The following is a 57,671-nucleotide window of genomic DNA, read 5'->3' on the forward strand; positions in this document are numbered from 1 at the left end:
CGGGGGGCGGTGGTTCCGGCAGGAGCTCGGCCAGTTCCGGCTCCGGGGTCGGCTCGGGCGGCGGCGGCTCCGCCGCCTGCATCGGTTCCGGGGGTGGCGGCTCGGCCATGGCCAGGGGCGGCGGGGGCTCGGCAGGCTGCGGCGGCGGAGGCTCGGCCGCCTGCACGGGCGGCGGCTCCGCGGGTTGCAGGGGCGGCGGGGGTTCGGCCGCCGTCACCGGCGGGGGCGGCGCGGCGCTGGCCACCACCGCCGGCGGCGCGGGGGCGGCGGCAACGGGCTCGGCCGCGGCGGGGCTTTCCGCCGCATTCGCCTCGCTGGCCGTGGCGGCGGCCTCGGCCGGGGCGGCGAGGATCTCGATGGGCGGGGCTTCGGGGATCTCGGGTTCGGCCTTGGCCAGCAGCAGCGGCGCGGCCACGGCGGCGTGCAGCACCACGGATGCGCCCCAGCCCAGGGCGCGCAGCTTGCGGGACATGGTGGCTGCCCCTCAGCGGGCCCGGACGGTGCCGCTGCCCGGCTCGGCCTCGGCGATCAGCGACACGCGGGTGATGCCGGAACTGGTCAGGCGCCCCATCACCCGCAGCATGCTGCCATAGGGGGCGTCGCGGTCGCCGCGCACGTAGACGGGGGTCTCGGGGTCACCGCCCTGGGCGTCGCGCAGGCGGGGGCCCAGCTCGGCCTCCGGCACCTCGTCCTGCCTGATAAAGGTGCGGCCGTCGCGCGCCACGGTCAGCACGACGGGCGGCTTGGGGCTGGCGGCGCGCGGGGCGGCGGTGCGCGGCAGGTTCACCGGCACGCCCACCACCATCATCGGGGCCGCCACCATGAACACGATCAGCAGCACCAGCATCACGTCCACCAGCGGCGTGACGTTCATCTCCGACAGCGGGGCGGCATCCTCGTCGTCCTCGTGGCCGAGGCTGGGGCCGGAAAACGCCATGGCCGGCTACTCCGCCGCCGCGACGCGCCCGACGCGGCCCGAGACCGGCGGCAGCGCCCGGCGCGCCAGGCCCGCGGCCAGCTCGGCCGCCGCGGCGTTGCCTTCCTGCCGGAGGCGCGCGATGCCCACGGTGAAGCGGTTATAGGCCAGCACGGCGGGGATCGCGGCCACCAGCCCGATGGCGGTGGCGAAGAGCGCCTCGGCGATGCCGGGCGCCACCACGGCCAGCGAGGTGTCGTTGCTGGCGGCGATGCCCTGGAAGCTGTTCATGATGCCCCAGACCGTGCCGAACAGCCCCACGAAAGGGGCCACCGAGCCGGTGGTGGCCAGGATCGGCAGGCCGGGCTCCAGCCGGCGGGCGGCGGCGGCGATGGGGGCGCGCATGGCGCGCTCGATGCGGTCGCGGAACTCGGCGCGGCTCTCGTCCTCGTCGCGGCCCTCGCGCCATTCGCGCAGCGCCACCCCCAGCGTGCCGGCCGCGAGCCCTTCGCCGGCATCGGAGGGCAGGCCCTGGCCGCCACCTTCCCGCACGGCGCGGGCGAAATGGCGGATCTGGCCGCGCAGCCGGGCGAGGGAGACGGTTTTCTCCACCATGATGGCCCAGCAGGCCAGGGAGGCGAGCACGAGCAGCAGCATCACGGCCTTCACCACCGGATCGGCCTGCAGGAACAGGCCGAGCATGGACAGGTCGTGGGCGGGGGGGGCGACGGCGATGTCGGGCATGGTCAGGCTATACTCACTCTTATTCTCACTTGTCGAAGGGAACGCCTTCGACCCGAGAGGTTGTGACCAGCCGCGGCAGGCAGGCACTGCGCCCTTCCGGAGTGGGGCCGCAGGCCATGAGGTCGTTCAGCAGCACCGAGCCGATGCCGTCGCAGGGCAGGCCGGGCAGGTCGAAGATCCGCGCCATGGTCTTGGCCCCCGGCAGCGGGCCGAGGTCGAGGGCCAGCCGGCGGCCGATCACCCCGTCCTTGCCGAACAGCAGCAGGTCCAGCCGCAGCGGGTCCAGGGCGGCCTCGCCGGGATTGCGCAGCAGCAGCCAGGCGCGGCAGCCCGGCGGGGACAGGTCCGGCCGCGGCTCCAGCCGGTTCAGCTCCAAGCCGATCGGCGGGGCCGCCGGGGAGGCCATCGGAGCGGTGGGAGCCTGCTGCGCCGCGGCGGGGGCTGCCAGCGGCAGGGCAACGAGCAGGCCCAGGATGCCGGCGAGGAGGGGGGGCATCGGGATGGTCCTCACGTCGCGTCCGCCCAGCGGCGCAGCAGGTTGTGGTACACGGAGGTCAGCTGCACGGGGGCGAGGTGTCCCGCCGGCAGGTCGCTCCGCAGCGTGTTGATCGCCACGTCCATGTCGAAGAGCAGCGAGCGCTGCCCGTCGTCGCGGACCATGCTCTGGATCCAGAAGAAGGAACTCACGCGGCTGCCGCGGGTGATCGGCATGACGCGGTGCAGGCTGGTGGCGGGATACACCACCGCGTGGCCGGCGGGCAGCTTCACCCGCTGCTCGCCATAGGTGTCCTCCACCACCAGCTCGCCGCCGTCGTAATCGGCGGGATCGGTGAGGAAGAGGGTGCAGGACACGTCCGTGCGGATGCGCTGCCCCGTGAACTTGTTGTGCCGGATGGCATTGTCGACATGGGCCCCGAAGGTCATGCCCACGTCGTAGCGGTTGAACAGCGGCGGAAAGACGTGCAGCGGCAGCACGGCCGAGGTGAAGAGCCCGTTGTCGCCCAGCGCCTTGAGCACCATCCCCGCCAGCTCGCGGTGCTCCGGGCTGCCTTCCGCGACCTGGAGGTTGTCCTTGACCTCCGCCGACTGGTGGCCGGCGGTGACGCGGCCATCCACCCAAGGGGACCGGTCCAGCAGGTCGCGCATCTGCGCGACCTGCTCCGCGGTCAGGACATCGGGAATGGCCAGCAGCATCAGAACCTTGCCGAGGTGGAGAGCACGAAGGTCCGCCCGGGGGACTCGACCACGTGGCCCGTATACACCGTCTCGAAGGCACGGGTGTTGCCGAGGTTGATGGCATTGGCCTGGAAGCGCAGCCCCTGCAGCGGGCCGTCGGTGGGCTCCCAGGCCAGCGCCGCGTCGTAGCGGGTGAAGCTGGGGGCGCGCACGGTGTTGGTGGTGTTGCCGAAGCGGCGCGAGATGTGCTGCACGCCGCCGCCGATCTGCACCCCCGTCACCCCCGCGATCGGCGGCAGGTCGTAGGTGGTCCACAGCGTCGCGGTGTGCGGCGCCACATTGGCGAACTCCTTGCCGATCTCGGCGCGGTTGCCGGAGGAGCGGATCTCGCTGTCCAGGTAGGTGTAGCCGGCCAGCACGTTCCAGCCCGGCAGGATGCGGCCGGTGATGCTGACCTCGATGCCCTGCACCCGCACGTCGCCGTCCAGCACCTGCAGCGTCTGGTTGGTCAGGTCGGAGGTGCGGGCATTGGTTTTCACCGTGCGGAACAGCGCGGTGTTCAGCCGCACCCCGTCCAGCAGCTCCCACTGCGCGCCGATCTCGTAGGAGCGGGCGGTTTCGGGGGCCAGCTGCGCGTTGTTGGCCGCCAGCGTCAGGCTTTCGGCAGAGGGATTGAAGCTGGTGCCGTAGGAGAAGTAGGTCCGCAGGCTCTCGGTCGGCTTGAAGATCAGGCTGCCGCGCCAGGTGAACTTCTCGTCCGTGCGGCTGAACTGCGTTTGCCCGGTGGGGCGGGGGATGGTGCGGTTGCGGTAGTCGGCGTCGAAGCTGTCCCAGCGGGCGCCCAGCAGCACCTCGAAGTACTGGCCCAGCCGCGCCTGGTCGATGGCGTAGAAGGAGTAGGTGTTGGCCACCGTCTTCACGTCGGAATTCGGCGTGGTGGTGTAGCGGCCGGAGGCCCAGTCATCCGGGTTCAGCAGCGGCGAGTTGGGCCGCCCGGTCTGGGTGAAGCGCGTCAGCTCGGAGCTTTCCCGCGCGATCTCGAAGCCGGCCAGGATGGCATGCTGGACGAAGCCGGTGCGGACATTGGCCGTGACCTCCGTCTGGTTGACCAGCAGGCTGTCATAGCCTTCGCGCACCTGCGGCTCGCGCCGCACCTGCACCCGCTCCAGCGGCGTGGTGCCGGTGACGGCGGGAGTGGTGGCCAGGATACGCGGGGCGGTGGCCGAGAGGTCGCGGTAGTAGCCGCCGTAGCGGGAGGTGTTGGTCAGCCGGATGCCGTTGTCGAACTGGTGCGTCAGCCGCGCGGTGACCACGTCGGTCAGGGTGCGCTCCCGGTCCAGGTCGCGCAGGCCGTAATAGGTGCTGCGCGGCACCCGCGCCGGGCGGCCGTCGATGTAGGGCACGCCGAAGTCGGGGATGTTGTTCTCTTCCTGGTGCACCCAGGCCAGGGTGAACTGCGTCGGCCCTTCCATGCCCAGGGTGATCGAGGGGGCCACGCCCCAGCGCTGCTGCCGCACCGGCCCGCGGTCGGCGGCGTCGATGCTGGACCCCATGGCGACGAGGCGGGCGGCGACGTCGCCGGCGCGGATGTTGACATCGCCCACCGAGCGCACGCCGCCCGGGTTGTAGCCCGAGATGGACAGCGTGCCGGTGGTCTGGGCCAGCGGCAGGCGCGAGGTCTGGTTGATGGCGCCGCCGGTGGAGCCGCGGCCGAACTGCACCGCCGAGGGGCCCTTCAGCACCTCGACATTCTCCAGGAAGAAGGTGTCGCGGGTGTACTGGCCGAGGTCGCGGATGCCGTCGATAAAGAAGTCGCCGCGGGCGGAGAAGCCGCGCAGCGTCAGGTTGTCGCCGGAAAAGCCGCCCTCGCCGGCCGCGAGGCTGATGCCGGTGACGTTGCGCAGCGCCTCGCGCACGGTGGTGGCGTTGCGCTGCTGGATCACCTCCTGCGGCACCACGTTGATGGTTTGCGGGGTTTCGGCGATCGGCACCGGCGAGCGCGGGGCGTTCTGCCGCAGGTCGGGCCGGTAGGGCGCGGGCGCCTGGCCCTGCACGCTGACCTCCGGCAGGGCCACCGTTTCGTCGGTGGGGGCCTGGGCAGCGGCCGGCAGGGCCAGGGCGGACAGGAAGCCAGCACCGGCCAGGCCGATCGTCGGCAGGAGATTGGCGTGGCGTGGCGGCGCGAGCGACATTGTATCCGGTTCCCCTCGGAAGACGACCTCCCGTAACAGCAAGTGAGATTGATTCGCAATAGCCGCGTGGCGGAAAAATCACGGGTGCGTCATCTTGGCCAGGGGGTGCGCCGGAACCCTGCTCAGCCCCTTCGCCACGGCGCGGCCCGGGGAGCGGGGTGCCCGGGACCCGATCCTCCCATGACGTGGTCCGGCCACGCTTTTCCCCGAACCCGCCACGGCGGGCGTCCCGTCGCGAGGGCGATGCGGCGGGAGGCCGTTCGCCCGGTGATCGCGCGGCCGCAACGCGGCCGAAGCGGGAACGGCCGATCCGGCCGGCCGGAACCCCCGCCGTACCATTGCGGTTCCGCATGCTTTCCCCAAGGATGCCCGTCCCTTCACGAGGACCCGCCCCGCATGGACGGCTTCACCGGCACCACCATCGTTCTCGTGCTGCTGCTCGGCCTGGCGCTGCTGACGGCGTTCAAGGGCATCCGCACCGTGCCGCAGGGGGAAGTCTGGACGGTGGAGCGCTTCGGCGCCTTTACCCGGCTGCTGCAGCCCGGGCTGAACTTCGTGGTGCCCTTTATCGACGCCATCGGCCACCGGCTGAACGTGCAGGAGGTCGTGCTCGACATCCCCGAGCAGTCGGTGATCACCAAGGACAACGCCACCGTCACGGTGGACGGCATCGTGTATTACCGGGTGATGGACCCCGCCAAGGCGGCCTACCAGGTGCAGAACCTGCAATCCGCCCTGACGGCGCTGAGCATGACCAACATCCGCGCCGTGATCGGCGAGATGGACCTGGACCAGACCTTGTCCTCGCGCGACCGCATCAACTCGGCGCTGCTGAACATCCTCGACGGTGCCACCGAACCCTGGGGGGTCAAGGTCAGCCGCGTGGAGATCCGCAAGATCGAGCCGCCGGAAAACCTGATCCGCGCCATGAACCTGCAGATGACCGCCGAGCGCGAGCGCCGCGCCCTGGTGGCCCGCGCCGAGGGCGAGCGCGAAGCGGCGGTGAAGCGCGCCCAGGGCGCCAAATCCGCCCAGGTGCTGGAAGCCGAAGGCCGGCTGGAAGCGGCGTCCCGCGATGCCGAGGCGCGCGAGCGGCTGGCGCAGGCGGAGGCCGCGGCGACCCGCATGGTGTCGGAAGCCGCGGCCGGGGCCGGGGCCGACGCGCTGCGCTACTTCATCGCCGAGCGCTACGTGGACGCCTTCAAGGCGCTGGCGGCCAACCCGTCCTCGCGCCTCGTGGTGGTGCCGATGGAAGCCTCTGCCCTGGCCGGCGGCGTGGCCGGCGCGCTGGAACTGCTGCGCGACGGCGGGCGCGACTTCGGGCGTGATCCGGGACGCGAGGCCGGGCGTGGCGCCGCCGGGGTGCTGCCGGTGCCGCGGCCCGGCGGCCCGGCGCCGGGCGGCTCGGTTCCCCCCAGCGGGAGCGGTCCATGGACGGCTGGCTGATCTGGGTCGCGGCGGGGCTGCTGGCGCTCGGCGGCGAGCTGCTGCTGCCCGGGGCCTACCTGCTCTGGGTCGGCGTGGCGGCGATCGGGACGGGGCTGCTGCTGCTCGCGGCGGCGCCCGGCTTCGGCGTCACGGTGGTGGTGTTCGTGGTGCTGCTGGCCGCCGGGATCGCCTGGTCGCTGCGCCGCCCGGCCCGGGCTCCGGCCGGGCTCAACACGCCCGAAGCCGGTCTGGTCGGCCGCGAGGGCGTGCTGCTGCCTGCCAGGAACGGCGTCGGGCTGCGGGTGCGCCTGGGGGATTCCGACTGGCCGGCCCGCCTGTCCGGCCCCGAGCCGGCGCCGGGAACGCGGGTGCGGGTGGAGGCGGTGGACGGGCTCACCCTCTGCGTCCGGCCGGAATAGCCGGGGCGCGGGGGGAGCAGGTGTTGCCGGCGCTTTCCCCGCCTATCTAGGGGTCGAACGCCGAGAACGCCCCATGCCGTCACACTGCCTCGCCCTGCTGCCGGAAGCCTCGCCCGACCTCCAGCCGGCCGACGACCTGTGGTCCCGTTTGCGCCGGGAGGGGGTGGAGGCGCTGGACCGCGATGCGCTGCTGACCCAGCCCCTCGCCGTTGCCCTGATGCGGCACAACTCCTTCGCCACGGCGCTGGGCCATCGCATCGCCCGCAAGCTGGCCGATCCGGAGCTGGACGCCACCGCCCTGGCCGGGGTGGTCTGCGAAGCCTTCCTGCAGGACCCGGCCATCGTGGCCGCGGCCGCCGCGGACCTGCTGGCGGTGCAGGACCGAGACCCCGCCTGTCCCGACCTGCTGACCCCTTTCCTGTACTTCAAGGGCTACCTGGCCCTGCAATCCCACCGCGTCGCCCATTGGCTGTGGCGGCGCGAGCGCATCCACCTGGCCCGCCACCTGCAGAGCCGGGTGGCCGAGGTCTTCGCCGTGGACATCCACCCCGCTGCCCGGCTCGGCCGCGGTATCATGCTGGACCACGGCACGGGGGTGGTGGTGGGGGAAACGGCGGTGATCGGCGACGACGTGTCGCTGTTGCAGGGCGTAACCCTGGGCGGCACGGGCAAGGAGCGCGGCGACCGCCATCCCAAGATTTGCCGCGGCGTGCTGATCGGCGCCGGGGCTTCGGTGCTGGGCAATATCGAGGTGGGCGAGGGCGCCAAGGTCGGGGCCGGTTCCATCGTGCTGGACCCCGTGGCGCCCTATACCACCGTGGCCGGGGTGCCCGCCCGCCCGGTGGGCCGCCACACTTCGCTGCCCGGGATCACCATGGACCAGTCCCTGCCGCGGCCGGACTACTCCATCTGACGCGCCGCCGGGCGGCCATCCCGGCCAGCTGTCCGGGACGGGGCTCGCGGGGGGAATCCGCGCCGAGGGGGCTCCGCCTCCTCGGCATCCTGAGTGCAGGCCAAACCTCCTTGCGCAAGAACTCGCAAGCCTTCGGAGAATCGGCCCGGCAGCCTCTGCTCAGTCGTTGTAGGTGATCGCGGGCAGGGCGTTGATCTGCTCGCGCGTCATCTGGATGGTGATGCGGCGTTCGCCGGGCGTCAGGCGCAGCTGGTTCAGCGGCACCGCTACGTATTTGGAGGTCAGCCCGAGGCGGGTTTCCACCTCGATCACCGCCAGCACGACGCGGCCCTGTGCCGGGTCGATCACGAGGTCCTCGATCTCACCGATCTCCACATTGTCGGTGGTGTAGATGTCGCGATCCATCAGCTGCTTGGCGCGGATCTGGTTGGCCTCGACCCGCAGGCCCGGCGCGGCAGTCGCCGCTGTTCCCGGCGTGGTGGTGGCCGCACCCGGTGCGGTGGTGGCGGGCGCCTGGGCCGAGGCGGTGAGCGGGGCGGCCAGCATGGTGGCCAAACCCGCGGCGAGCAGAAGATTACGCATTTTTAACCCCATCGGCATGAGGGCTGGGTAACGCCCGCCGTCCCTGGGGAGTTGCCCGGTGCCACCCCGATCAGGGCGGAAGCGCCCGGGAACGGGCCTGTCCCCGCTCCCGGACCCGTCGTTCCGGCCCGGGCTCTTCAGCCCGGCAGCACCATGGCCGTGAAGGGCGGCACGTAGGCCTGCAGCGTCACCAGCAGCCCGACCAGCACCGCCAGCGCGATGGAATGGAAGAAGACGTAGCGCAGGATGTCGCCCTCATGCCCGAACCAGTTCGTGGCGGTGGAGGCCACCACGATGCTCTGCGCATCGATCATCTTGCCCATCACGCCGCCGGAGGAGTTGGCCGCCGCCATCAGGATCGGCGACAGGCCGAGCTGCTGCGCGCTGATCTTCTGCAGGCCGCCGAACAGCACGTTGGACGCCGTGTCCGACCCCGTCAGCGCCACGCCCAGCCAGCCCAGCAGCGTGCCGAACAGGGGGTAGAAGACCCCGGAATTGGCGAAGGCCAGCCCCATGGTGGCGTCCAGCCCGGAATACCGGGTCAGCGTGCCCAGGCCGAGCATGGCGGCGATGGTCAGCAGCGAATAGCGCACCTTGTGGATCGTGCGCCCGTATTCCCGGATCAGGCCCAGCGGCGAGAAGCCCATCAGCAAGCCGCCGATGATCGCCGAGAACAGGATGCCCGTGCCGGTCATGGACAGGATGCCGAAGGGAAACACCGCACCCTCCGGCGTGGGGGCGGCCACCACGGGCGGGATCTTGACGATCAGCCGGTGCAGCCCCTCGATCGGGAAGCTCGCGCTCCAGATCCCGTTCAGGGATGCCTTCACGCCCTGCAGGCCCCACAGGAACACGAACACCGTCAGCACCAGCCAGGGCAGCCAGGCACGCCACACCGCACCGTTGTTGTCGGCGGCCACCGCCGCCCCGCCGGCCGTCGCAGTGCGCGGCACGGGCCGGGGCGCCGGCTCGGCCAGTTCACCGGTGCGCATCGCGGCGGCGGGCACCGGGCCAGGGCGGCCAGCGCTCACGCGTTCCTCCGCGCGGCCGCGCAGGGACGGGTCGGTCCAGATGCGCCGCGGCTGCCAGATCCGCAGGAAGCCGACGAGGCAGGCCATGGACACCAGCGCCGCGACCACGTCCACCAGGTAGGGGCCGTTGTAGTTGGACACCAGGAACTGCGGCACGGCGAAACTCACGCCGGTGACCAGGATCGCCGGCCAGATTTCCAGCATTCCGCGCCAGCCCGCAAAGGCCCAGATCAGCCAGAACGGCACCAGCACGGAAAAGAAGGGCAGCTGCCGCCCGATCATCGCGGACAAGGCGAAGATATCCAGCCCCGTCACGTCGGCCAGGGCGATCACCGGCGTGCCCAGCGCCCCGAAGGCCACCGGGGCGGTGTTGGCGATCAGGCTCAGCCCCGATGCGGCCAGGGGCGAGAAGCCCAGCCCGATCAGGATCGCCGCCGTCACCGCGACGGGGGTGCCGAAGCCGGCTGCACCCTCGAAGAAGGCGCCGAAGGAGAAGGCGATCAGCAGCAGCTGCAGCCGCCGGTCGGTGGTGATGCCGCCGATCGAGCGCTGCAGCACGTCGAAGGAGCCGTTCGCCACCGTCAGGCGGTACAGGAAGATGATGTTCAGCACGATCCAGCCGATCGGGAACAGTCCCGTCAGGATCCCCAGGCCGGTGGCGCGGGCGGCGAAACCCGCGGGCATGCCGAACACGGCCACGGCCACCAGGAAGGCCACGACCAGCGCGGCAATCGCGGCCCAGTGCGCCTGGATACGCAGAAAGGCCAGGGCGACCAGCATGGTGGCCACGGGCAACGCCGCCACCAGGGCCGAGAGCAGGATCGACCCGAAGGGGTCGTAGAGCTGGTTCCAGGGTGTCACGGCGTCGCTCCCTCCGGCGCCTCGAATCGGGCGCTCGCGGCATGATGCATGATCGGCGGCGACCGCTGGTGTTCTTCCGCAACGTTTCGATACTTGAACCCCCGCCTCGCCGGGGCGACATCGCCCGCATGAGCGACCCGCTGCGCCGCCCGACCGTGATCGACATGACCCCGGAGGGCGAGTTCCGCACGCCGGCACCGCCGGGCCGGGGTGAGCGCCTGCTGCGCCGCATCGGCGGGGCCGCCTTCCTGGTGGCGCTGGTGGCCGGCGGGCTATGCGTCGCGGCGCTGGCCTTCGTGGTGCTGGGCCTGCTGCTGCCGGTGGCGGTGGTGGCGGGTGCCGTGGCCTTCGCGGTGCTGTGGTGGAAGCTGCGCCAGGCGCGCCGGCAGGGCCGCCCGGCTTTCGTGGTGATGCGCCGCTGAGGGCACCGCGCCCGTTCGAACCAGACCCGGCGCGGCTCTACGAGGTCCGCCGCAACGGCATACCCTTCACCCAGCCTCCCCCCGATCCCGAGCGCGAAGCGGCCCGGCAACGCCTGGTGCGCCGCTGGTGGGTCGCGGCGGTGCTGCTCAACGCCGCCGTGGCGGCGGTCGTGACCCTGGGCGTGGCGCTGCTGCCGCGGGCCGCCACCGTCTGGCTGGGCTTCCTGCCGATCCTGTCCGCGCCGCTGCTGATCGTGGCGCCCTGGCTGTCCCGCCACCGGCCTGGCCGTGGCCGGGTGCATCGCGTGCGGCCCGGAGAGTTCCCGCCCGCGCGGTGATCCGTGCCCTTCCGGGCGTGTCCCGAGTTCAGCCGCCGAGCCGTCCCAGCAGGGCGACGAGGTCGGCCTGGCGTCGGCAGCCGGTCTTGCGGCGTATGCTGGCCAGGTGGGTGCGGGCGGTCTCCACCGAGAGGCGGCGGCCGGCGGCATAGGCGGCCAGGGTTTCGCCCCGGGCCAGGGCGGCGGCCAGCGCCGCCTCGGCGGGGGTGAGGTCGAGCAGGTGGCGCAGCAGAGCGGTAGAGGGTGTTGCGCGCTGCTGCGGGTCGGAAACCAGCAGCATGGCGCCGGAGAAGCCGGCAAAGGCGCCGTGCTCGCCGCGGCGCAGGGGCAGGACCTGCACGATCCAGGGGGCGGCGCCGGAAGGGCGCGGGATGGCGAGGCTGCCGCTCTCGTGCAGGAAGCGCAGCTGGCCGCGGGCGGCGGCGAGCGCTGCGGCGATGGCGTGTCGCAGGGCACGGCGGGCGGGGGCGGCGGGGCAATACAGCCCGTTGTGGTCCAGCACGAAGCCGTCCGTCTGGGCGGCCATGTCCCGCAGGGCGGTGTTGCTGAACAGCAGCCGGCCTTCCTCGGACAGCACCGCCACCCCCTGCCGCAAGGCGTCCAGCCCCGCCGTCGCCGCGACCGGCGCCTCGATTCCCTCGCCCAGGCGCGATTGCAGCATCATGGTGCGGCGGAGATGGGGAAACAGTTCCTCCAGCAGGCTTTCCTCGGCCGCGCCGAAAGGTTCGCGGTTCTCCTGCCGGTGCAGGCCCAGCCCGCCGACGGCGTTGCCGGCCCCGGTGGTGTAGGCGGACAGGCAGTGGAAGACGCGGCCCCGGGGGCGGCAGAACTCGTTCCAAATGGCGCTGCGGGCATAGGTTTCGGCCGGCACGACGCGGGCCATGTTCAACACGCCCGGGCCATGCGCCTGGGCCGCCTTCATCCAGGGATCGTGGCGTACCCAGTGCGTTCCATAGGCGTGGAAGTCGTCGGGGTCGATGTTCATGCAGGCCATGGACTGCGAGGCCAGCGGCACGTGCCCGGCGAACTCCGCCACCTGGGTCGCGTGGGTATCCGCCCCCAGCGCCCGGGCGATGCTGTCCAGCACGCGCGGCAAGCCGTCGCCGTCCAGCACGGCCGCGTAGAGGTCCAGGGCGAGGCGTTGGGGAAGCAGGAGCTCGTTGTCGGTTCGCACTGAGTGAAGCGCCATCGTTTCCTGGTCACCCCGGGGCTGGTGCCGCACTCGCGCCCGTCTGGAACAGGATGCGATCACCCGGATGGGTGATGCTCGCAGCGAAGTGAGCCGGTGGGAACCCCGAATGTCCTGCCGGCGCAACAGTACGTCTTGGCAATGGAAAAGTTACTTTCCATGCAACGGCGGGACGAGCCGCCGAGGGCGGGAAAGCGGTGCTCCCCCGTTCTCCGCGGCCGCACCCTCACTGGCCCGGCTTGAACACCCGCAACGGCCCGAAGGCCTGGCCGACCGGCATCACCTGCAGCGTGTTGACGTTGACCCGGGCCGGGCGCGTCGCCACCCAGTGCACGGTGTCCGCGACGTCCTCGGGGGTCAGCGGCTCGGCGCCGGCATAGACGGCCGCGGCCCGGGCATCGTCGCCGAAGCGCACGTTGGAGAATTCCGTGCCGCCCACCAGCCCGGGCTCGATGTCGGTCACCCGCACGGGGGTGCCGTGCAGATCGGCCCGCAGGTTCAGGCTGAACTGGCGCACGAAGGCCTTGCTGGCGCCGTAGACGTTGGCGCCGGGATAGGGCCACTCGCCGGCGGTGGAGCCGATGTTCACGACATGGCCGCGCCCGCGCGCCACCATGCCCGGCAGCACCGCGCGGGTGACGTAGACCAGCCCCTTTACGTTGGTGTCGATCATGGCGTCCCAGTCGTCCAGCTCGGCCTCCTGGGCCGGGGCGAGGCCGCGGGCGAGGCCGGCATTGTTCACCAGCAGGTCCACCGCCTGCCATTCCGCCGGCAGGGCGCCGATCGCCGCGGCCACCGCCGCGCGGTCGCGCACGTCCAGCACCAGGGGCAGCAGCCGCTCGGCGCCCAGTTCGTCGCGCAGGGCGTCCAGCCGCTCGGCACGGCGGCCGGCGGCGATCACGCGGGCGCCGTCAGCGGCGAAGCGGCGGGCGATGGCGGCGCCGAAGCCGGCGGTGGTGCCGGTGACGAGGAGGAGCATGCGGGGCATCCCTTGTGCGTGGGGTGGCGGTGCGGGCGCCGGGGCGGCGCGGCGGTGTCCTACGCCGGTTCGGGGCCGGTGTGAGGCCCTGGCGGGCGCGGGCCGGGCGCCTGGGCCGTCCCGTGCGGCCGGGGTCGGGCCTTGCCGTCCGGCGCGGCGCCCGCGCCCGTCGCACGCCGCGCTTGACCCCGCCCCGCTTCCTCCGCGACCCTGTTTCCACGAATGCACCGGAGTCGCTTGACCCCTGCCCCTGCGGGCCGCACAGGACCGCCGCGACCCGGCATCCCTCCCGCCGGGCGGAAGGGTTTTGGGCAGAGATGACTGAGCCGGCCGGCACCCCCCCGCGCAAGAAGCTGCTGATCCGCACCTGGGGCTGCCAGATGAACGTCTACGACAGCGCCCGCATGGCGGACGTGCTGGCGCCCCTGGGCTACGCGCCCACGGAGGATGCGGCCGAGGCCGACATGGTGGTGCTCAACACCTGCCACATCCGCGAGAAGGCGTCGGAGAAGGTGTTCTCCGACCTCGGCCGGCTGCGCGACACCAAGCAGCGGCGGGCGGCGGCGGGCAAGGACACGGTGATCGCGGTGGCCGGCTGCGTCGCCCAGGCGGAAGGCGCCGAGATCACCGCCCGCGCCCCCTGGGTGGACATGGTGCTGGGGCCGCAGACCTATCACCGGCTGCCGGAGATGGTGGCGCGCCTGTCGCGCGCCGCGGGCCAGGTGATCGAGACCGACTTCCCGGCCGAGGCCAAGTTCGACCACCTGCCGGAAGCCAGTGCGCCGCAGGGGCCGATCGCCTTCCTGACGGTGCAGGAAGGCTGCGACAAGTTCTGCTCCTTCTGCGTGGTGCCCTATACCCGCGGCGCCGAGTTTTCCCGCCCCGCGGCGGCGGTGATCGCCGAGGCGCGCCGGCTGGCCGGGCAGGGGGCGCGGGAGATCGCGCTGCTCGGGCAGAACGTGAACGCCTACCATGGCGAAGGGCCGGATGGGCGGGTCTGGGGCCTGAGGCGCCTGTTGCGCGCGCTGGCGGAGATCCCCGGCGTGGCGCGGCTGCGCTACAGCACCAGCCACCCCCGCGACATGGATGACGACCTGATCGCCGCCCATGGCGAGATCCCGGCCCTGCTGCCCTTCATGCACCTGCCCGTGCAGACCGGCTCGGACCGCATGCTGCGGGCGATGAACCGTGGCCACGACGCCGCGCTGTTCCGCCGCATCGTGGATCGCCTGCGCGCGGTGCGGCCGGACATGGCGTTGTCCTCGGACTTCATCATCGGCCATCCCGGCGAGAGCCTGCGGGACTTCGAGGACACGATGGCTCTGGTGCGCGACACCGGCTTCGCCCTGGCCTACTCCTTCAAGTATTCCGCCCGGCCCGGCACCCCCGCCGCCGGCCTGCCCGGCCAGGTGCCCGAGGCCGAGAAGGACGCCCGGCTGCAAGCCCTGCAGGCGCTGCTGCGGGAACAGCAGCAGGCCTTCAACGCCGATTGCGTCGGCCGTGACTGCGACGTGCTGATCACCGGGCCCGGCCGCTACCCCGGCCAGCTCGCGGGGCGGTCGCCCTGGCTGCAGCCGGTGCATCTTTTCGGCAACGAATTCCTCCCTGGCGATATCGTGAGGGTGCGTTTGAGTGCCGCGCTCACCAATTCCCTTTCCGCAACCCTTGCGCACCAGGAGCCCGCGCCCGCTTGAGCAGCCCCCCGATCGCCATCCGCCCCCTGGCCGGATCGTCCCCCACCGGGAATGATCCCCGTGCCGCGGCCATCCCCCCGGCCCGACCCCTGCTGCCCGAAAGCGATCCGGGCACGCGGTCCGTTGCCCTGACCTTCGACGACAACCTGCTGTTGCCGCTGCTGCTGGGCGAGCACGACCGCCACGTCGCGCGCATCGAGCAGAAGCTGGGCATCCGCATCGCCGCCCGCGGCAACCGCGTGACGGTGACCGGCGGCGGCCAGGCCACCGAGGCAGCCGAGGGCGTGCTGCGGAGCCTGTGGCAGAAGCTGCGGCGGGGCGAGGCCGTGGGCATGGCCGAGGTGGAGGCGGCGCTGCGCTTCGCCGGGCGTGACGGCACGGAGGAGAACCCGCGCCTGCCGCTGGCCGACCTGCCGGCGATCCGCACCCGCAAGGGCGCCATCGCGCCGCGCTCGCCGGCCCAGGCGGCCTATATGGACCTGCTGGCCCGGCACGAGATGGTGCTGGGCGTGGGGCCGGCGGGCACGGGCAAGACCTACCTCGCCGTGGCGCAGGGGGTGGCGCTGCTGCTGGCGGGGCGGGTGGACCGCATCGTGCTGAGCCGCCCGGCGGTGGAAGCGGGCGAGCGGCTGGGCTTCCTGCCCGGCGACATGAAGGAGAAGGTGGACCCTTATCTCCGCCCGCTCTACGACGCGCTGCACGACATGCTGCCGGCCGACCAGGTGGTGCGGCGCATCGCCTCGGGCGAGATCGAGATCGCGCCGCTGGCCTTCATGCGCGGCCGGACGCTGGCGCATTCCTTCGCCATCCTGGACGAGGCGCAGAACACCACCCCCGCCCAGATGCGCATGTTCCTGACCCGGATGGGCGACGGCACGCGCATGGTGGTCAACGGCGACCCCACCCAGGTGGACCTGCCGCCGGGCCAGACCTCCGGGCTGGTGCAGGCGCTGAACGTGCTGGAAGGGGTGGAGGGCATCGGCGTCGCCCGCTTCACCGAGGGCGACGTGGTGCGGCACCCGCTGGTGGGCCGCATCGTCTCCGCCTATGCCCGCTTCGACGACAGCCGCCAGCGCGGCGACGTTTACCAGGGAGCCGGTGCCAGGGCGGCGCGGCGCGGAAAGGATCGGGATGGACCCGTCGAGTAGTACCCTCCCCGGAAGCCAGGTCGCTTCCGGGGAGAGCGAGCCGGAGATCGCGGTGATCGTGGCGTCGCCGCGCTGGCGCGCCGCGGTGCCCCGGGCGGAGCGGCTGGCCGAGGCCGCCGCTTCCGCCGCCCTGGCCGAGGCCGGCGTGTCCGGCGCGGTCACGGTGCTGCTGGCCGATGACCGCGCGATCAAGCGGCTGAACGGCACCCATCGCAACAAGAACAAGCCCACCAACGTGCTGAGCTTCCCGGCCGGCGTGCCCGGCCTGCTGGGCGACGTCGCCCTGGCGCTGGGCACGGTGGAGCGGGAGGCGCGGGCGGCGCGGCGTTCCGTGCGCGCCCACCTCGCCCATCTCGTGGCGCATGGGGCGCTGCACCTGGCCGGGCACGACCACCTCCGCGCCGGCGAGGCGCGGCGGATGGAGCGGGCGGAAGCGCGGGTGATGCGGCGCCTCGCCCTGCCCAACCCGTGGAAGGGCGTGCAGTGAGCGGCGAAGGCAACGGCGGCGGGCAGCAGGGGCTGCTGTGGTGGCTGGGCACGCTGACCCGCAAGCGCGAGGCCGAGAGCGTGCGCGAGCGGGTCGAGGCGCTGGTGGAAGCGCAGGAAGAACCGCAGGAAGCCGGTGGCCTGCCCGAGCTGGACGCGGCCGAGCGCGCCCTGCTGGGCAACGTGCTGAAGCTGCGCGGCAAAACGGCGCTGGACGTGATGGTGCCCCGCGCCGACATCGTCGCCATGCCGGAAAGCCTGACGCTGGAGGAGGCCATCCGGCTGATCCAGCGCGAAGGCCATTCCCGCCTGCCGGTGTACCGGGAGAACCTCGACGACGTCGTGGGCATGATCCACATCAAGGACGTTTTCGCCGCGGTGGGGCAGGAGGCGGAAGCGGCCACGTCCTTCCGCCTGGCCTCCATCCTGCGCAAGCCGCTGCTGGTGGCGCCGCAGATCCCCGTGCTGGACCTGCTGCTGCAGATGCGGCTGAACCGCATCCACCTGGCGCTGGTGGTGGACGAATACGGCGGCATCGACGGGCTGGTCACCATCGAGGACCTGGTGGAGACCATCGTGGGCGACATCGCCGACGAGCACGACGAGGAAAGCGCCCCCCAGGCGGTGGAACGGCCCGACGGGTCCCTGGACGTGGATGCCCGCATGCCGGTGGAGCATTTCGAGGCCCGCTTCGGCCCGGTGCTGACCGCCGAGGAACGCCATCAGGACATCGACACGGTGGGCGGGCTGGTGTTCACCCTGGCCGGCCGGGTGCCGGCCAAGGGCGAGCTGCTGTCGCATGAATCCGGCCTGGAGTTCCGGGTGCTGGAGGTGGATGCGCGCAACATCCGCCGGTTGCGGGTGCGCCGCCCGGTGGCGGAGGATGCCCGGGCCGCGGCGGAATAGCGACCGGCCCCACACCGTCGCGCCTTTGTTCCGACGGGGACAAGCAGCGAGCCGGGGGGAAGTATCCCCCCGGACCCCCTTCTATTTTCGGGAGTCTGCGGGCGCGCCCGTGGCCGCCTGTGCTCTTCTACTCCCGAAAAAGGAGGGGGTCCGGGGGAGTTCACTCCCCCGGCCTTTTCCACCCCACACGGGCCAGAACATTCGCTAGGCCGTGTCATTCCCCCAGCGCCCACCGTCGCTGCCTTGCGGGAAAGGCGCTGCGCCCTGGCCTTGCTTGACGGCGGGTCGGGGTCCCGGCAGGGCAGGGCGCATGCAGAATCTCGACCCCTTCGAGGCCGGCTACCACGCGCTGCTCGGCCTGGTGCTGGAAGAATGGCGGGACGGCTTCGCCCGCCTGTGCTGCGAGGCCGGGCCGCAGCACCTCAACCGCTCCGGCATCGTGCATGGCGGCGTGGTGCTGTCGCTGATCGACCAAGCGGCGGGCTATGCCGGGCTGTGGTGCAGCGTGCCGGGCCACCTGCGCAAGGCCGTCACGGTGGACCTGGATTGCCGCTTCACCGGCCAGATCCGGCCGGGCCGGGTGGTGGCGGAAGGCCGCGTGGCGACGCGCGGGCAGAAGCTCTACTTCGTTCGCACGGAAGTGTTCGACGCCACCGGGCAGATGGTGGCGTTCGGCGCCAGCACGCATCGCTGGCGCGCCGGCAGCGAGCGGGTGGAGGGCGTGCCGGCCTGAACCCCCGGGGGGATGGTTTGCGCCCCCTCGCGCAATGCCGGTCCGGCAGCCAGGATGACATCGGGTGGTGGATTCGGCGGTTTGGGGGAGAAAGGCGGCCATGGCGGAACAGGAATGGGCGGCCTTGCAGGAACTGGCCCGCGCACCCGGGGCCGGGGAAATCCGGCCGCTCTTCGCCGCCGATCCCGAACGCGCCGCGCGCTTCACCTGGCAGGCGGACGGGTTGCGGCTGGATCTGGCCAAGACCTCGCTGAGCTCCGCGGTGCTGGAGGCGCTGCTGGCCCTGGCCCGCGCCCGCGACGTGGCCGGGCAGCGCGCGGCCATGGCCTCGGGCGCGCGGATCAACGGCACCGAGAACCGCGCCGTGCTGCACATGGCGCTGCGCGCCCCGCCCGGCAGCTTCCGCACCGGGGAGGAGGATGCCTCGGCGGAGGTGGCGGAGGTGCTGGCCGCTATGCAGGCCTTCACCGGCCGGGTGCACGCGGCGGGCCGCTTCACGGACGTGCTCAATATCGGCATCGGCGGCTCCGACCTCGGGCCGCAGATGGCGGTGCGGGCGCTGCACCGGCACGACAGCCCGATGCGGGCGCATTGGCTCAGCGCCGCCGACGGCCATGCCTGGGACGCGCTGCGGCGCCAGCTGGACCCGGCGCGCACGCTGGTGCTGGTGGCCTCCAAGACCTTCACCACCGCCGAGACCATGAGCAACGCCCACCTCGTGCGCGACTGGCTGCGCGCGGCGCTGGGTGCGGCGGGCGACGCGCAGCTGGTGGCGCTGTCCACCAACCTCCAGGCCACGAGCGCCTTCGGCGTGCCGGCGGACCAGGTCTTCGGCTTCCGCGACTGGGTGGGCGGGCGCTTTTCCCTGTGGTCGGCGGTGGGGCTGTCGATCGCGCTGAGCTGCGGCTGGGACGCCTTCGCGCAGCTGCTCGCCGGGGCCCGCGCCATGGACGAGCACTTCCTGGCGGCGCCCGATGCGGAGAACCTGCCGCTGCTGCTGGCGCTGGTGGACCTGTGGCACCTCGACGGGCTGGGCCTGAGCAACCGGGCCGTGCTGCCCTATGACGAGCGCCTCGCGCGGTTTCCCGCCCACCTCCAGCAGGTGGAGATGGAGAGCCTGGGCAAGAGCGTGACGACGGCCGGCGCCCCGGTGGGGCGCGCCACCGGCGGGGTGGTGTTCGGCGAGCCCGGCAACAACGCGCAGCACTCCTTCATGCAGCTGCTGCACCAGGGCACCACCCCCGTGCCGGCCGACATCGTGCTGGTGGCCCGCCCCGGCCACGCTTTCCCCGACAGCCACCGGCTGCTGCTGGCCAACGGGCTGGCCCAGGCGGAGGCCCTGCTGCGCGGCCGCGACGCGGCGGAGGTGCGGGCGGAGATGCAGGCCGCGGGCAAGCCGGAAGCCGAGATCGAGCGGCTGCTGCCGCACCGGCTGTTTCCCGGCAACCGTCCCAGCACGGCCATCCTGCTGCCGGAGCTTTCGCCCTTCACGCTGGGGCAGCTGGTGGCGCTCTACGAGCACAAGGTGTTCTGCCTCGGCGCCCTCTGGGGGGTGAACGCCTTCGACCAGTGGGGCGTGGAACTCGGCAAGCAGCTGGCGGGCGCGCTGCTGCCGGAACTCTCGGGCCAGCCGGAGCCGGCGAAGCACGACGGGTCCACCGCGGCGCTGCTGGCCGAGATCCGGCGCCTCTGGCCGGGTCCGTAGGACCGCTCCGGGGCCGATGACGCCGGCCCCGCGGCGAACCATCTGATCGGCCATGAGCATCCGCCTTCTTCCCGCCGTCACCGCCGACCGCATCGCGGCCGGCGAGGTGGTGGAGCGCCCGGCGGCGGCCGTGAAGGAGCTGGTGGAGAACGCGCTGGATGCCGGCGCCACCCGCATCGCGGTGGAACTGGAGGGCGGCGGCATCGACCGGCTGCTGGTGGAAGACAACGGCGCCGGCATGGACGCCACCGACCTCGCGCTCTGCGTCGACCGTCACGCCACCTCCAAGCTGCCGGACGAGGACACGCTGTTCCGCATCGCCACCCTGGGCTTCCGGGGCGAGGCGCTGCCCTCCATCGGCGCGGTGTCGCGCCTCCGCATCACCTCCCGCCCGCCCGGCGGCGCGGCGCATGCCATCGAGGTGGAGGCCGGCCGCAAGGGAGAGGTTTCCCCCGCCGCCGGCGCCCCGGGCACGCGGGTGGAGGTGCGCGACCTGTTCCACGCCACCCCTGCGCGGCGGAAGTTCCTGCGCCAGCCGCGCACGGAAGCGGAGCAGGCGGTGGAAGCGGTGCGCCGCCTCGCCGCCGCCTGGCCGGAGGTGGGGTTCCGCGTTTCCGTGGAGGACCGGGTGGCGCTGGACCTGCCGCCGGCCGACCGCGCCGGGCGGATCGCCGCCCTGCTGGGCGAGGAATTCGCCGGCGCCGCCCTGCCGGTGCGCGGCGAATGGCCGGAGCTGCGGCTGGAAGGGCTGGCCGGGCCGGCCACCCTGTCCCGCGCCTCGATGACCGAGCAGCACCTCGTGGTGAATCGCCGCCCCGTGCGCGACCCGGTGCTGCGGGCGGCGCTGCGGGCGGCCTATCGAGACGTGATGGTGTCGGGGCGCCATCCCGTGGCGGCGCTGTTCCTGGAGGTGGACCCGGCCTCGGTGGACGTGAACGTGCACCCCATGAAGGCCGAGCTGCGCTTCCGGGAGCCCAACGCGGTGCGCGGCGCGGTGATCGTGGCGCTGCGCCGGGCGCTGGGCATCGGTGCGGCCGAGCTGCCGGGCCGGGGCGGATCGACGGGGCTGGGCAGCGGCGGCCTGGCCGAAACGGTGCGGGGCTGGAACCTGCCCGCCCCGGTGCCTTCCCCTTGGGTGCCGCCGCGGCCGGCAGCGCCGGGATGGGCGCCGGCCGGGACGGCCTTGGCCGAACCGGTTCTGGCCGCGCATGGGCCGGGCTTCGCGGAAGCGCTGCCGACCCTGCCGCCCCCGGTGCAGGCAGGGCTGCCCCTGGCGCCTGGACGCCTCGCCGCACCGCGTGAGGAAGAGGCCCCGGCGGCGGAAGGGCCGCTCGGGCGGCCGCTGGCGCAGCTGCTGGACACCTACGTGCTGGCGGAAGCGCCGGACGGGGCGCTGGTGCTGGTGGACCAGCACGCCGCCCACGAGCGGCTGACGCAGGAAAAGCTGCACGCCCAGCTGGTGGCGGGCGGGGTGCGCTCGCAGCCGCTGCTGCTGCCGGCCGTGGTGGACATGGCCCCCGCCCGGGCGGCGCGGCTGCTGGACCAGACGGAGGATCTCGCCCGCCTCGGGCTGGAGATCGAGGGCTTCGGGCCGGGCGCCGTGCTGGTGCGATCCCTGCCGGCCCTGCTGGGCGCGCCCGAGCCGGGGCCGCTGCTGAACGATTTGGCGGACGGTCTGGCGGAATGGGCGGGCACGGAGGCGCTGGAAGCCCGGCTGGACGCCGCGATCGCGCGGCTGGCCTGCCACGGCAGCGTGCGGGCCGGGCGGCGACTGAACCCGGCCGAGATGGCCGCCCTGCTGCGCGCCATGGAAGCCACGCCGCGCGCCGCCACCTGCTCGCACGGCCGCCCCACCTTCCTGCGGCTGGACCAGGCGGCGCTGGAGCGGATGTTCGGCCGCCGTTGAGCCCCGGCGCCGCCATTCCCCACGCGGCGCCGGCAGGGTGTAGGATGCAGCCGCCCATGCCGACGCTGTGCCGCGACTGCCTGCACCGAATGGAGGAGCTCCCCGTCCGCTGCCCCCATTGCGGCCGGCGGCGGCTGGTGTCGCACGCCGAGCTCTTCGCGCTGGGCGTGGCGCATGTGGATTGCGACGCCTTCTTCGCCAGCGTGGAAAAGCGCGACCGGCCGGAGCTGCGGGCGCGGCCGGTGATCGTGGGCGGCGGCCATCGCGGCGTGGTGTCGGCGGCCTGCTACCTGGCCCGCACCCGCGGGGTCCGCTCGGCCATGCCGATGTTCAAGGCGCTGGCGGCCTGCCCGGATGCGGTGGTGCTACGGCCGGACTTCGCGAAATACGTCGCCGCCTCGCGCCAGATTCGCGGGCTCATGGAGGCGCTCTGCCCGCTGGTACAGCCGCTCTCGATCGACGAGGCGGTGCTGGACCTGCGCGGCACGGAGGCGCTGCACAACGCCCCGGCCGCCGCCGTGCTGGCGCGCTTCGCCCTGGCGGTGGAGCGGGAGGTGGGCGTCACCGTGTCCATCGGCCTGGCGCCCAACCGGCTGCTGGCCAAGCTGGCGGTGGAGCGCAACAAGCCGCGCGGCTTCGCGGTGCTGGGGGCAGATGCGCCGGCGCTGCTGGCAGGGGAGCCGGTGACGGTGCTGCCCGGGGTCGGTCCGGCCCTGGCGCGCCGCCTAACGGAACGCGGCTTCGTCACGCTGGGACAGCTGCAGGGCCTGTCGCCGCGTGAGGCGGCGACACGGCTGGGCGAGGACGGGCCGGCGCTGGTGGCCCGCGCCCGGGGCGAGGACAGCCGTCCCGTGAATCCCGACCGCGACACCAAGTCGATCAGCGCCGAGACCACCTTCAACACCGATCTCAGCCGGATGGAGGAGCTGGAGGAGCCGCTCTGGCCACTCTGCGAGAAGCTGGCGCGCCGCTTGAAGGAGAAAGGATTCGCCGCCGGGGGCGTGGTGCTCAAGCTCAAGACGGCGCGCTTCGCGCAGCGCACGCGCAACCTCCGCCTGCCATCCCCGACCGTGATCCCCGATACGCTCTTCGCCGCGGCACGGTCCCTGCTGGCGCGCGAGGCGGACGGCACCGCCTTTCGGCTGATCGGGGTCGGCGCGCAGCCGTTGCAGCCGCTGGCGGAAGCCGATCGCGGCGACCTCGCCGACCCCGACGCCCCTCGCCGCGCCGCGCGCTGGGCCGCGATGGAGAAGCTCCGCGCCCGCTTCGGCGAGGCTGCCGTGCGGCCGGGCCGGTCCTTGGGACGGGGTGGGACCGGGTAGACTGGTCCCGGCTCAGGCCATCAGACCCACCCTCGCTCAGTGCAGGTCCCGGCAGAAGGCCTGGATGCGGCGACAGGCTTCGCGCAGGCGCTCGGTGTCGGTGGCGTAGGAGATGCGCAGGTAGGGGCTCATGCCGTAGGCGGCGCCGGGCACGGTGGCCACGAAGGCTTCTTCCAGCAGCGCGCGGGCGAGGTCGGCGTCTGTCTCGATCCGCTGGCCGCCGGCGCTGGTGCGGCCCAGGCAGCCGGCGACGTCGGGATAGACGTAGAAGGCGCCTTCGGGGCGGTGGCAGTGCAGGCCGGGGGCGTCGTTCAGCATGTCCACCACCAGGTCGCGGCGCTCGCGGTACAGGGCGGCGCGCTCGGCCACTAGGTCCTGCGGGCCGTCCAGCGCGGCGGCAGCGGCCGCCTGGGCAACGGTGCAGATGCCCGAGGTCAGCTGGCCCTGCATGTTCACCATGGCCTTGATCAGCGCCCTGGGTCCGCCGGCGAAGCCCACGCGCCAGCCGGTCATGGCGTAGGTCTTGGAGGCGCCGTTGACCGTCAGCACCCGGTTCTTCAGCCGCGGCTCCACCTCGGCGATCGTGCAGAACTCGAAGCCGTCATAGACGAGGTGCTCGTACATGTCGTCCGTCAGGATCCAGACATGCGGGTGCCGCAGCATGACGGCGGCGATGGCCTGCATCTCGGCGCGGGAACAGGCGGCGCCGGTGGGATTGTTGGGGAAGTTCAGGAAGAGCCACTTGGTGCGCGGGGTGATCGCGGCCTCCAGGTCGGCGGGGCGCAGCTTGAAGCCGTTGTTCTGCGGGCAGGACACGAAGGTGGGCGTGGCAGCGGCCAGCCGGGCCATGTCGGCGTAGTTGGCCCAGTAGGGCGTGGGGATCAGCACCTCGTCGCCGCGGTCGCAGGTGGCCAGCAGCGCGTCCATGATGACCTGCTTGCCGCCATTGGCGACCATGATCTCATCGAGCGCGTAGTCCAGGCCGTTGTCGCGCCGGAACTTGCGCTGGATGGCCTGCTTCAGGAAGGGCAGCCCGTCCTGCGGCGGGTACTTGGTCTTGCCGTCCAGCGCGGCTTGGTGGGCGGCCTCGATCGCGTGCGGCGGGGTGGGGAAGTCCGGCTCGCCCACGGTCAGGCTGATCACGGGATGGCCCTGGGCGACGAGCTCGCGCGCCCGGACGCTCATGGCCACCGAGGCGGAAACGAGCACGTCCTTCAGACGGCTGGCGAGGGCGGGCATGGTGTCTCCGGGAAAGAACGGCGCTTGATATCCCCGGCCCCACGACCGGCAAAGCCCTGGCCGCGGGATGCCGGACCCGCCCGGCCGGCATCCATGCGCGCCCGGTGCCGGCGGCGGGAGGGGGAGAAGGACTTCTCCCCCTCCCGGACCCTCCCCCTCATCCTTTTTCGGGGGGCTGCCGCGGACTGGGTTGAGATCGCGGTGCGCCGGAGGGCCATGCCCTGCGACGATTGGGACCGTGGGCGCGCTGTCAGCGGGAGCATGGCTGGCCGTGGGGCGTCCCGCGTGTCAGCCCCTCCCGAAACTCCTGAAAAGAGACTTGAGGGAGGGTACGGGAGGGAGAACACCTTCTCCCTCCCGGGTCACGGGCGCCCCCGGTCGTCAGCGCAGCCCTTCGCAGAAGCGCCGGATGCGCGTGCAGGCTTCCGTCAGCTGCGTATCGGCGGCGGCGTAGGACACGCGGAAATGGCCGGGGAACATGAAGGCCGAGCCGTGCACCGCGGCCACGCCCTCGTCCTCCAGTAGCGCGGTCACGAACTCTTCGTCGCTGTTCAGCGCCTTGCCGGAGGCCGTGGTCTTGCCCAGGCAGCCCCGTAGGTCGGGAAAGACGTAGAAGGCGCCCTCGGGCTGGTTGCAGTGCAGGCCGGGGCAGTCGTTGAGCATCCGCACCACCAGGTCGCGGCGGCGCTCGAAGGCCTGGCGCATCTCCTCCACGCTGTTCTGCGGGCCGATCAGCGCCTCGATGGCCGCGGCCTGGGAGATGGAGGAAGCGTTGGTGGTGCTCTGCCCCTGCAGCTTGTCCATCGCCTTGATCAGCGCGGCCGGAGCGCCGGCGAAGCCGATGCGCCAGCCGGTCATGGCATAGGCCTTGGAGCAGCCGTTCATGGTGACCGTGCGCTCGCGCAGCCGCGGCTCGACCTGGGCGATGGTGGTGAACTCGAAGCCGCCATAGACCAGCTTCTCGTAGATGTCGTCGGTGAAGACCCAGATGTCGGGGTGGCGCAGCAGCACCTCCGCCAGCGCCGCCAGCTCGGCGCGGCTATAGGCGGCGCCGGTGGGGTTGGACGGGTTGTTCAGGATCAGCCACTTGGTCTTCGGCGTGATGGCGGCTTCCAGCTGCTCGGCCGTCATCTTGAAGCCCTGATTGCTCCCGGCGGGCACGATCACCGGCTTGCCTTCGGCTAGGGACACGATGTCGGGATAGCTGACCCAGCAAGGGGCGGGGATGATCACTTCGTCGCCGCTGTCGATCGTGGCCAGCAGCGCGTTGAAGATCACCTGCTTGCCGCCGGTGGACACCACGATCTCTTCCGGCCGGTAGTCCAGGCCGTTGTCGCGGCGGAACTTCTCGCAGACCGCCTGGCGCAGCGCCATCGTGCCGGACACGTCCGTGTACTTGGTGTCGCCCGCCTCGATGGCACGGATCGCGGCGTCCTTGACGTTGCGCGGCGTGTCGAAGTCCGGTTCGCCGACGCTGAGGCTGATCACGTCCTTGCCCGCCGCCTTGAGCTGGCGCGCCTTGGCGGTGATGGAGATGGTCTGGGACGGGGCGATGCGGTCGAGCCGCGCGGCGGTCAGCGTCATGGGTACCGGCATGCTGGGGAAAGGGCGGCCGGACCCTAGTCGCGCCCCCGCCCCCCGGCAACCCGGGCGGAACGGTCGGCTCCCGCGCGGGTGGTGCGGCGGCCACGACGCCCTGCTCCGTGCGAGGACTCCCCGTTGATCCGCGGCTCCTGCCGGGTAGGGCATGCGGCCGGCTCCCCCCGCGAGGAAGCATGTCCGGGAGAGTTCCTGCCGCTTGCTCCCCCCGCGCCCGCCCATTACCTGCCCGGACGTGTTTTCCCGCATCCGAAGCCACGTCGAGGGGCAGCGCGGCTGGCGCGCCCTGGCGACGGCCGTCGGGCTGGGCGCCGCCTCGGCCCTGGCCCTTCCCCCGCTGCACCTCGTTCCCGTGCTGTGGCTCACCATTCCCGGGCTGCTGCTGCTGCTGGGCGTCGCGCCGAACTGGCGCCGGGCGGCGCTGCTCGGCCTCGCCTGGGGCTGGGGCTTCCACCTCGCCGGGCTGTACTGGATCACCGAGGCGATCCTGACGGAGGCTGACCGGCTGTGGTGGGCGGTGCCGATCGCGGTGCCGGCCCTGGCCCTGCCGATGGGGGCCTATACGGTGATCCCCGCCCTGGCGGCCTGGTTCACCCCGCCGGGCAGGCGCCGGGTGCTGGCCCTGGCCGCGGGCTGGGTTTTCGCCGAGATGCTCCGGGGCTGGCTCTTCACCGGCTTTCCCTGGAACCTGCTGGGCAGCGTCTGGGCCTTCGGGGCGCTGCCGATCCAGGGAGCGGCCTGGATCGGCGTGCACGGGCTGAGCCTCGCCACCGTGATCCTGGCCTGCGCGCCGCTGGGTGGCCGGCGGGGCTGGGCGGGGGCCGCGGCCGGGCTGGCCGCTTTCGCCCTGTTCGGCGCCGCGCGCCTGTGGCCGGCGGAGCCACCGCCGCAGCCCGTGGCGGTGGTGCTGGTGCAGGGCAATGTCGGGCAGGAGGTGAAGTGGCGGCCGGAAACACGCTGGCCGATCTTCCGCCACTACCTGGAGTTGACGCGTGACGCCGCGGCGCAGGCCGCCGCGCAGCTGCCGCCCGGCACGGCCATCGCCGCGGTCTGGCCGGAAACCGCCAGCCCCTTCCTGCTGGCCCAGGACCCCGAGGCCCGGCGCTTGGCCGCTGCCGCCCTGCCGCCCGGGGGCACGCTGCTGGCGGGCACCGTGCGCGGCGAGTTCGAGCCGGATGGCCGCCCGCGGGCGCTGTTCAACAGTCTCGTGGCGCTGAACACGGGCGGCGAGGTGCTGGCGACCTACGACAAGTCCCACCTCGTTCCTTTCGGGGAATACATGCCGGCCTCCGGGCTGCTGCCGTTGCGGGTGATCCGCGGTGGGGTGGATTTCTCGGAAGGGCAGGGGCCGGTGTCGCTGGTCGTGCCGGGGCTGCCCGCCTTCTCGCCGCTGATCTGTTACGAGGTCATCTTCTCCGCCGCGGTGTCGCTGCACGGGAATGCCCGCCCGTCCTGGCTGCTGAACATCACCAACGATGCCTGGTTCGGCACTTCGGCCGGGCCGCACCAGCATCTCGCCACCGCCCGGCTGCGCGCGGTGGAGGAAGGGCTGCCGCTCGCCCGGGCCGCGCAGACCGGGATCTCGGCTGTTTTTGATGCCCGCGGGCGGGAAGTTGGTCGCCTGGATCTCGGAAAAACGGGCAGCGTGGTGGCGCCCTTGCCGCAGGCGATGGGGCCGACCGTCTTCGCAACCGGGGGCCTCTGGATCCCGGGCTTGCTCGCCCTGGTTGTTGCTTTGGGCTCCCGTGCGCGACGGCGGCGCCCCTGACGGTTCTCTGGCCCGGAAATTCGTCTCATTTAGGAGATTTCTCGAAAGAGTTGACAAACCCTTTCTGCAACCGCACGTTAGGCGGGCACTCAGGAAGGAGGGTCGTATCGTGGCGTTTCCCGTTACCCGCGACCGAGACGCGCAGAATGTGCGTCGTCCTGCATCTGCCCGGTATGCCGATCAGCTGCCGAGCATGGGAACGGAGAACCGGCCGATGCCGAGCGAACCCCTGGCGGAGCGCGCCGAGCGCGAACACCGCCCCAGCCCCATCGACGTCCATGTCGGCACCCGCGTGCGCCTGCGCCGCACCCTGCTGGGCATGAGCCAGGAAAAGCTGGGAGAGGCCCTCGGCCTGACCTTCCAGCAGGTGCAGAAGTATGAGCGCGGCGTGAACCGGATCGGTGCGTCCCGCCTGTTCGACCTGTCCCGCGTGCTGGACGTGCCGATCGGCTTCTTTTTCGACGACATGCCGGACAGCCTGGGTGGCAGCGGCGGCACCCTGCGCAACCGCCTGGCCGGCTTCGCCGAGCAGCAGGAAGGCTTCGACGACGACGCGCTGAACCGCCGGGAAACGCTGGAGCTGGTGCGTGCCTATTACCGCATCACCGAGCCCGCCGTGCGCAAGCGGGTCTTCGACCTGATCAAGAGCCTGACGCCCTCCTCCGACTGAAGCGCGCGGGCGCTCAGTCCCGGAGCTGCGGGTTGTTGAAGCAAGGCTGGCGGTAGCGCCGCAAGGCCTCCTCCAGCGCCCGGGCAAGGTCCTGCTTCTCGTCCAGTGACAGCCACTGGCCGATTTCCACCCCGCGGCCGCGGCTGCGCAGGCGCAGGGAACCGGCCGTGCCCGGCCGTTCCAGCAGCTCCACCCTGGCCCAATAGGGTTCCAGCCGCGCTTCCTGCCGCCGGCCGCGCGCATCGACGCGGCTGACCTGCAGCGTCTCGCCCGAGAGCGACACGATTTCCGAGGCGCGCCCGGCGCGGCGGTGGTGCAGCGCCACCAGCCCCAGCACGACCGGCACTTCCAGCCCCAGGAAGCCCAGCACCGGCCAGGCGCCCAGCATCACGAACAGCGTGGCCGCCGTGCCGCTCGCGGTGCCGAGCAGGGCCGAGAGCACCAGGAAGCCGCGCGGGGTCCAGGACCGCTGGGGAGCGCTGGTCGCCTCGAACAGCACCGCTGTTCCGTCCGTGGTCAGGTCCGCTGTCATGCCCTCGCAAGATAGGGTAGCCCTGGCGTCGTGCCAGCCGAAACTCCGCCCGTCGCGAAGCCCGCCCGTGCGGCGAAGCGCCCCGCCTCGCCGCACGGCAATGCCCGCGCCCCCCGCCGGGCGCGCCGGATGTCCGCCACCCAGGCCGTGGCCTTTCTAGACGCGCTGCGGCAGGCCAACCCGACGCCGCAGACCGAGCTGCACTTCGCCGACCCCTATTCCCTGCTGGTGGCCGTGGTGCTGTCGGCGCAGACCACCGACCTCGCGGTGAACCGCGCCACCGAAACCCTGTTCGCCGAAGCGCCCGACCCTGCCGCCATGGTGGCCCTGGGGCCGGAGGGCATCGCCCGGCACATCCGCCGACTCGGCCTGTGGCAGGCCAAGGCGCGCAACGTCGCCGCCCTGTCCGCCCTGCTGATCGAGCGGCACGGCGGCGCGGTGCCGGCCGACCGCGACGCGCTGGAAGCCCTGCCGGGGGTGGGGCGCAAGACCGCTTCCGTGGTGCTGAGCGTCGCCTTCGAGCAGCAGGCCATGGCGGTGGACACCCATATCTTTCGCCTGGGCAACCGCACCGGCCTCGCGCCCGGCCGCAACGTGCGGGAGGTGGAGGATGGCCTGGTGAAGCGCTGCCCGCCGGACTGGCTGCGCGACGCGCATCACTGGCTGATCCTGCACGGCCGCTACGTCTGCAAGGCCCGCGCCCCGGAATGCTGGCGCTGCGTCGCCCTGGCGCACTGCAACTACGGCGGAAAGATCCTGCAGCCGCCGGGGGCGTAGCGGGCTGGTGGCTCGCAGGGGGCGCTGCCCCTGCACCCTAGGCGCCCCTCTTTTGCGAATGGAAGGTCCAAGGAAATTCAGTTTCCTGGCGGGGGAGCGCGAGGGGGCAGAGCCCCCTCGTGAGCCACCGAGCGCCTGCTCAGCAATCCCACCAGCACCAGCACCACGGCCACGGTCAGCAGCAGCAGCACGGCCAGCGCGTTGACCGCCGGCGTCATGCCCAGGCGCAGCATGGAGAACAGCACGATCGGCAGGGTGGTGCCGGAGGGGCCGGACACGAAGGCGGCCAGCACCACGTCGTCCAGCGACAGGGTAAAGGCCAGCAGCCAGCTGGCGGCCAGGGCCGGCAGCATCAGCGGCAGGGTGACCGTGCGGAACACCGTGACCGGCCCGGCGCCCAGGTCGGCCGCGGCGTCCTCCAGGTCGGGGGCGGCCTGTGCCAGCCGCGCCTGCACCACCACGGCGGCATAGGCCGCGCCGAGGGTGGCATGCGCCAGCAGCACCGTGCCCGCGCCGCGCCCGGCGGGCCAGCCGATCGCGTTCTCCAGCGCCACGAACAGCAGCAGCAGGGACAGGCCGGTCACCACCTCGGGCAGCACCAGCGGCGCGCCGGCCAGGCTGCCCAGCAGGGCGCGGCCGCGAAAGGCGCCGCCGCGCGCCAGCAGCCAGCCGATCGCCCCGCCCAGCAGGGCGGCGATGCTGGCCGCCCCGGCGGCGACCCGCAGCGACAGCCAGGCCGCCTCGATCAGCCGCGCATCGCCGCCCAGCGCCGCGAACCAGCGCAAGGAGAAGCCGCCCCAGCGGAAGGGCACGGGATCGGCGGAAAAGGCGTAGAACACCAGCAGCAGCACCGGCAGCCACAGGAAACCGAGCCCCGCCCAGAGGCCCCAGCGCGCCCAGGGCGGGATCACGGCCGTTCCCCCAGGCGCTGGAACAGCAGGATCGGCCCGAGCAGCAGCAGCAGCAGCGCGCAGGCCAGGGCGGCGGCCACTGGCCAGTCGCGGTTGCTGAAGAACTCGCCGAACAACACCCGCCCGACCGGCAGCGCCCCGGTGGGGCCGAGCAGTTCCGGCACCACGTATTCCCCCGCCGCCGGGATGAACACCAGCAGGAAGGCCGCCACCACCCCCGGCAAGGCACGCGGCAGGGTCACGGACAGGAAGGCGCGGGTGGGCGTGGCGCCCAGGTCGGCCGCGGCTTCCTCCAGCACCGGGTCCAGGCGGGAAAAGGTGGCGAAGAGCGGCAGCACCGCGAAGGGCAGGTAGGCGTGCACCATGCCCAGATATAGCGCCAGGGGCGTGTAGAGCAGCTGCAAGGGCTGCTCGATCAGCCCCAGCCCGCGCAGGACGCCGTTGATCCAGCCCTCGTCGCGCAACAAGCCGATCCAGGCGCCTACGCGCAAAAGGAAGCCCGTCCACAAGGGCAGCAGCACCAGCGCCAGCAGCAGCCGCGACCGGGCCGCCCGCGCGATGCTCAGCGCCATCGGCAAGGCCAGCAGCAGGCACAGCGCCGCCGTGACGCCGGCCAGCACTAGGGACTGCCCGAAGCTGTCGCGGTACTGCGGGTCGCCCAGCAGCAGGGCGAAGTTGTCGGTGTTCAGCCCCTCGCCGCGCCAGGGTGGGTCGAAGGGCGGTACGCCCTCGGCCTGCCAGGACAGGGACAGCACGGCCACCACGCCCAGCGGGGCGGCCACCAGCAGCAGCAGCCACAGCGCCGCGGGCGCGAGCAGCAGGCGCCGCAGCAGCCGGGCCGGGTCGGGGCGGCCGGTACCGGCACGGCCCGCGGGCACCGCTCCGGAGCGGTCCGGCAGCGCGGCATCGCCGGGGGAGGAGTCCTGCCGCATCAATCGTCGCGCAGCGGCACCACGGCCGCCGCGTCCCAGGCCAGCCGCACCGTCTCGCCGCGCGCCGGCGCCGGGCCGGACAGGGCCGCGCGCAGGGTGCCGCCCCCGGGCAGGCGGAACAGCACGAGGTTGTCGCCACCCCGGAAGGCGACCTCCGCCGCCACCGCGTCCACGCTGTTGGGGCCGGTGACGCCGGGGGCGAGCCGCACGCCTTCCGGCCGCAAGGCACAGGCGCTGACGCCGTCGGGCAGCGGCGCGGCGGCGCGCAGCGTGCAGCCGGCGCAGTCCAGCAGGCCCTCGGCGGTGCGCTGCCCTTCCAGGAGGTTGGCCGCGCCCAGGAAGCTGGCCACGGCGCGGGTCGCGGGGCGGGCATAAACGTCGCGCGGCGGGCCGATCTGCGCGATCCGCCCGCCCACCAGCACGGCCACGCGATCGGCCAGGGACAGGGCTTCCGCCTGGTCGTGCGTCACCATCACGAAGGCGGCGCCGCTCTCGCGCTGCAGGGCGCGCAGCTCGAAGCCGGTGCGCTCGCGCAGGTTGGCGTCCAGCGCGCCGAGCGGCTCGTCCAGCAGCAGCAGCCGGGGACGCTTCACCAGGGCGCGGGCCAGCGCCGCCCGCTGCTGCTGCCCGCCCGACAGCGCCCGCGGCTTGCGCCCTTCCATCCCCTCCAGCCGCAGCAGCGCCACCGCCGCGGCCACGCGGGACGCGATCTCCGCCCGCGGCCGGCCTTCCCGGCGCAGGCCGTAGGCGATGTTGTCGAAGACGGAGAGATGCGGAAACAGCGCGTAGGACTGGAACATCATGTTCAGCGGCCGCGCATGCGGCGGCACGCCGGCCAAGTCGCGCCCGTCCAGCAGCACCTGTCCGGAATCCGGCTGCTCGAAGCCGGCCACCACCCGCAGCAGGGTGGACTTGCCGGAACCGGAGCCGCCCAGCAGCGCCAGGAACTCCCCCGCCGCCACCTCCAGGTCGAGCCCGTCCAGCGCCACCACGCCGCCGAAGCGGCGCGACACGCCGCGCAGCTGCAGCAGCGCCGCCGTTCCGCCCGGGGCCGCCTCCGGCGCCTCCGCCCGGCTCAACGCCCCGCCTTGACGCGCGACCAGACGCGGGAACGGGCGCGCTCGGCCGCCGGCGGCGGCGCGGCCACGGTGAAGGCGCGCGCGATGGCTTCGGGCGGCGGATAGATGTTGGGGTCGCGCGCCACTTCCTCGCTCAGGCTGGCGCGCGAGGCCGGCACGGCGTTGGGATAGCGCACCTTGTTGGTGATGGCGGCCATCACCTCGGGGCGCAGCAGGAAGTCGATAAAGGCGTGCGCGTCCTCGGGGTGCGGGGCATCGGCGGGAATGGCCAGCATGTCGAACCACAGCTGTGCCCCTTCGCGCGGCTGGACATAGGTCAGGTCGTCGCCCCGCCCGGCCTCGCGGGCGCGCGCCTGGGCCTGCACGACGTCGCCGGAATAGCCGATCACCGCGCAATATTCCCCCGTGGCCAGGGCGTCGGTGATGGCGGCCGAGGAGATGATCGCCCGGAAGGAGGGACGCACCGCCAGCAGCGCCGCTTCCGCCGCGCGCAGGTCCTCGGCGCCGGCGCCCTGCGGGTCGCGCCGCAGCCAGTGCAGCACGGAGGGGATCACGTCGATGCCGCTGTCCATCACCGCCACGCCGCAGCCGGCGATGCGGCGGATGTTCTCGGGGCGCAGCAGCAGGTCCAGGCTGTCCAGCGGCGCCTCGGGAAACAGCGCCCGGATGCGCGCGGGTCGCAGCCCCATGCCGATCGTGCCCCACAGGTAGATCGCCCCGTGCGCGTTGCCGGGGTCGCTGCTGGCGACCTGGCGCAGCAGGGCCGGGTCCTGCCCGGCGAAGTTCGGCAGCCGCGCCCGGTCCAGGCTCCGCAGCGCCCCCGCCCGCACCAGCCGGGCAAAGGAGGGCTCGGAGGTCGGCACCACCACGTCGTAGCCCGAGCGGCCGGCGGAGAGCTTGGCTTCCAGCGTCTCGAGGCTGTCGAACACGTCGTAGCGCACGGTGATGCCGGTTTCGCGCGTGAAGCGCTCGATCACCGCGGGGTCGATGTAGTCGGTCCAGTTATAAACGTTGATCACGCGTTCCTGGGCACTGGCCGGCAGGGCCACGGGCAGCAGCAGGGCGGCGAGCAGGGGGAGCCAGAAGCGTCGCATGGGTCGGGGCGGTTCCGTTCTCGGCAGGACGGCACAGACTAGGCCGCGGGAAGCGCCACGGCGACCACCTCAGGCGTAGGTATTTTTTCTTGACTTAAGGTATTTTTTCCAGTAACTCGCTCCTGGCCAACGGGCGAGGCATGTCCGCCGGCCCACCCCCCCATCGACCCCAACCGCGCCCTCACCGCCCCGGCCCCCGGCCGGGGCGGCGCGTCGCCGCGCGTTTCGAGGAGCCACGGAGCCCGCATGCCCTTCGACGCCCGCGCCCTGACGCCCCTGGTTTCGGCCAGCCCCTTCACCCTCTGGTATTACAGCACGGCCGACGCCCGCGCGGCGGTGCTGGCGCCCGGCTATTTCGCGGCCGCCGCCGACCGGCTGCTGCCCGGGCACATGCTGATCCTGCAGGCCTCCGACGCGATGGCCTTCCTGCCCGTGCGCAGCGGCGCGGCGGTGGGCAACGGCCTGGTGCTCGACACCCTGCTGGCGCCGCTGCGCTTCACCCGCGCGGCGGCGGTCCGCTTCGGGGTGGGGGTGACCGCGCGGGCCATCCCGCGCGCCGTGGACCTCGACCCGCTGCCGGCGCTGGTGTCGCCCGGCGCCACGCTGGTCGCGCGCGCCACCGCCATCGGACCGCTGCAGGAATTGCGGTTCAGCCTGCTGAACGGTGCCGGCGCCGTGCTGTCCGGCCCGATCGCCGCGCCCGTGGCGAACGGCCGCGCGCAGGCCAGCTTCACCCTCCCGACCACCGGCAGCGGCTACCGCATCCGGGTCGTGGATTCCGCGGACGCGGCGGTGAACGAAACCTCGACGCCCTTTTCCGTGGCGCCCAATGCCAGCCTCGTCACCGAGTCCGGCGGCGCCCTGCAGACCGAGAGCGGGTCGCCGCTGCTGCTCTGACCCGTCGCGCCGCCCCCGCCCACTCCCCGCTTCCCTTCCCCGCACAGGACGCCCCCGCCCCATGCCCGACGTGAAGATCAGCGAGCTGCCCGCCGTCAGCGCCCTGGCCGATGACGACTTCACCCCCCTGGTGCAGAACAGCTCCGGCTTCGGCGAAACCCGCCGTTCCACCATGCTGCAGCTGCGCGGCCTGATGCATGCCGAGCGCAGCCTGCACGTGCGCGACTTCGGCGCCAAGGGCGACGGCGTCACGGACGACACGGCGGCGATCCAGGCCGCGATCAACGCCGCCGCGGCGCAGGGCGGCGGCACCGTGCGGCTCGGCCCCAAGCGCTACCTGATCGCGGCGGCGGAGCTGGACATCAAGCCCGACGTTTGCGTCACCGGCGGCTTCTCGCCCGGCGCGCAGCGGCTGGGCGCCGATTACCGCAGCATGCCCTACAGCCTGATCGTGGACCCCGCCCGCACGGTGCGGGTACGCCGCAACGCCGCGCTGATCGGGGTGGCGGTGCTGCGGCGCGGCCTGACGCCCCCCACCACCCTGCGCGAAGGCTTCGCGGCGGTGGCGGCCTTTGCCGGCACGGCGATCACCGTGGGCAACGGGGTCAACAGCAACGGCGCCGATGCGCGGCTGGAAAGCCTGCTGATCCTGGGCTTCGACCAGGCCATCCTCAGCGTCTACAACCCGCGCCTGAAGATCCGCGAGGTGCTGGGCGACAACCGCAACGGCATCCGGATCGAGAATGCCTACGACATCCCGCATGTCCGCGACGTGCATTTCTGGCCCTTCGTCACCGGCAACCTGGGCGGCGTGTCCCTGGTCACCCGCACGGTGACCGGCTGCGCCGACAACGGCGCCGGGCTGATCCGGATCACCACGGGCGAGGCGCACGGCCTGCTCACCGGCGACATGATCAACCTCAACGGCTGCCTCGGCCTGCCGGCGGCCAATGGCCGCTTCACCGTGACCGTGGTGTCCGCCACCAGCTTCGACCTGCAGGGCTCCAGCTTCAGCAGCGGCTACACGGGCGGCGGCAGCGTCTTCTGCTGGATGAACCGGCGCACCGGCGTCGCCTTCTTCGTGGAAACCACCGATGTGGGCGAGTTCATGAACTGCTTCGCCTACGGCTACGACGTGGGCTTCCACCTCGGCACCGGCGCAGCGGCGATCCAGTGCATCAACTGCTCGGTGGACAACAGCCTGGCCGTGGCCGACCCCGCGACGATCGGGCTGCGGCTGACCGGCGACACCTTCCGCATGAAGTGGATCGGCGGCTTCCTGTCGTCCCAGGGCACCACGGTGCTGGCCGACGCCAATTCCAGCGATCACAACCACATCGTGGGCGCGGTGATCAACGGCGGTTCCCTGCGCACGGTGGACGTGCAGCGCGGCGCGCTCACGCTCAACGGCTGCGACCTGACGGGCGGCGGCAACCTGCACGGCACCGGCAGCACCAACATCCTGAACATGGGCGCCAATGCGGTGAACCTGACGCTGATCGGCACGGATGTGCGCAGCGCCACCTTCACCGCCGCGTCCGACCTGGCGATGCAGCGGGTGGTGATGGTGGGCAACCGCCACAACAGCACCACGGCGCGGATCGCGGCCGGCACGGTGGAACTGGCCACCACGCCCTCCGCCGAGGCCGGCCCGCAGCGGCGCTTCGACGTGGCGGCCGACGGCACCGTCACCGTGCGTCGGCGCGGCACGGCCACGGGCGGACGGCTGGCGATCGCCAATCCCGACGACGTGGCGGCCTACAACATCATGACCGGCGCCGCCGGCGGCGCCTTGAACATCGGCGGTGATCCCGCCAGCAACCCGAACGGGATCATCAACCTCGGCGCCAGCGGTGGCGCCACCGCGCCGATGACGGTGCAGATCCGCCGCATGTCCGCCAGCCCCGCCAACAACGACCGCATCGGCCTGCTGCAGTTTACCGGCTTCAACAATGCCGGCACGGAAACCGTCTACGGCCGCCTCACCGCCCTGGCCGAGAACGTCGCGGCCGGCGCCGAGGCCGGCGCGGTGACGCTGGACGTGCGCCTGAACAACACCCTGGTGGAGCGCCTGCGCATCTCCTCCGCCGGCACCGTCACCCTGGCGGGGCCGCTGGTGCTGCCCGCCGACCCGACCGCGGCGATGCAGGCCGCCACCCGGCAATACGTGGACAACCAGTTCACCGAGCGCCGGCTGACCCAGGTGACGCTGGCTGGGGCCACGGCCGTGACCCAGGCCGCGCACAACTCCCGAATGCTGGTGGCCCGGCCCGGCACCACCCTGTCGCTGGACTGGAACAACACCGGGGCCGGCTTTTCCTGCATGGTGGTCAACCTGACCGGCGCCAGCCTGCCGCTGACGCTGGCCAACTTCACCAACAACGCCGCGCCCACCAATTCCGACGGTTTCGGCAAGATCAAGGCGAACGGCGTCGCCAGCCTGCTCGTCTACTCGCCCGATGGCGGCACCACCAGGGTGTGCCACCTGTCGGGGGCAGGGGCTGCCTGATGCTGGGCATCGCTCCCGTGGTGCTGGCGCTGGATGGCGGCGCCACCGACGGCACGCCGTGGACGCGGCTGCTGGCGCCCCGTGCCCTGAACGCCCCCGCGGGCTTCGCGCGGGCGTCGCGGGCGGCGGGCTTCGACGCGTCCGGCACGCGGCTGGAGGTCGCGGCGGATCTGCCGCGCTTCTCGGCCGCGAACGGCCTGCTGGTGGAGGAAGCGCGGGTCAACGGCGTTCGCAACCCGCGCGCGGAAGGGGCTGCCGCGACGGGCGGCAGCGGCTTCCTGCTCGGCACCACCCCGACCTTCTGGACCCGCGGCACTGCGGCCGGGATCACCAACAGCATCGTCGGCAGCGGCGTCCAGGACGGCATCCCCTACGTGGATATCCGCTTTTCCGGCACCGCGACGGCCAACACCACCTCGCTGAACTGGGCCACCGAGCAGCCGACGGGCTGCCCGGCGGTGGCGGGGGAGGTCTGGACCTCCTCCTGGTTCGGAGTGGTGGTGGCGGGGTCGCTGTCCGGCATCAATGGCGTCAGCGCCAACCTCTACGAGCTGAACGCTTCCAGCGGGATCACCGCCACTTCCTCGGCGGCCTGGGTGCCCGGCAGCGGGGCGCTGCGCAGCAGCCGCTTCGCCATCACCCGCAGCTTCACCAACGCCGCCACCGCCTTTACCCGCACGCTGCACTTCCTCAACGTGTCCAGCGGCGCCGCGATCGACATCACACTTCGCTTCGGGGCGCCGCAATACGAGAAGGGCAGCTTCGCCAGCTTCCCGATCCTGCCGCTGGCCGGCACGCCCGGCGCCGGCAGCCGGGCCGCCGACCTGCCATCCTGGCAGCCCCCCGGCGGCTTCGGCACGGCGGGCACGGTGGTGGCGCGCTGCACCCTGCCGCAGGCGGCGGCGGCCATCCCGCAAGGCCTGTGGCAGATCGACGACGGCACGGACAGCAACCGGATCGTGGTGCGCAACGCCGGCGGGTTGCCCGTCACCGCTGAGGCCGAAGGCGGCGGCACCGCTTCCGCCACCCTGACCGGCGGCAGCATGGCGGTGGGCATGCCGTTTCGCGCCGCGCTCGCCTGGGCGCCGGGCGAGCTCGCCTTCTGCATCACGGGCGGCGCGGTGCAGCGGGCCATCGCCGCCATCCCGACCGGCCTGTCGCGGCTGCTGGTCGGCCACGCCGCGGGAGCGCTGAACCGGGCGCTCAACGGCGAAATCTCCGTGCTGGACCACACCCCCGCGCGCCTGCCCGACGCGGACCTGCTCGCCCTGGCCGCGGCCGGCTGAACCCTTTCTCCGGAGGAAAGCATCGATGAGCCACCTGACCGACTATTCCCGCGACCTGCTCGCCCGCGCCCTGTGCGGCCGCCTGCCGGCCCTGCCCACGGCGGTCTACGCGGCACTCGGCACCGGCGGCACCGCCACGGGGCTGACCGGCGAACCCACCGGCACCGGCTATGCCCGCCAGCGCGCGGTGTTCAACGGCACCGGCGCGCAGTCCAACGCCGAGTCGCTGCGCTTCGTGTTCACCGCCGCCGCCGGCACGCTGACGCATCTGGGCCTGTTCGACGCGGCCAGTGGCGGCAACCCGCTTTCCGTGGCACCGTTGGCGCAACCGGTCAGCATGACCGGGCCGGGCACGGTGACGCTGGCCCCGGACGGGCTCAGCGTCCTGCCGGACTGAGCGGAATTTCTCGTAACGGTTGATGAACGGCCATGGTCCTCGCGGCGGTTTCGCGTTACACGCCGTCGTGAGGAGTCCATGCAAAGACTGATTTCCTTTCGGCTGACGCTGCTTGCCGGCCTCGCAACCAGCCTGCCCGCCTTGGCCCAGCCGACCGCCCAGCCCGCCGTGCCGCCGGCCCTGCAGCAGAACCCGGTGGAACGGCTCACGCCGGTCGAGCCGCCACGCCTTTCCCCTTCCATCTCCGCCCCGCCCATCGTGCCGCAGACCGGCCCGGGGGCGGCCGCCGTGGTGCGCCTGGGCGCGGTCACCGTGCAGGGCAACACCGCCCTGCCCACGGCCACCCTGCGCGCTGCCCTGGCGTTGCGGGAAGGCGAGGCGGTGAGCCTCGCGCAGGTCGAGGAAGCCCGGCTCGACATGCTGCGGGCCTATCGCGACGCGGGCTTTCCCTTCGCCGCCATCGCCGCCGGCCTGACCCCGCGCGGCAACGGCGTGGCCGACCTTTCCTTCTCCATCACCGAGGGCTTCGTGTCCGAGGTCCGGCTGGAAGGCGATATCGGCCCCGCCGGCACCCAGGTGCTGCGCTTCCTGGAGCGGGTGCGCGACACCACCCCCGTCACCGCCGCGGCGATCGAGCGGGCGCTGCTGCTGGCCTCCGACATCCCCGGCATCACCGTGCGCGGCGTGTTGCGCCCGCTGCCCGACCGCGCCGGCGCGCTGCAGCTGGTGGCGCAGGTCGAGCGGAAATCCTATTCCGGCTACTTCAACCTCGACAACCGCGGCTACAAGCTGTCCGGCGCCTGGCAGGGGCTGCTGGTGGCCGGGCTGAACGCCTTCACCGAACTCGGCGAGCGCACCGAGCTGGCGCTGTTCGGCGGCGAGGCCAACAACCAGAACTTCCTCCAGGGCTCCTTCGAGGCTTTCGTGGGCGGTTCCGGCCTGCGCGTGCGCCTCTACGCTGGCGCCGGCCGGGCGCGGCCGGGCTCGACCCTGTCGCAGCTGGGCTACCGCGGCGACACGCAGGTGGGGGGCATCGCCACTTTCTACCCACTGGTGCGCTCGCGGCCCTTCAACCTCTACGCCGTCGGCCAGTTCGACGTGTTCGACAGCACGGTGGACCAGGGCAAGCCGGACCGCACGCAGCAGTCGCGCGACGCCATCCGCGTGCTGCGCGGCGGCCTGGACGCGCAGTTCCTGGACAGCGTCGTGCCTTTCCTGCCCACCGCCACCACCACCGCCGGCTTCCGGCTGCACCAGGGGCTGGAAATCTTCGGCGCCACCCGCTCCGGCCGCACCTCCGGCGCCGGCCCGTCCAGCCCGGCGCGCAACGGCAGCGAGTTCGACTTCCGGAAGATCTCGGGCGAGATCCAGCGCACCCAGCCCCTGTTCTCGCCCTTCGACGGTGGGCTCATCAGCCTCCAGGGGCTGGTGCAGGGCCAGTACAGCGCCGACGTGCTGCCCACGGCGGAGAAGTTCTACCTCGGCGGCGCGCGGCTGGGCCGCGGCTTCTATGCCGGGCAGGTCACCGGCGACAGCGCCTTCGGCTTCGCCGCCGAGCTGCAGCTGGACGTGGCCCTGCCGACGATCGAGCTGCCTTATGTCGGCTGGACCTTGCAGCCGACGCCGCAGCTCTATGCCTTCCGCGATGTCGGCCGCTCCTTCGAGAGCACGCGCAACGACTTCAATCGCAAGCTGTCCTCCTGGGGCGGCGGGTTGCGCCTGCCCCTGAACGAGAGCCTGCAATTCGACGTGGAGGGCGTGAAGCGGATCAGCCGGCAGCCCACCGGGGCGGCGGCCGACCCGCTGAACGAGACGGCGGTGTTTTTCCGGACCCTGGTCCGGTTCTGAGATGAAGCGATAAAGGGGAGCGTCGGGGAATGGCCGAGTACGCGGCGATGCGGGCCGGTGCGTTGCGCGCCTGGCTGCTGGGCACCACGGCGCTGCTGCCGGCCGCCCCCGCCCTGGCCCAGGCCCCCGACGCCGCGCCGCAGGGCGGCCGCGTGGTGGCCGGCCAGGCCGGCATTTCCCGGAACGGCACCACCACCACGATCACCCAGGGCACGGAGCGCGCCGCCATCGACTGGCAGCGCTTCGACGTCGGCCGCAACCAGAGCGTCCAGTTCCAGCAGCCCAGCGCCCAGTCCTGGACGCTGAACCGCGTCACCACCCCCGACCCTTCGCTGATCGCCGGCCGCGTGTCCGCCAATGGCGGCGTGGCCATCGTGAACCCCTCGGGCGTGGTGTTCGCGCAGGGGGCGCAGGTGAATGTGGGCAGCCTGATCGCCTCGGCCGCCAACATCACCAACGAGAACTTCATGGCCGGGCGCATGGTGTTCGACGGCGCCCCGCGCCCCGGCGCCCGGGTGGAAAACCACGGCGACATCACCGTGGCCGATCGCGGCCTCGCTGCCCTGGTGGGGCCGCGCGTCGGCAACACCGGCACCATCCGTGCCCGGCTGGGCAAGGTGGCGCTGCAGGGCGCGGAAACCTACGCGCTGGACCTCGCCGGCGACGGGCTGCTTTCCATCGACGTGACCCAGGCGGTGCGCACCGCCCCCGATGGCGGCACGGCCATCGTCACCAATTCCGGCACGATCGAGGCCGCCGGCGGTTCCGTGCTGCTGTCCGCCAACGCCGCCTCCGGCCTGGTAGAGGACGTGGTGCGCAATTCCGGCCGGATCAGCGCCCCCACCGCCAATGGCCGCCCCGGCCAAGTTGCCCTGCGCGGCACCGGCGGCGGCGTGCGCGTGGCCGGCAGCGTTTCCGCCACGGGCGGCGCCGGCGAGCGCGGCGGCAGTGTCGAGGTGCTGGCCGAGGGCGGCACCGCCCGGGTCGTGGCCGGGGCCGTGGTGGACGCCTCGGGCGGCAGCGGCGGCGGACGCATCGCCGTGGGCGCCGACGCAGCCAGCCCGGCCGGGCGGCCGGCGCGCCGCGCCACCCGCACCGCGGTGGAGCGCGGCGCCACGCTGCGCGCCGATGCCACGGTTCGCGGCAATGGCGGCGCGGTGATCGTGAACGGGGCGGAGTCCGTCTCGGTGGCCGGTAACCTGTCCGCCCGCGGCGGGCCGCAGGGCGGCGATGGCGGTCTGGTGGAAGCGTCCTCCGGCGGCGGGATGAACCTGTCCGCCGGCATCGACGTTTCCGCCCCGGCCGGCAGGGCGGGGGAATTCCTGCTCGACCCGCAGCGTATCCGCGTGGTGGCCACGGCGTCCGAACCCACCGCTCCGGACACCAACGAGGCACCGACCGCCGGTACCGGCCTGGTCACCGCCAACAGCCCCGACGACGCCGGCGAGGTGCGCGTCACCGCCGGCTCCATCAACCTGTTCGACGGCACGGTGCGGCTTTCCGCCACCCGCGGCATCGCCGTGGATGCCGCGGTCACCAAGCTGACCGCCGGCGGGCTGCTGCTGGAAACCACCGGAACGGCGGGCCTCGAAGGGCTGGGCATCAGCGTCACGCAGCCGGTTATCCTGCTGGGCGGCGCCTTCGGGGCCGAAACCCAGGGCCTGTTCAGCATGACCGGCGCGGGCGCGGTCACGGCGGTGGGCGCCACCGTGGCGGCCAATGCCATGCAGCTGGACGCCACCCTGCGCAGCGTCGCGCCCGGCACGCTGCTGACCGACCTCGTCGGCCTCACCTCTTCCGGCACCGTCACGCTGCGGCCCTTCAGCACCGGCACGACGATCGCCCTCGCCGCCCCGGCGGAAGTGGCGGGCGCGCTGAACCTGAGCCAGGACGAGCTCGGCAGGGTCCGGGCGGGCACGCTGGTGGTGGGCGGCAGCGATGCCGGCGGGCTGAACCTGGGCGGCAACGTCGCGCTGGACACGGGCACGATCGACCGGCTGGAGCTGCGCTCCGGCGCTTCCGTCACCCAGACCGGCGGCACCCTGGCGGTGCCGGAGCTGGTGGCCGTGGCGGCGATCGGCAACGTGGCGCTGGACAATGGCGGCAATGCCATCCCCGTGCTGGCGGGGGGCAGCGCCGGTGTCGCCACGGGCGATGCCAGCGCGGCCAACGGCAACGTCACCGTCGCCACCGCCGGCAACCTGTCCGTCACCGGGGCGGTGTCCGCCGCCACCGATGTGCGCCTGCGGGCCGGCAACACCCTGTCCAACAGCGCTGCCATCGCCGCCGGCACGGGCCGCCTCCTCAACCTGGTGGCCGACGGCATGGCGATCGGCGCCGGGCTGGGCGCCGCGGGGGGCACCGTCGCGCTGCACACCGCCACCGCCGCCCGCCCGATCTCCCTGGGCACGGCCATCGGTGGCGAGAACACCGCCGCCCTGGACCTGTCGGAAGCCGAGCTGCGGCGCATCACCGCGAACCGGCTGAGCATCGGCAACGCCGGCCAGACCGGCGGAGTGACGGTGGCCGGGCCGGTGGACCTGGTCACCGAGGCGCCCCAGCGGGTCAACACGCTGGACCTGCAATCGGCCGGCGCGGTCACGCAGGGCACGGGCGCCTCCCTGGCAGCGCCCGCGCTGTCCGCCCACGGCAGCAGCGTGACGCTGACCGAAGCGGGGAACTCGCTGCCCGTGCTGCAGGACGCCGCTGCGGCCATCGGCAGCTTCGCCGTGCGGACCGGGGCCGACATGGCGGTGGCCGGCACGATCACCGCCGCGACGGGGATCACCTTGCAAGCCGGCGGCCCGATGTCGGTGCAGGCCGGCGGCTCGGTGCAGGCCACCGGCGCCGCATCCCTGACCGCGGGCAGCGACCTGACCGCCGGCGGCACCGTGAGCGGCCGTGGCGTGACCCTGCGCTCCACGGCCGGCACGGTGTCCAACAGCGCCGCCGTTACCGGCGGCGCCGATGGCGTGTCGCTGTTCGGCGCCGCCATCAGCCTGGGCGCCGCGGTGGGCAGCGCCACCGGCGCCGTGGGCCTCGACGCCTCGGGCGGCATCACCGTGACCGGCACCGGCAGCGTGAGCGGCACCGCCGTGACGGCCGAAGCGCGCGGTGCGGAGGGCATCGCCGTCAATGGCAGCGCCACGGCCACCAGCGGCGACCTCGGCCTGACCGCGACGGCGGGCGGCATCCGCATCGCCGCGGGCGGCGAGCGGCTGACGGTGCAGGGCAGCGCCGGCCATCTGGGCCTCGCCGCGGGTGGCGGGATCACCCTGGGCGGGGCGGCGAGTTCGGCCGGCACGGCGCAGCTGGCGGCGGGGGCCGGCCAAACGCTGGAAATCTCCGCCGGCGGCTCGCTGCGGGCCGATAACGGCGCCGCGCTGCGCGCCGACACGGTGGTGCTGGACGGCACCGTGACCTCCTCCGCCGGCCCGGTGGGGCTGGTCACCGCCACGGACGGGCGGGCCATCCAGCTCGGCGGCACCGATCCCGGCAGCGCGCTGATGCTGAGCGACGCGGCGCTGGGCCGCATCACCGCGCCCGTGCTGCGCGTGGGCGAGCGCCCGGACGGCGCCGCCACCCCGGCCACCGCCGGCAATGCCGTCACCCTGGCGGGGGATGTCGGGCTGCGCGACGGCGTGTCGCGGCTGGAACTCTTCGGCAGCAGCGTGGCGCAGACCGGCGGCGGGCTGGACGTGGCGCGGGTGGACGGGAGCGTGTCCGGCAGCTTCGCGCTGGGCTCCGCGACCAACACGCTGGACGAGGTCGGCGGCCTGTCCGCCGGCACCGGGGCACGGGTGTTCAGCAGCACCGGCCTGACCGTGTCGGGCGACACCGGAACCGAGGCCGGCGCGCTGCGGCTGGAAAGCGGTGGCGCGCTGCGGCTGACCGGCACCGCCACGGCGCCGACGGTGAACCTGTGGGGCCGTTCCGTGGCGCTGCAGGGGGCGGTCAGTTCCGGCCTGGGCACCGGAACGGTCACGGTGGTGGCCAGCGGCGGCGCGCCGGACGGGCTGGGCACGCCCGGCACCATCGGCGCCGACATCGCCCAGACCGCGGCGGGCCGGATCACGGCCGGCAACCTTTACCTGCACGCGGCGGGAAACGCTTCGCTGGAAGCGGCCGGCAATCAGGTAGACCTCCTGGGTGGGCGGGCCGATGGCGGCAGCCTGCTGTTCCGCTCGACGCGGACGCTGGAGGTGGGGCGTGACCAGCCCGTGATCCCCCTGCCGGCCGGTGGCACCGTCACCCCGGCCTACGCCGATGTTGCCGCGCCCGGCACGGTGCGGCTGACGGCACCGACCCTGCGCATCCTCGACTCCGGCGCCCCGCCGGAAGTGTTCGCCAACGGTTCCGCCGGCAGCGTCGTGCTGAACGCCGACGCGCTCAGCATCGCCGGGCGGGTGGAAGCTTCCGGCGGCACGGTGACGCTGCGGCCGCAGGATGGCCGCGGCCTCACGCTGGGCGGCACCGGCACGGGCACGCTGGACCTGTCCGCCGACACCCTGGCGCGGATCGTCGCCGACCGGCTGATCCTCGGGCAGAGCGGCGATGGCGGCGCGGTGCGCGTGGCGGGGGCGGTGGACCTTGCCGGCCTCGGCAGCGGCGGCACGCTGGAACTGCGCTCGGCCGGAACCATCGCCCAGGACCCCGGCGCGACGCTGACCGCGGCGGGCCTGGCTGCCACCGGCAGCAGCATCGCCCTGGGCGAAACCAACGGCATCCTCCGCCTGTCCGGCCTGTCGGACGACGCGAACACCGCGCTGCGCTCGGGCGGCGACGTGACCCTGCGCAGCGCCGGGGATCTTGCGGTGAACGCGGACGTGCTGGCCGGGGCCGCGGGCACGGTGGACCTGCGCGCGGCCGATCTGGCCCTCGCCGCGCGGGTGGCAGGCGCCACCGTCCGGCTCGCGGCCGACGGCACCGGGCCGCTGGGCGGCAACATCGCCCAGGCGCCGCGCGACGGGCTGGCCTTCGACGCGGCGCGGGACGGCATCGCCGCCGGCACCCTTTTCGCCACGGCTGGCGGGTCGGTGCTGCTGGACGCGGCCACGGCGGCGGGCGCGCCGGTCAACGCGGTGGAACGGCTCGGCGGTGCCGGCACCGGGGCAACGGGGCGGCTCGCCCTTTCCTCCAGCCGGGCGCTGACCGTGGCGGGCGCCGTGTCGGCGGGCGATGCCAGCAACACCGGCGGGGGCAACCTGCTCGCCTCGGCCGGCAAGCTGGATCTGCAGGCTGGCGTGGAGTCGGGCGGTCGCATCGCGCTGCGGGCCGGCGGCAGCCTGACCCAGTCCGGCAGCGGCACGGTGGCCGCGCCGGAGCTGCTGGCCGAAGGCCGCAGCGGCGTCGCGCTGACCCTGGACAACCGCGTGGGCAACCTCGCGGGCAGCGCGGCCGAGGGCGGCTTCAGCTTCCGCGACGCGCCGGGCAACGCCCTGTCCACCGGGCTGGGTGAGGCGCAGGCCATCACCGCCCGCGATGCCGTGACGCTGGCCGCGACTTCCCTGACCCTGGGCGGCGCGGTGCAGTCGGCGCAATTCGCGGCCCCCGCCGCGGCGGCGACCACGCCGGCCTCGGTGACGCTGCTGGCCGACACGCTGTCGGTGGGCGGCAACCTCGTGCAGGCGGAAGCCCGGCTGGGCGAGGGCGGCACGGTGCGGATCGCGCCCTTCACCCTGGACCCGGCCGATCCGGCCTTCCGCACCGGCATCACGCTGGGTGCGAGCGGGGCCGGCACGCTGTCCCTGCTGCAAGGCGACATCGACGGCATCCGGGCCGGGCGGCTGCTGATCGGCGCGGAGGGCGGCGTGCCGATCACCGTGGCGGGCGGCTTCGCGCTGCGCAACGCCGACTTCTCGGCGATCCCGGGCGCGCCGACGGTGCTGGAGCTGCGTTCCGGCGGCGACATCGCCGCCACCGCCGGGGGCGTGCTGAACGTCGCCGGGCTGGCCGCTTCCTCCGGCGGTCGCATCGCGCTGGACGCGGCGGCGCAGCAGGTGGACGCCGTGGTGGCGGCGCGCGACCCCGCCACCGGTGCGGCCGAGAGCTTCGGCCTGCGCGCGGCGGGCGAGGTGTCGCTGCTGCAGGACAGCGCGGTGCTGCGTCCCGGCGCCGCGGCGCTGCGGATCGAGGCCGAGCTGGTCGCGGGCAGCCGGGGCACGCTGGCGCTGCGCGCGGACGATCTGGAGATCGGCGCCACCCTGCGCGCCCCCGCCGGCACGGTGCGGCTGGGCCGCGCCATCGCCGGCGACGTGGCCCTGGGCGGCGCCCCCGCGGCTGGCGCGATCGGCGCGGTCCTGGCGCTGGACGCGGCCGAGCTGGCGCGGATCGGCACCGTGGCCGACCCGGTCGACCGGCTGCGGATCGACGGGCGCGACATCGCCGTGACCGGGGCGGTGGCGCTGCGCGACGGCGCGGACGCCGACCGCGTGCGGCTGCTGGAACTGCAGGCCGCCGGCACGGTCAGTGAGAGCGCCGCCGGCGCGATCAACGTCGGCGGCATCGCCGGTAGCGGCGCCAGCGTGGCGCTGGACGGCGCCAACGCGGTGGACAGCATCGGCCGCCGCGTGGCCGACGGCTTCGGCACGCGGCTGCTGGGCGCCACGGCGGAGGATGGCACGGCGGCGGGCTACGGGCTGCGCAGCGTCGCCGGCGGGCTGTCGCTGTCCAGCACGCGCGACCTGACCGTGGACACGGAGGTGTTCGCCTCCACCGTCGTGCCCGGCGCCCCGGCCGATCTGCGGCTGCGTTCCGACGGCACCCTGACCGTTCCTGCGGGGGTGGGCGCCACGGCCGGCAGCGGCGGCGCGGGCCCCGACTCCCGGGTGCGGCTGGAGGCCGGGCTGGACCTTCTCAACGCCGGCAGCGTGTCCGGCCCGCAGGCCGAGTTGTTCGCCGGGCGCGACCTGCGCAACACCGGCTCTGTTGCCGCCGGCCGGGATGCCACGCTGGTGGCGATCAGCGGCACGCTGAGCAACGCCGCGCTGCTGGACGGCAGCGGCCTGCCCGTGGCCGGCACCGGCGTGCTGCAAGCTGGTGGCACGCTGAACCTGGACGCGACGGCCGGCGCGCTGAGCAACACGGGCGAGGCTGCGGCGGGCAGCGGCCTCGTCGCCACCGCCGGCACCAGCCTGTCCAACACCGCGCTGCAGCAGGCCGGCACGGGCTTGCGCCTGGCCGGAACGGGCGTTCTGCGATCCGCCGGCACAACCGTGCTCCAGGCCCGGGGCGGCGCGCTGAGCAACACCGGCAGCGTCACGGCCGGCACCAGCCTGTCCGCCACCGGCGCCACGGACCTGTCCAACACGGCGCTGCTGGATGCCGCCGGCGCGGCGGTGGCGGGCACCGGCAGCCTGCGGGCAGAAGGCCCGATGACGCTGGCCGCGACCGCCGGCACGCTGCGCAACACCGGCGTTGCCGGCGCCGGCGGCAACCTGCTCGCCACCGCCGGCACCGAGCTGCGCAACGAGGCGCTGGTGAATGCCGGCACCGTCGTGGCCGGCACCGGCCGGATCAGCGCCGATGCCGGCGCCGCCACCCTGCTGGCCGGCACCGCGGGCCGCACGGGCAGCCTGTTCAACAACGGCGTGGTGTTCGGGGCCGCCGGCCTGTCCGCCAGCGGCCGCACCGATCTGAGCAACGCCGGGCTGCTGGACGCCGCCGGTGGCCGCGTGGCCGATACCGGCCTCCTGCTCAGCGATGGCGGGGCGGTGCTGGAAGCCACGAACGGCGCGCTGCGCAACACCGGCCGCATCGCCGCGGGCAGCGACCTGCGCGCCACCGCCGGGACCGACCTGTTCAACACCGCCCTGCGCGACCCCGCCACGGGCGCCGCCGCGGCGCAGACGGGGATGCTGGGCAGCCTCGGCACGGTGACGCTCACCGCGCGGGGTGGGACGCTGAACAACAGCGGCACGGTGTCGGGCGCAGGGCTTTCCGCCGAAGCGACGCTGGGAGCGCTGAGCAACACCGGGCGCATGAACAGCCTGGGCGACAGCGGCGCGCTGGCACTGCGCGCCGGCAACGGCCTGAGCAACGCGCCGCTCACCGCCAATGGCGTGGCATTGCCGGACACCGGGGTGCTGAACGCGGCCGGGGCGGCTTCACTGACCGCGACGGGCGGCAATCTCGACAATGCCGGCACGATGGCCGCGGCGGGGCTGACGGTCCGGGCGGAAGCCGGCGACCTGAACAACACTGGCCGCATGAGCAGCGCGGCCGGCGCCGTGGACCCCGGCACGCTGACACTGTTCGCCCAGGGCAGCCTGAGCAACGGCGGGGCGCTGGGCGCCGCCGATGCGGCCAGGCTGACGGCGGCCACGGGCGGGCTGAGCAACAGCGGCACGGTATCGGGCACGGGGCTTTCCGCCGAGGCGACGCTGGGGGCGTTGAGCAACACCGGGCGCCTGGACAGCCTGGGTGGCAACGGCGCGCTGGCGCTGCGCGCCGGCAACGGCTTGAGCAACGCACCGCAATTGGCGAACGGTGTCGCCGTGCCGAACACCGGAGTGATGAACGCGGCCGGGGCAGCCACGCTGACCGCCACGGGCGGCAATCTCGACAACGCCGGTACGATCGCCGCGGCGGGGCTGACGGTCCGGGCGGAAGCCGGCAACCTGGCCAATACCGGGTCGATGGACAGCCGCGCCGGCACCGTGGATCCCGGCACGTTGACGCTGTTCGCCCAGGGCAGCCTGAGCAACGGCGGGGCACTGGGCGCTGCCGATGCGGCCAGCCTGACGGCGGTCACGGGCGCCCTCAACAACGCTGGCACGGTGGCGGCCTCCGGCCTTTCCGCCGAGGCGACGCTGGGCGCGCTGAGCAACACCGGGCGCCTGGACAGCGTCGCAGGCGTCAACAATCCCGGCACGCTGGCCCTGCGCGCCGGCAACGGCCTGAACAACGCCGTGCTGCTGGACGCTGTCGGCAATGCCCGCGCCAACACCGGCGTGGTGAACGCGGCCGATGCCGCGCGCCTGACGGCCAGCGGCGGCGACCTCAGCAATTCCGGCACCGTGTCCGCCTCGGGGCTGGTGGCGGAAGCGACGCTGGGCAGCCTGAGCAACACCGGGCGGCTGAACAGCGCCGCGGGTGCCAACGACCCCGGCACGCTATCCCTCCTGGCCGGCAACGCGCTGCGCAACGCGCCGCGCCTGGATGCCGCCGGCAACCCCGTGGCCGAAACCGGCGTGGTGTCGGCCGCGGACAGCGCGACGCTGACGGCGCGATCGGGCCTGCTGGGCAACGCGGGCACCGTGCTGGCAACCGGCGCCGTGACCCTGGCCGCCGATGGTGCTGACCTGGAGAACACCGGCACCGTGATTGCCGGCGGCCTCACGGTGTCGGGCGGGGAACTGCGCAACACCGGCACGCTGAACAGCGCCGCCGCCGCCGTCCTGGCGGCCCGCGCGGCGCTGGTGAACGGCGGCAGCGCGCTGGCGGGCACCACCCTCGGCGCGACGGCCGGCACGGCGCTCACCAATGGCGGCACCCTGCGCGCGGGCGGCGACGCCCTGGTGCAGGCCGGCACCACCCTGACCACCTCCGGCACGGCCGAGAGCACCGCCGGCAACCTGACCTTGCGGGCCCTGTCCGGCGACATCGCCCAGACCGGCGGCGGCATCGCCGCGACGGGGGCCGCACCCGGCGGCACGGTGCGGCTGGAAGCGGGCGGCACCTTCCTGCAAACCGGCGGTACGCTGGCGGCGCGGGTGCTGGAGGGCGCCCTGGGCGGCAGCGCCACGCTGCAGATCACCCCCGGTGGTCCCGGCATCAACGCGGTGGCGCTGGGCAGTTTCGCGACCGGCGGTGACCTCGCGATCGCGGTGAACAGCGGCGTGCCCGTGCTGACCGTGTCGGGCCAGGTGTCGGCCGGGCAGGGCGGGCCCGGCGGGGCGCGGGTGCTGACGATCAGCGCCGACGACCTTGCCCTCCTGGTGGGGGCCGGGCTATCCGCGCCGGGTGGCGTGGTGGTGCTGCGGCCCACCGCGGAAGGGCGCGCCGTGACCCTGGGCGGCGAGGCCGCGGGCACGCTGTCGCTGAGCAACGAGGAGCTGCGCCGGATCGGCACCACGCAGCTGGTGGTCGGCAGCACGGCCGCGGGCGGGATCGCCCTGGCCGGGGACGTCGACCTGCGCGACCCCGCGAGCTTCGCCGACCCGAACCTGCGGGAGCTGCGGCTGCTGACGGCGGGCGACATCGTGCAAGCGCAGGGCATCCGCCTGAACGTCGAGCGCTTGTCGGGTGAGGCGGGCGGCACGGTCGCGCTGGACTCGCGCGATGGCGCGGGCGTGGCGCGCAACGTCCTCAACGCCGTGTCCGGCCTGGTGGCGGGCGGCGACCTGCGGCTCGCCGTGGGCGGGCTCGCGGCGGCGGGCGGCGTGCTGCCGCCGGCGATCGACCCCGGCACCGGGCAGCCGGTGGGCGGCGGCGCCGCGCTGGTTCTGGCGAACCTCGCCGCCGGCACGCCGGCCAGTCCCGGGCACTCCCTGGTGGTCGCGGCCGACGATCTCGCGCTGCTCGGCGCGCTCTCGGCCCCTGGCGGCACGGTGACGCTGGTGCCGGTGACCCCCGGCCGGGCGGTGGCGCTGGGCACCCCGGCGGCGGGGGCGCTGTCGCTGGACACGGCGGAATTCGCCCTGGCCGGGGCCGATGCCCGCACCCTCAGCATCGGCGCCCTGCCCGGCGGTCCCACCCTGGCGGGCAGCATCACCCTGAACGGCGCGCTCTCGCCGGGCGTGGCCGGCACGCTGGTGCTGAACGGCACGGGCGACCTGTTCGGCTCCGGCGCGGCGATCGCGGTGCCCGAGCTGATCGCCCGGGCCGGCGGCAACCTCCGCCTGGACAATGGCGGCAACCAGGTCGGCCGCTTCGGCGCGCTGGGGGCCGGCACGGGCGGCACCCTGTCGCTGAACAACGCCGGCCCGCTGGTGCTGGGCGGCACGGCCGAGGCGCCGGACGGCACGATCCGGCTGCGCAGCGGCGGCAGCATCACCCAGGACCCCGGCGCGATCCTGCTGGGCGGCACGCTGGACGCGTCGGCAACCGGCGCGATCCGGTTGGGCGAGGAGAACCGGATCGACACGCTGCTGTTCTTCGCGGCCGGCGAGGGCACCAACCGGCTGCGCGTGGCCGGACCCTTGGCGGTGAATGGCCCGGTGAGCGCGGCGGGCGCGCTGCGGCTGGAGGCGGGCGGCGACCTGTCCGTGGCGGCCGGGCAATCCGTGGGTGTCACGCCCGGCAGCGACGGGACGGGCACGCTGGACGTCGTGTCCGGCGGATCGCTGACCACGGCGGGCCTCCTGTCGGCGGGGCGGATCGGCTTGTCGGCCTCGCTGCGGCTGGAGGCCACCGGCGGTTCGGTGGCCTCCGGCGCGGCCGGCACCGTGATGACGGCGGGAACCGGGCTGGAGGTGCGCGACACCGCCCTGAGCTCCGGCGGATCGCTGCAGCTGCTGGCGGGGCGGGAGGTCGCGCTGAACCGAGCCACCCTGGACGCCGAGGGGGCCACGCTGACTGCCGGGGATGGCGCGTTGACGGCCGAAGGTGGCCGCATCGACACCAGGGCCGGGGGCAGCACCCTGGGCGCCAGCCGGGAGCTGCGCCTGGACGGCACGGCGCTGGGCTCGGCCGGAACGGTGCAGCTCGACGCGGGCGGGGCGATCGGACTGACCGGTGCGACGCTGGACGCCCGCACCGCCTCGCTCACGGCGCAGGGCGGCAACATCGACGTCACCCGTGGCTCGGTCACTGGCCGCAACGGCGGCGTCACGCTGGATGCAACCGGCAGCATCGGACTGGACAGCACCGCGCTGACCGCCGCGACCACGGCGCAACTCGGCGCGGGCGGAGCGATCGGGCTGACCGATACGACGCTGGACGCCCGCATCGCCTCGCTCACCGCGCGGGGCGGCAACATCGACGTCACCCGCGGCTCGCTCACCAGCCGTGACGGCGGCACCACCCTGGATGCCACCGGAAGGATCACGCTGGACGGCACGTCGCTCACCTCCACGGCAAGGGTGGGGATCACCGCCGGGCAGTCCCTGTCCCTGTCCGGCGTCGGCCTGGGCGCGCCGGGAGTGACGCTGGCGGCGAATGGCAGCACCCTGGACATCACGGGCGGCGAAATCCGCACGCAGGCCGCGGGCACCACGCTGCGGGCCTCGGGCGGCGCCACGTTGCGCGACCTGCCGCTGATCTCGCTCGGCACGGTGCGGCTGCGCAGCGGCGGCAACGCGACGCTGCTGGGCGTCACCCTGGTCGCGGAAACGGCGGACCTCGCCGCGGAAGGCGGGCGCCTGGGCGTGACCGGCGGCCGGATCGAGAGCCGCGCCGGTGGCAGCACGCTCTCGTCGGGCACGGGCATGGCGCTGGGCAGCACCGTGCTGTCCTCTCCCGGCACGGTGCGGCTGGAAGCGGGGCAGGAGATCGCCCTGTCCGGCACGACGCTGGAGGCCGGCACCGCCGCGCTGGACGCCGGCGCCGGCATCGCGCTGCGCAACGGCGGCCTGTCCGCGGCCGGTACCCTGGTTCTGGACGCGCGGGGCGGGCTGCTGCTGGCAACGAGCACCCTGTCCGCCGACACGATCACCGCCACGGCCGGCGCCGGGCTGGAGGTGACGGGCGGTGAGGTGAGTTCCCGGGCCGGCGGCACCGGCCTGGCCGCCGGGGGCGACCTCCAACTGTCCGGCACCACGCTGTTCTCCCTCGGCCAGCTGCAGCTGGACGCCGGCGGCAGCGCCGGGCTGGGCAGCAGCACCCTGTCCGCCGGCACCGTGGCGGTGACGGCGGAGGCCGGCCGGCTGGACGTGACGGGAAGCCGCATCGCCTCCAACACCGAAACGCGGCTGAGCGCGGGCGCCGGGGCGGGGCTGGGCGACAGCACCCTGACGGCGGGCGGCACGGTGCGGCTGCGCGCCGGCGCTGACGCCACGATCCTCCGCACCCGGGTCGAGGCGGAAACCCTGGACGCGCGGGCCGGCGGCGCGCTGCGGCTCGACGCGCTGAGCGCCGTCGTGGGCAACGCGGCGGTGTTCGGGGGCCCGGGCGGCATCACCGCCGGGGCGCGCAGCACGGTGTCGGCGCGCGACCCGGCGCGCCTGCCGGCGGTGGTGTTCGACAGCCGCGCCGGCAACAACCCGGACCCGCTGGAACAGGTGCGGCCCGACGTTCCCGGCCTGGCGGCCAACCTGCAGCGGACCCAGGTGCGCCGGCCCAACACGGAACTGCCGGGCTCCTTCGGCCTGCTCGGGAGCGGTCCGGCCGGAAACATCGCGCTCAATCTCGATGCCGGGCGCTCGGCGGTGTTCCTGCTGAGCAACGCGGCGGCGCTGAGCGGGGAGATCACGGCCGGGCGGCTGGGCATCCAGGGCACCGGCGGCAGCGCGCAGCTGTTCGGCACGCTGAACAACCTCGCCGGCGCGGAAGCGGCGCGCGCGGCGGAGCTGACCCGGCCCGCCACCTCCGCCTCGCTGACGCGCTACCGCATCAACGGCTGCATCGCCGGCGCGGTGAACTGCATCTCTCTGCCCTTGGCGCTGCTGCTGCCGCCGCGCCCGCCGGAGCGGGTGAACATCCAGGTGCAGAACAACCGGCTCGACACCTCCGACATCCTGGTGCCCAACATCGCCGAGGCGGATTACTGACGCATGACGTTGCCCCGCGCCGCCCTGCTCCTGCTGCTGCTGGCCGGCTGTGCCCGCCCGGCCGCGGAGTCCTACGTGCAGGCCACGCTGGGCCCGCGCACGGACGGGCAACCGGCCGGCACGGATGCGCGGGGCGCGGCCTGCACCGCCCAGCCCGGCGCCGCGCCGCCGGCCGACCTGCCGGTGCTGCGGACGCAGGAAGCCTTCTGCGGCGGCTGGTCGCAGGCGGCGGCGCGGGTGGTGGAGCTGGGTGGGCCGGCCGACGCGGCGCGGCTGGACGCGCTGGCCTCCGGCGGGCTGTGGCGGACCTGGCTGGACGGGCGCGTGGCCTGCGGGGCGCCGCAGAACGCCACCCTGGCCGGCGGCCTGCCCGCCCGCGTGCTGAGCTGCACCCGCCGCACCGGCGGCTGGCCGCACATCGCCGCGGTGATCGCCGGGCCGCAGGGGCCGGTGCTGGCGGACGGGCTGTCCACCACCCTTCCGGTGATCGAGCGCCTGGCGAGCGGCACCACCGGCGGCACCGTGGCCCCGGCGGCCGGCCGCTCCGAAGGGGCGGAGCTGGCGCTGCGCCGCCTGTCCGCCGGCGCCTTCGAGGCCAACGATGTCGGCCGCTACGAGCAGCTGATGTCGCTGGGCCGCGAGCTGAACCAGGCGGAGAACTTCTCCGCCGCCGAGGACGCCTATCGCGCCGCGCTGGCGGTGCAGGAACGCGTGCTGGGCCGCGACAACCCCGACACCGTGACCGCGCTGATCCACCTGGCGCTGAACCTGTCCAACCAGGGACGGCTGCGCGACGCCGAGGCCCTGTTCACCCGCGCCGACACGCTGGCCCCGCGCGCCGCCGACCCGGTGGCCCCGGCGCGGCTGCTGCACTACCGCGGCCTGCACGCCCTGAATGCCGGGGAGCCGGCCCAGGCGGAAGCGCTGCTGCGCCGGGCCGAGAGCGCCTATGCCGCGCTGGTGCCGCCCTCGGCGCTGGAAGCGGGCACCGACGTGCTGCTGATCAACGACCCTTCCGCGCAATCGGCGCTGCTGGGCCTGGCCGAGGCGCGTCGGGGCCTGGCCATCGCCGTGTCGCGGGCCGGCCGCCCGGCCGAGGCGCCGGTGCTGCTGGCCGACAGCCAGCGCCTGCTGCGCCGCGCCGGCCTCGCGCCGGGACTGCTGATCGGCCGCGGGTTGCGCACGGAAGCTGCGGTGGAAGGGCTGCTGGGCCGCGGCGACACCGCCACCGAACGGCTCGACGAGGCGGCGCGGCGCTTCAACACCGCCGCTCCCGGCGAGCGCCCGGAAGCGGTGACGCTGTTCCTGAGCGGCGCCCGGCTGGAAGCGGCCAACCGCCACGAGGCCGCGCTGGCCGCCTTTCGCAACGGCGCGGCCGTGCTGCGCGCGCGGGGGATCGCCCTGCCAGTGGCGACGGTGTTGCCTTACCTCGACGCCCTGGCTGCGCAGGCGCGGGCGCGTCCCGCCGACGCTCCCGCGCTGTTCCGGGAAATGTTCGGCGTCGTCCAGCTCGCCCAGCGTTCCGCCACGGTGCGCTTCGTGCAGCAGGCCAGTGCCCGGCTGGGTGCGGCCGGCGGCAACGAGGCCGTGGCCGCCGCGGTGCGCCGGCTGCAGGATGCCGACCAGACCCTGCGCGACCTGTACGCCCAGCGCGACACCTCCTCCGGCAGCGGCGGGCCGAACGCGCGCGTCACCGGCACGACCGAGCTGGACAACCGCATCCAGGAAGCCCAGCGCCTGCGCGCCGAGGCGGAGAGCGAGGTGGCCGCCGCCGCCCCCGGCTACCGGCAGCTGCTGCTGAGCGTGGTGGAGGCCGATGCCGCGGCGCGCACGCTGGCGCCGGGCGAGGCGCTGGTGACCATGCTGCTGGGCCGCGACCACGGCTTCACGGTGGCGCTGCGCCGCGACGGCGTGGCCGCCGCCCGCGTGGAGATCGGCGAGGCGGAAGCGACGCGGCTGGTGAATGCCCTGCGCGAGAGCGCCGCCGGCACGGAAGGAGCCGCTCCCGGCCGCTTCAACGCCGCGCCTTCGCTGGCGCTGTACAAGGCGGTGCTGGAACCGTTGGCGGCGACGCTGGAAGGGGCGGACACGCTGATCGTCGCCCCCGATGGGCCGCTACTGGCGGTGCCCTTCGGCATGCTGCTGACCGGGCCGGTGGATCCCGGCGCTTCGCTCGGCGGGGCGCCCTGGCTGATCCGGCGGCACGCGATCGTGCACGTGCCCTCGCCGCAAACCCTGGTGACGCTGCGGGCGGCGGGAACCGGGTCGAGCGCGCCGCTGCCCTATCTCGGCTTCGGCGATTTCGTGCCGCCCACCGCGGCGCAGCTGACCCGCTCCTTTCCGCCCGATCGCTGCGCCACCGACGCACGGCTGGCGCAGGGGCTGGGCCGCCTGCCGGGCACGCGCACGGAGGTGCTGATCGCGCAGCAGACCACCGGCGCGCGGCCGGACGCGGTGAAGCTCGGTGCCGCCTTCACCGAGGCCGCGCTGCGCTCGCCCGATCTGGGGCGGGCGCGCATCCTGCACCTCGCCACCCACGCGCTGCTGCCGGGCGAGCTGAGCTGCCTGCCGGAGCCGGCGGTGGTGGTGTCGGCGCCGGCCAACGCGCCCAGCGCCGACGCATCGTTCGTGCGGGCCAGCGAGATGCTGTCGCTGCACCTCGACGCCGACCTGGTGATCCTCAGCGCCTGCAACACCGGCGGTCCCGGCGGTGGCGGTGGCGGCGAGGCGCTGTCCGGCCTGGCGCGTGCCTTCTTCTATGCCGGTGCGCGGGGGCTTCTGGCTTCGCACTGGGCGGTGGACGATTCGGCTGCGGCACTGACGGTGGCGGACCTGCTGCGCCGGCAGGAGGGGGGCAGCTCCACCGCCGCGGCGCTGCGCGGGGCGCAGCTGCTGATCCTGGAGGAGGCGGGCAAGCGCCTGCCGGAAAGCTTCGCGCATCCCTTCTACTGGGCGCCCTTCGCGCTGATCGGCGACGGCCGGCGCACGGCGCCGCAGCGCAGCGCGGGTCTCTGACGCCCCGAAACGGGTGCCGGCCGCCGCGGCATCCGGCAGCTGCGGCGTGGGACACGGATCGGCAACTGTGACGGAATACCGGCGTTGGCTCCGCGAACCCAAGTCGGGGCGGCGTGCTTCTCCGCTCCGCAGGACCAGGAGGAGCAGCACGTGCGCAAGGCGACCCTTATCGCTCTCGGCATCAGCCTCATCGCCGGTACGGCGATGGCCCAGGACCCGTCCGGTCTGACCCCGAGCAACGCACCCACGCGGACCGGCAATTCCGGCCCGGCCACCATAACGGGCTCCGCGCCCGTGCAGTCGGCCCCGATGGCGGCGCCGATGGGCAGCAGCGCGGCGCCGATGGCCTCCTCCTCCTCGGCCATGCCGTCCTCTTCCC

At 73.8% G+C, this 57,671-nt stretch carries 41 protein-coding genes (1 of these 41 running past the window's edge); 24 read left to right on the forward strand and 17 right to left on the reverse strand.

What is annotated here, in order from left to right; genetic code table 11:
- The 6 genes from ACLIBK_RS16480 to ACLIBK_RS16505 form a co-directional block, all read right to left on the reverse strand.
- Positions 1 to 472, reverse strand: a 472-nt coding sequence (locus ACLIBK_RS16480; RefSeq protein WP_415388374.1) for a hypothetical protein, incomplete at its 3' end; no start/stop codon positions are given.
- A gap of 12 nt (positions 473 to 484) precedes the next feature.
- Positions 485 to 937, reverse strand: coding sequence for an ExbD/TolR family protein (locus ACLIBK_RS16485; protein WP_415388375.1), 453 nt, complete (start codon positions 935 to 937; stop codon positions 485 to 487).
- 6 nt (positions 938 to 943) lie between these two features.
- Complete coding sequence (locus tag ACLIBK_RS16490; RefSeq protein ID WP_415388376.1) at positions 944 to 1,660, reverse strand: MotA/TolQ/ExbB proton channel family protein; 717 nt, start codon at positions 1,658 to 1,660, stop codon at positions 944 to 946.
- 25 nt (positions 1,661 to 1,685) lie between these two features.
- Positions 1,686 to 2,156, reverse strand: a complete 471-nt coding sequence (locus ACLIBK_RS16495; RefSeq protein ID WP_415388377.1) for a Tat pathway signal protein — start codon at positions 2,154 to 2,156, stop codon at positions 1,686 to 1,688.
- Positions 2,157 to 2,167: 11 nt separating this feature from the next.
- Positions 2,168 to 2,854 carry a Fe2+-dependent dioxygenase gene (locus ACLIBK_RS16500; RefSeq protein ID WP_415388378.1) on the reverse strand — a complete coding sequence of 229 codons (687 nt, stop codon included), beginning with the start codon at positions 2,852 to 2,854 and terminating at the stop codon, positions 2,168 to 2,170.
- Positions 2,854 to 5,028 carry a TonB-dependent receptor gene (locus ACLIBK_RS16505; RefSeq protein WP_415388379.1) on the reverse strand — a complete coding sequence of 725 codons (2,175 nt, stop codon included), beginning with the start codon at positions 5,026 to 5,028 and terminating at the stop codon, positions 2,854 to 2,856. The genes ACLIBK_RS16500 and ACLIBK_RS16505 overlap by 1 nt, the downstream gene beginning before the upstream one ends.
- Before the next feature lie 396 nt (positions 5,029 to 5,424).
- Between ACLIBK_RS16505 and ACLIBK_RS16510 the strand changes: the two genes are divergently transcribed.
- The 3 genes from ACLIBK_RS16510 to cysE all read left to right on the forward strand — a co-directional run bounded on the left by ACLIBK_RS16510 (position 5,425) and on the right by cysE (position 7,788).
- On the forward strand, positions 5,425 to 6,474 hold the full coding sequence (locus tag ACLIBK_RS16510; protein WP_415388380.1) for an SPFH domain-containing protein: 1,050 nt from the start codon (positions 5,425 to 5,427) through the stop codon (positions 6,472 to 6,474).
- Entirely contained in the window at positions 6,459 to 6,875 is a 417-nt protein-coding gene (locus ACLIBK_RS16515) for an NfeD family protein (RefSeq protein ID WP_415388381.1), read from the forward strand. Before ACLIBK_RS16510 ends, ACLIBK_RS16515 begins: the two co-directional genes overlap by 16 nt.
- 73 nt (positions 6,876 to 6,948) lie before the next feature.
- Positions 6,949 to 7,788 (forward strand): serine O-acetyltransferase, encoded by an 840-nt coding sequence (cysE, locus tag ACLIBK_RS16520; protein WP_415388382.1) that lies wholly within the window; start codon positions 6,949 to 6,951, stop codon positions 7,786 to 7,788.
- 159 nt (positions 7,789 to 7,947) lie between these two features.
- On the opposite strand, the gene ACLIBK_RS16525 is transcribed toward cysE, so the two are convergent.
- A complete protein-coding gene (locus ACLIBK_RS16525; protein WP_415388383.1) occupies positions 7,948 to 8,370 on the reverse strand; it encodes a PRC-barrel domain-containing protein in 423 nt (140 codons plus the stop codon).
- A 137-nt stretch (positions 8,371 to 8,507) separates the two neighbouring features.
- Complete coding sequence (locus tag ACLIBK_RS16530; RefSeq protein WP_415388384.1) at positions 8,508 to 10,262, reverse strand: L-lactate permease; 1,755 nt, start codon at positions 10,260 to 10,262, stop codon at positions 8,508 to 8,510.
- Between the two features lie 128 nt (positions 10,263 to 10,390).
- Here ACLIBK_RS16530 and ACLIBK_RS16535 point away from each other — a divergent pair, with 128 nt between their 5' ends.
- Positions 10,391 to 10,684, forward strand: coding sequence for a hypothetical protein (locus ACLIBK_RS16535; protein ID WP_415388385.1), 294 nt, complete (start codon positions 10,391 to 10,393; stop codon positions 10,682 to 10,684).
- A 116-nt stretch (positions 10,685 to 10,800) separates the two neighbouring features.
- Entirely contained in the window at positions 10,801 to 11,022 is a 222-nt protein-coding gene (locus ACLIBK_RS16540) for a hypothetical protein (RefSeq protein WP_415388386.1), read from the forward strand.
- Positions 11,023 to 11,050: 28 nt separating this feature from the next.
- On the opposite strand, the gene ACLIBK_RS16545 is transcribed toward ACLIBK_RS16540, so the two are convergent.
- On the reverse strand, positions 11,051 to 12,211 hold the full coding sequence (locus ACLIBK_RS16545) for a helix-turn-helix transcriptional regulator (RefSeq protein WP_415388387.1): 1,161 nt from the start codon (positions 12,209 to 12,211) through the stop codon (positions 11,051 to 11,053).
- Between the two features lie 226 nt (positions 12,212 to 12,437).
- Positions 12,438 to 13,190 carry an SDR family NAD(P)-dependent oxidoreductase gene (locus ACLIBK_RS16550; protein WP_415388388.1) on the reverse strand — a complete coding sequence of 251 codons (753 nt, stop codon included), beginning with the start codon at positions 13,188 to 13,190 and terminating at the stop codon, positions 12,438 to 12,440.
- A gap of 317 nt (positions 13,191 to 13,507) precedes the next feature.
- Between ACLIBK_RS16550 and miaB the strand changes: the two genes are divergently transcribed.
- The 8 genes from miaB to ACLIBK_RS16590 all read left to right on the forward strand — a co-directional run bounded on the left by miaB (position 13,508) and on the right by ACLIBK_RS16590 (position 23,090).
- Positions 13,508 to 14,884, forward strand: a complete 1,377-nt coding sequence (gene miaB / locus ACLIBK_RS16555) for a tRNA (N6-isopentenyl adenosine(37)-C2)-methylthiotransferase MiaB (RefSeq protein ID WP_415388389.1) — start codon at positions 13,508 to 13,510, stop codon at positions 14,882 to 14,884.
- Between the two features lie 71 nt (positions 14,885 to 14,955).
- Positions 14,956 to 16,032, forward strand: a complete 1,077-nt coding sequence (locus ACLIBK_RS16560) for a PhoH family protein (RefSeq protein ID WP_415388437.1) — start codon at positions 14,956 to 14,958, stop codon at positions 16,030 to 16,032.
- A complete protein-coding gene (gene ybeY, locus ACLIBK_RS16565; RefSeq protein WP_415388390.1) occupies positions 16,016 to 16,519 on the forward strand; it encodes an rRNA maturation RNase YbeY in 504 nt (167 codons plus the stop codon). The genes ACLIBK_RS16560 and ybeY overlap by 17 nt, the downstream gene beginning before the upstream one ends.
- Positions 16,516 to 17,424, forward strand: a complete 909-nt coding sequence (locus tag ACLIBK_RS16570) for a hemolysin family protein (RefSeq protein ID WP_415388391.1) — start codon at positions 16,516 to 16,518, stop codon at positions 17,422 to 17,424. The genes ybeY and ACLIBK_RS16570 overlap by 4 nt, the downstream gene beginning before the upstream one ends.
- A gap of 310 nt (positions 17,425 to 17,734) precedes the next feature.
- Entirely contained in the window at positions 17,735 to 18,157 is a 423-nt protein-coding gene (locus ACLIBK_RS16575) for a PaaI family thioesterase (protein ID WP_415388392.1), read from the forward strand.
- A gap of 100 nt (positions 18,158 to 18,257) precedes the next feature.
- Positions 18,258 to 19,862 carry a glucose-6-phosphate isomerase gene (pgi, locus tag ACLIBK_RS16580; protein WP_415388393.1) on the forward strand — a complete coding sequence of 535 codons (1,605 nt, stop codon included), beginning with the start codon at positions 18,258 to 18,260 and terminating at the stop codon, positions 19,860 to 19,862.
- Positions 19,863 to 19,914: 52 nt separating this feature from the next.
- Positions 19,915 to 21,768, forward strand: a complete 1,854-nt coding sequence (gene mutL, locus ACLIBK_RS16585) for a DNA mismatch repair endonuclease MutL (RefSeq protein WP_415388394.1) — start codon at positions 19,915 to 19,917, stop codon at positions 21,766 to 21,768.
- A 56-nt stretch (positions 21,769 to 21,824) separates the two neighbouring features.
- Complete coding sequence (locus tag ACLIBK_RS16590; RefSeq protein WP_415388395.1) at positions 21,825 to 23,090, forward strand: DNA polymerase IV; 1,266 nt, start codon at positions 21,825 to 21,827, stop codon at positions 23,088 to 23,090.
- Between the two features lie 36 nt (positions 23,091 to 23,126).
- Here ACLIBK_RS16590 and ACLIBK_RS16595 read toward each other — a convergent pair whose 3' ends face one another.
- Together ACLIBK_RS16595 and ACLIBK_RS16600 are read right to left on the reverse strand one after the other, a co-directional pair.
- Positions 23,127 to 24,329, reverse strand: coding sequence for a pyridoxal phosphate-dependent aminotransferase (locus ACLIBK_RS16595; protein WP_415388396.1), 1,203 nt, complete (start codon positions 24,327 to 24,329; stop codon positions 23,127 to 23,129).
- Positions 24,330 to 24,710: 381 nt separating this feature from the next.
- Positions 24,711 to 25,913, reverse strand: a complete 1,203-nt coding sequence (locus ACLIBK_RS16600; RefSeq protein ID WP_415388397.1) for a pyridoxal phosphate-dependent aminotransferase — start codon at positions 25,911 to 25,913, stop codon at positions 24,711 to 24,713.
- Positions 25,914 to 26,127: 214 nt separating this feature from the next.
- Between ACLIBK_RS16600 and lnt the strand changes: the two genes are divergently transcribed.
- Together lnt and ACLIBK_RS16610 are read left to right on the forward strand one after the other, a co-directional pair.
- Positions 26,128 to 27,696 (forward strand): apolipoprotein N-acyltransferase, encoded by a 1,569-nt coding sequence (gene lnt / locus ACLIBK_RS16605; RefSeq protein WP_415388398.1) that lies wholly within the window; start codon positions 26,128 to 26,130, stop codon positions 27,694 to 27,696.
- 214 nt (positions 27,697 to 27,910) lie between these two features.
- Entirely contained in the window at positions 27,911 to 28,366 is a 456-nt protein-coding gene (locus ACLIBK_RS16610) for a helix-turn-helix domain-containing protein (RefSeq protein WP_415388399.1), read from the forward strand.
- Positions 28,367 to 28,379: 13 nt separating this feature from the next.
- On the opposite strand, the gene ACLIBK_RS16615 is transcribed toward ACLIBK_RS16610, so the two are convergent.
- On the reverse strand, positions 28,380 to 28,898 hold the full coding sequence (locus tag ACLIBK_RS16615; protein WP_415388400.1) for a DUF2244 domain-containing protein: 519 nt from the start codon (positions 28,896 to 28,898) through the stop codon (positions 28,380 to 28,382).
- A gap of 129 nt (positions 28,899 to 29,027) precedes the next feature.
- Between ACLIBK_RS16615 and nth the strand changes: the two genes are divergently transcribed.
- Entirely contained in the window at positions 29,028 to 29,675 is a 648-nt protein-coding gene (gene nth / locus ACLIBK_RS16620) for an endonuclease III (RefSeq protein WP_415388438.1), read from the forward strand.
- A gap of 77 nt (positions 29,676 to 29,752) precedes the next feature.
- Here nth and ACLIBK_RS16625 read toward each other — a convergent pair whose 3' ends face one another.
- The 4 genes from ACLIBK_RS16625 to ACLIBK_RS16640 are packed head-to-tail and all read right to left on the reverse strand — an operon-like array spanning position 29,753 to position 33,691.
- Positions 29,753 to 30,586 carry an ABC transporter permease gene (locus ACLIBK_RS16625; protein ID WP_415388401.1) on the reverse strand — a complete coding sequence of 278 codons (834 nt, stop codon included), beginning with the start codon at positions 30,584 to 30,586 and terminating at the stop codon, positions 29,753 to 29,755.
- A complete protein-coding gene (locus tag ACLIBK_RS16630) occupies positions 30,583 to 31,518 on the reverse strand; it encodes an ABC transporter permease (protein WP_415388402.1) in 936 nt (311 codons plus the stop codon). The genes ACLIBK_RS16625 and ACLIBK_RS16630 overlap by 4 nt, the downstream gene beginning before the upstream one ends.
- Positions 31,518 to 32,597: an ABC transporter ATP-binding protein gene (locus tag ACLIBK_RS16635; protein ID WP_415388403.1), complete on the reverse strand. Its 1,080-nt coding sequence runs from the start codon at positions 32,595 to 32,597 to the stop codon at positions 31,518 to 31,520. Before ACLIBK_RS16635 ends, ACLIBK_RS16630 begins: the two co-directional genes overlap by 1 nt.
- Entirely contained in the window at positions 32,594 to 33,691 is a 1,098-nt protein-coding gene (locus tag ACLIBK_RS16640; RefSeq protein ID WP_415388404.1) for an extracellular solute-binding protein, read from the reverse strand. Before ACLIBK_RS16640 ends, ACLIBK_RS16635 begins: the two co-directional genes overlap by 4 nt.
- A 246-nt stretch (positions 33,692 to 33,937) precedes the next feature.
- Between ACLIBK_RS16640 and ACLIBK_RS16645 the strand changes: the two genes are divergently transcribed.
- The 8 genes from ACLIBK_RS16645 to ACLIBK_RS16680 form a co-directional block, all read left to right on the forward strand.
- Positions 33,938 to 34,588, forward strand: coding sequence for a hypothetical protein (locus tag ACLIBK_RS16645; RefSeq protein WP_415388405.1), 651 nt, complete (start codon positions 33,938 to 33,940; stop codon positions 34,586 to 34,588).
- A 61-nt stretch (positions 34,589 to 34,649) separates the two neighbouring features.
- Positions 34,650 to 37,097 (forward strand): glycosyl hydrolase family 28-related protein, encoded by a 2,448-nt coding sequence (locus ACLIBK_RS16650; protein WP_415388406.1) that lies wholly within the window; start codon positions 34,650 to 34,652, stop codon positions 37,095 to 37,097.
- Complete coding sequence (locus ACLIBK_RS16655; protein ID WP_415388407.1) at positions 37,097 to 38,383, forward strand: hypothetical protein; 1,287 nt, start codon at positions 37,097 to 37,099, stop codon at positions 38,381 to 38,383. The genes ACLIBK_RS16650 and ACLIBK_RS16655 overlap by 1 nt, the downstream gene beginning before the upstream one ends.
- 25 nt (positions 38,384 to 38,408) lie before the next feature.
- Entirely contained in the window at positions 38,409 to 38,780 is a 372-nt protein-coding gene (locus tag ACLIBK_RS16660; protein ID WP_415388408.1) for a hypothetical protein, read from the forward strand.
- Between the two features lie 78 nt (positions 38,781 to 38,858).
- A complete protein-coding gene (locus ACLIBK_RS16665; protein ID WP_415388409.1) occupies positions 38,859 to 40,628 on the forward strand; it encodes a ShlB/FhaC/HecB family hemolysin secretion/activation protein in 1,770 nt (589 codons plus the stop codon).
- Between the two features lie 29 nt (positions 40,629 to 40,657).
- Complete coding sequence (locus tag ACLIBK_RS16670; RefSeq protein ID WP_415388410.1) at positions 40,658 to 54,277, forward strand: filamentous hemagglutinin N-terminal domain-containing protein; 13,620 nt, start codon at positions 40,658 to 40,660, stop codon at positions 54,275 to 54,277.
- Positions 54,278 to 54,280: 3 nt separating this feature from the next.
- Positions 54,281 to 57,292, forward strand: coding sequence for a CHAT domain-containing protein (locus tag ACLIBK_RS16675; protein WP_415388411.1), 3,012 nt, complete (start codon positions 54,281 to 54,283; stop codon positions 57,290 to 57,292).
- Between the two features lie 150 nt (positions 57,293 to 57,442).
- Positions 57,443 to 57,671, forward strand: partial view of a hypothetical protein gene (locus tag ACLIBK_RS16680; RefSeq protein ID WP_415388412.1) — the 5' portion only. 212 nt of this gene lie beyond the right edge of the window; 229 of the gene's 441 nt are visible here — the first part of the coding sequence; it begins with the start codon at positions 57,443 to 57,445; its stop codon lies beyond the right edge, outside the window.

This window comes from Roseomonas sp. BN140053, assembly GCF_047690175.1.
Classification (GTDB): domain Bacteria; phylum Pseudomonadota; class Alphaproteobacteria; order Acetobacterales; family Acetobacteraceae; genus Roseomonas.

Coding starts and splice junctions, on each gene's coding strand:
- ACLIBK_RS16550 (WP_415388388.1), bottom strand. CDS start 13,190: ATGCTCCTCCTCGTCACCGGCACCACCGCCGGCTTCGGCGCCGCCATC.
- ACLIBK_RS16645 (WP_415388405.1), top strand. CDS start 33,938: ATGCCCTTCGACGCCCGCGCCCTGACGCCCCTGGTTTCGGCCAGCCCC.
- ACLIBK_RS16545 (WP_415388387.1), bottom strand. CDS start 12,211: ATGGCGCTTCACTCAGTGCGAACCGACAACGAGCTCCTGCTTCCCCAA.
- ACLIBK_RS16490 (WP_415388376.1), bottom strand. CDS start 1,660: ATGCCCGACATCGCCGTCGCCCCCCCCGCCCACGACCTGTCCATGCTC.
- ACLIBK_RS16495 (WP_415388377.1), bottom strand. CDS start 2,156: ATGCCCCCCCTCCTCGCCGGCATCCTGGGCCTGCTCGTTGCCCTGCCG.
- ACLIBK_RS16575 (WP_415388392.1), top strand. CDS start 17,735: ATGCAGAATCTCGACCCCTTCGAGGCCGGCTACCACGCGCTGCTCGGC.
- cysE (WP_415388382.1), top strand. CDS start 6,949: ATGCCGTCACACTGCCTCGCCCTGCTGCCGGAAGCCTCGCCCGACCTC.
- ACLIBK_RS16515 (WP_415388381.1), top strand. CDS start 6,459: ATGGACGGCTGGCTGATCTGGGTCGCGGCGGGGCTGCTGGCGCTCGGC.
- ACLIBK_RS16675 (WP_415388411.1), top strand. CDS start 54,281: ATGACGTTGCCCCGCGCCGCCCTGCTCCTGCTGCTGCTGGCCGGCTGT.
- mutL (WP_415388394.1), top strand. CDS start 19,915: ATGAGCATCCGCCTTCTTCCCGCCGTCACCGCCGACCGCATCGCGGCC.
- nth (WP_415388438.1), top strand. CDS start 29,028: ATGTCCGCCACCCAGGCCGTGGCCTTTCTAGACGCGCTGCGGCAGGCC.
- ybeY (WP_415388390.1), top strand. CDS start 16,016: ATGGACCCGTCGAGTAGTACCCTCCCCGGAAGCCAGGTCGCTTCCGGG.
- ACLIBK_RS16670 (WP_415388410.1), top strand. CDS start 40,658: ATGGCCGAGTACGCGGCGATGCGGGCCGGTGCGTTGCGCGCCTGGCTG.
- miaB (WP_415388389.1), top strand. CDS start 13,508: ATGACTGAGCCGGCCGGCACCCCCCCGCGCAAGAAGCTGCTGATCCGC.
- ACLIBK_RS16665 (WP_415388409.1), top strand. CDS start 38,859: ATGCAAAGACTGATTTCCTTTCGGCTGACGCTGCTTGCCGGCCTCGCA.
- ACLIBK_RS16500 (WP_415388378.1), bottom strand. CDS start 2,854: ATGCTGCTGGCCATTCCCGATGTCCTGACCGCGGAGCAGGTCGCGCAG.
- ACLIBK_RS16630 (WP_415388402.1), bottom strand. CDS start 31,518: ATGCGGCAGGACTCCTCCCCCGGCGATGCCGCGCTGCCGGACCGCTCC.
- ACLIBK_RS16485 (WP_415388375.1), bottom strand. CDS start 937: ATGGCGTTTTCCGGCCCCAGCCTCGGCCACGAGGACGACGAGGATGCC.
- ACLIBK_RS16535 (WP_415388385.1), top strand. CDS start 10,391: ATGAGCGACCCGCTGCGCCGCCCGACCGTGATCGACATGACCCCGGAG.
- ACLIBK_RS16525 (WP_415388383.1), bottom strand. CDS start 8,370: ATGCGTAATCTTCTGCTCGCCGCGGGTTTGGCCACCATGCTGGCCGCC.
- ACLIBK_RS16590 (WP_415388395.1), top strand. CDS start 21,825: ATGCCGACGCTGTGCCGCGACTGCCTGCACCGAATGGAGGAGCTCCCC.
- pgi (WP_415388393.1), top strand. CDS start 18,258: ATGGCGGAACAGGAATGGGCGGCCTTGCAGGAACTGGCCCGCGCACCC.
- ACLIBK_RS16615 (WP_415388400.1), bottom strand. CDS start 28,898: ATGACAGCGGACCTGACCACGGACGGAACAGCGGTGCTGTTCGAGGCG.
- ACLIBK_RS16600 (WP_415388397.1), bottom strand. CDS start 25,913: ATGACGCTGACCGCCGCGCGGCTCGACCGCATCGCCCCGTCCCAGACC.
- ACLIBK_RS16510 (WP_415388380.1), top strand. CDS start 5,425: ATGGACGGCTTCACCGGCACCACCATCGTTCTCGTGCTGCTGCTCGGC.
- ACLIBK_RS16505 (WP_415388379.1), bottom strand. CDS start 5,028: ATGTCGCTCGCGCCGCCACGCCACGCCAATCTCCTGCCGACGATCGGC.
- ACLIBK_RS16655 (WP_415388407.1), top strand. CDS start 37,097: ATGCTGGGCATCGCTCCCGTGGTGCTGGCGCTGGATGGCGGCGCCACC.
- ACLIBK_RS16640 (WP_415388404.1), bottom strand. CDS start 33,691: ATGCGACGCTTCTGGCTCCCCCTGCTCGCCGCCCTGCTGCTGCCCGTG.
- ACLIBK_RS16595 (WP_415388396.1), bottom strand. CDS start 24,329: ATGCCCGCCCTCGCCAGCCGTCTGAAGGACGTGCTCGTTTCCGCCTCG.
- ACLIBK_RS16610 (WP_415388399.1), top strand. CDS start 27,911: ATGCCGAGCGAACCCCTGGCGGAGCGCGCCGAGCGCGAACACCGCCCC.
- ACLIBK_RS16660 (WP_415388408.1), top strand. CDS start 38,409: ATGAGCCACCTGACCGACTATTCCCGCGACCTGCTCGCCCGCGCCCTG.
- ACLIBK_RS16650 (WP_415388406.1), top strand. CDS start 34,650: ATGCCCGACGTGAAGATCAGCGAGCTGCCCGCCGTCAGCGCCCTGGCC.